Origin of the sequence: Limnobacter thiooxidans (assembly GCF_036323495.1) — a bacterium.
GTDB classification, from domain to species: Bacteria; Pseudomonadota; Gammaproteobacteria; order Burkholderiales; family Burkholderiaceae_B; genus Limnobacter; species Limnobacter thiooxidans.
The window spans coordinates 3,446,865-3,504,535 of sequence record NZ_AP028947.1 but is presented as its reverse complement, the minus strand read 5'-3'; the positions used below and the strand labels follow the sequence as shown (position 1 = coordinate 3,504,535).

The 57,671-nt window shown below is 53.1% G+C and carries 46 protein-coding genes and 1 tRNA gene (2 of these 47 cut by a window edge); 31 read left to right on the top strand and 16 right to left on the bottom strand.

Annotated features, from left to right (window positions below):
- A protein-coding gene (locus tag RGQ30_RS15955; protein WP_298218273.1) for a TetR/AcrR family transcriptional regulator crosses the window boundary here: on the top strand, window positions 1-249 show its end. The gene continues 447 nt to the left of window position 1, outside the view; the window shows 249 of its 696 coding nt (coding positions 448-696); the start codon falls outside the window, past its left edge; it ends in the stop codon at window positions 247-249.
- A gap of 37 nt (window positions 250-286) precedes the next feature.
- On the opposite strand, the gene RGQ30_RS15950 is transcribed toward RGQ30_RS15955, so the two are convergent.
- Complete coding sequence (locus RGQ30_RS15950; protein WP_130557281.1) at window positions 287-850, bottom strand: c-type cytochrome; 564 nt, start codon at window positions 848-850, stop codon at window positions 287-289.
- Between the two features lie 262 nt (window positions 851-1,112).
- Between RGQ30_RS15950 and RGQ30_RS15945 the strand changes: the two genes are divergently transcribed.
- The 3 genes from RGQ30_RS15945 (at window position 1,113) to RGQ30_RS15935 (ending at window position 2,969) form a co-directional block, all read left to right on the top strand.
- The gene (locus RGQ30_RS15945; protein ID WP_298218270.1) at window positions 1,113-1,673 is read left to right on the top strand and encodes a cytochrome b; all 561 of its coding nucleotides are present in this window, start codon (window positions 1,113-1,115) and stop codon (window positions 1,671-1,673) included.
- A gap of 64 nt (window positions 1,674-1,737) precedes the next feature.
- On the top strand, window positions 1,738-2,307 hold the full coding sequence (locus tag RGQ30_RS15940) for a YceI family protein (protein ID WP_130557282.1): 570 nt from the start codon (window positions 1,738-1,740) through the stop codon (window positions 2,305-2,307).
- A gap of 68 nt (window positions 2,308-2,375) precedes the next feature.
- The gene (locus RGQ30_RS15935; RefSeq protein WP_130557283.1) at window positions 2,376-2,969 is read left to right on the top strand and encodes a YceI family protein; all 594 of its coding nucleotides are present in this window, start codon (window positions 2,376-2,378) and stop codon (window positions 2,967-2,969) included.
- 66 nt (window positions 2,970-3,035) lie between these two features.
- On the opposite strand, the gene RGQ30_RS15930 is transcribed toward RGQ30_RS15935, so the two are convergent.
- Complete coding sequence (locus tag RGQ30_RS15930) at window positions 3,036-4,034, bottom strand: TerC family protein (protein ID WP_420915181.1); 999 nt, start codon at window positions 4,032-4,034, stop codon at window positions 3,036-3,038.
- 128 nt (window positions 4,035-4,162) lie between these two features.
- Here RGQ30_RS15930 and RGQ30_RS15925 point away from each other — a divergent pair, with 128 nt between their 5' ends.
- Entirely contained in the window at window positions 4,163-5,035 is an 873-nt protein-coding gene (locus tag RGQ30_RS15925; RefSeq protein ID WP_130557285.1) for a LysR family transcriptional regulator, read from the top strand.
- Window position 5,036: 1 nt separating this feature from the next.
- On the opposite strand, the gene RGQ30_RS15920 is transcribed toward RGQ30_RS15925, so the two are convergent.
- The 4 genes from RGQ30_RS15920 to RGQ30_RS15905 form a co-directional block, all read right to left on the bottom strand.
- A complete protein-coding gene (locus tag RGQ30_RS15920) occupies window positions 5,037-5,633 on the bottom strand; it encodes a CBS domain-containing protein (RefSeq protein WP_130557286.1) in 597 nt (198 codons plus the stop codon).
- A 246-nt stretch (window positions 5,634-5,879) separates the two neighbouring features.
- On the bottom strand, window positions 5,880-6,605 hold the full coding sequence (locus RGQ30_RS15915; RefSeq protein WP_130557287.1) for an esterase/lipase family protein: 726 nt from the start codon (window positions 6,603-6,605) through the stop codon (window positions 5,880-5,882).
- Window positions 6,606-6,691: 86 nt separating this feature from the next.
- Window positions 6,692-8,887 (bottom strand): cyclic nucleotide-binding domain-containing protein, encoded by a 2,196-nt coding sequence (locus tag RGQ30_RS15910; RefSeq protein ID WP_130557288.1) that lies wholly within the window; start codon window positions 8,885-8,887, stop codon window positions 6,692-6,694.
- Between the two features lie 52 nt (window positions 8,888-8,939).
- Complete coding sequence (locus RGQ30_RS15905; RefSeq protein ID WP_130557289.1) at window positions 8,940-10,451, bottom strand: CoA-acylating methylmalonate-semialdehyde dehydrogenase; 1,512 nt, start codon at window positions 10,449-10,451, stop codon at window positions 8,940-8,942.
- Window positions 10,452-10,681: 230 nt separating this feature from the next.
- Between RGQ30_RS15905 and RGQ30_RS15900 the strand changes: the two genes are divergently transcribed.
- From RGQ30_RS15900 to RGQ30_RS15885, 4 genes are all read left to right on the top strand, one after another.
- Window positions 10,682-13,426, top strand: a complete 2,745-nt coding sequence (locus tag RGQ30_RS15900; RefSeq protein ID WP_130557290.1) for a penicillin acylase family protein — start codon at window positions 10,682-10,684, stop codon at window positions 13,424-13,426.
- Between the two features lie 127 nt (window positions 13,427-13,553).
- The gene (locus tag RGQ30_RS15895; RefSeq protein WP_130557291.1) at window positions 13,554-14,543 is read left to right on the top strand and encodes an ABC transporter substrate-binding protein; all 990 of its coding nucleotides are present in this window, start codon (window positions 13,554-13,556) and stop codon (window positions 14,541-14,543) included.
- Window positions 14,540-17,257, top strand: a complete 2,718-nt coding sequence (locus RGQ30_RS15890) for a hybrid sensor histidine kinase/response regulator (RefSeq protein ID WP_130557292.1) — start codon at window positions 14,540-14,542, stop codon at window positions 17,255-17,257. Before RGQ30_RS15895 ends, RGQ30_RS15890 begins: the two co-directional genes overlap by 4 nt.
- An 83-nt stretch (window positions 17,258-17,340) precedes the next feature.
- Window positions 17,341-18,957 (top strand): ATP-binding protein, encoded by a 1,617-nt coding sequence (locus RGQ30_RS15885; protein ID WP_130557293.1) that lies wholly within the window; start codon window positions 17,341-17,343, stop codon window positions 18,955-18,957.
- On the opposite strand, the gene RGQ30_RS15880 is transcribed toward RGQ30_RS15885, so the two are convergent.
- Window positions 18,954-19,310, bottom strand: a complete 357-nt coding sequence (locus RGQ30_RS15880; protein WP_130557294.1) for an Hpt domain-containing protein — start codon at window positions 19,308-19,310, stop codon at window positions 18,954-18,956. The genes RGQ30_RS15885 and RGQ30_RS15880 overlap by 4 nt on opposite strands.
- Window positions 19,311-19,344: 34 nt before the next feature.
- A complete protein-coding gene (locus RGQ30_RS15875) occupies window positions 19,345-19,788 on the bottom strand; it encodes an acyl-CoA thioesterase (protein ID WP_420915148.1) in 444 nt (147 codons plus the stop codon).
- A gap of 130 nt (window positions 19,789-19,918) precedes the next feature.
- On the opposite strand from RGQ30_RS15875, the gene RGQ30_RS15870 reads away from it, so the two are divergent.
- The 5 genes from RGQ30_RS15870 to RGQ30_RS15850 all read left to right on the top strand — a co-directional run bounded on the left by RGQ30_RS15870 (window position 19,919) and on the right by RGQ30_RS15850 (window position 25,062).
- A complete protein-coding gene (locus RGQ30_RS15870) occupies window positions 19,919-20,722 on the top strand; it encodes a YdcF family protein (RefSeq protein ID WP_130557296.1) in 804 nt (267 codons plus the stop codon).
- Window positions 20,723-20,830: 108 nt separating this feature from the next.
- Window positions 20,831-21,826 (top strand): transporter substrate-binding domain-containing protein, encoded by a 996-nt coding sequence (locus tag RGQ30_RS15865; RefSeq protein ID WP_130558014.1) that lies wholly within the window; start codon window positions 20,831-20,833, stop codon window positions 21,824-21,826.
- A gap of 20 nt (window positions 21,827-21,846) precedes the next feature.
- Window positions 21,847-22,674, top strand: coding sequence for an ABC transporter permease subunit (locus RGQ30_RS15860; protein ID WP_130557297.1), 828 nt, complete (start codon window positions 21,847-21,849; stop codon window positions 22,672-22,674).
- Between the two features lie 14 nt (window positions 22,675-22,688).
- Complete coding sequence (locus RGQ30_RS15855) at window positions 22,689-23,657, top strand: amino acid ABC transporter permease (RefSeq protein WP_338284577.1); 969 nt, start codon at window positions 22,689-22,691, stop codon at window positions 23,655-23,657.
- 112 nt (window positions 23,658-23,769) lie between these two features.
- Window positions 23,770-25,062 (top strand): alpha/beta hydrolase, encoded by a 1,293-nt coding sequence (locus RGQ30_RS15850; protein ID WP_338284576.1) that lies wholly within the window; start codon window positions 23,770-23,772, stop codon window positions 25,060-25,062.
- Window positions 25,063-25,068: 6 nt separating this feature from the next.
- Here the strand turns inward: RGQ30_RS15850 and RGQ30_RS15845 are convergent, their stop codons facing one another.
- From RGQ30_RS15845 to RGQ30_RS15835, 3 genes are all read right to left on the bottom strand, one after another.
- A complete protein-coding gene (locus RGQ30_RS15845) occupies window positions 25,069-25,635 on the bottom strand; it encodes a hypothetical protein (protein ID WP_130557300.1) in 567 nt (188 codons plus the stop codon).
- Between the two features lie 126 nt (window positions 25,636-25,761).
- Window positions 25,762-28,617, bottom strand: a complete 2,856-nt coding sequence (locus tag RGQ30_RS15840) for a hybrid sensor histidine kinase/response regulator (RefSeq protein ID WP_130557301.1) — start codon at window positions 28,615-28,617, stop codon at window positions 25,762-25,764.
- Window positions 28,618-28,665: 48 nt separating this feature from the next.
- Window positions 28,666-29,442 carry a sulfite exporter TauE/SafE family protein gene (locus RGQ30_RS15835; RefSeq protein WP_130557302.1) on the bottom strand — a complete coding sequence of 259 codons (777 nt, stop codon included), beginning with the start codon at window positions 29,440-29,442 and terminating at the stop codon, window positions 28,666-28,668.
- 104 nt (window positions 29,443-29,546) lie between these two features.
- On the opposite strand from RGQ30_RS15835, the gene RGQ30_RS15830 reads away from it, so the two are divergent.
- Window positions 29,547-30,461: a LysR family transcriptional regulator gene (locus tag RGQ30_RS15830; protein WP_420915147.1), complete on the top strand. Its 915-nt coding sequence runs from the start codon at window positions 29,547-29,549 to the stop codon at window positions 30,459-30,461.
- Here the strand turns inward: RGQ30_RS15830 and RGQ30_RS15825 are convergent, their stop codons facing one another.
- Window positions 30,462-33,635 carry a DUF748 domain-containing protein gene (locus tag RGQ30_RS15825; protein ID WP_130557304.1) on the bottom strand — a complete coding sequence of 1,058 codons (3,174 nt, stop codon included), beginning with the start codon at window positions 33,633-33,635 and terminating at the stop codon, window positions 30,462-30,464.
- Window positions 33,636-33,714: 79 nt separating this feature from the next.
- Between RGQ30_RS15825 and RGQ30_RS15820 the strand changes: the two genes are divergently transcribed.
- From RGQ30_RS15820 to RGQ30_RS15745, 16 genes are all read left to right on the top strand, one after another.
- Window positions 33,715-33,790: transfer RNA gene (locus RGQ30_RS15820), tRNA-Arg, on the top strand.
- Between the two features lie 205 nt (window positions 33,791-33,995).
- Window positions 33,996-35,048, top strand: coding sequence for a hypothetical protein (locus RGQ30_RS15815; protein WP_130557305.1), 1,053 nt, complete (start codon window positions 33,996-33,998; stop codon window positions 35,046-35,048).
- Window positions 35,049-35,584: 536 nt separating this feature from the next.
- A complete protein-coding gene (locus tag RGQ30_RS15810; RefSeq protein ID WP_130557306.1) occupies window positions 35,585-35,968 on the top strand; it encodes a hypothetical protein in 384 nt (127 codons plus the stop codon).
- Window positions 35,969-36,374: 406 nt separating this feature from the next.
- Complete coding sequence (locus RGQ30_RS15805) at window positions 36,375-36,782, top strand: hypothetical protein (RefSeq protein WP_130557307.1); 408 nt, start codon at window positions 36,375-36,377, stop codon at window positions 36,780-36,782.
- A 214-nt stretch (window positions 36,783-36,996) separates the two neighbouring features.
- Window positions 36,997-37,596 carry a DUF6088 family protein gene (locus tag RGQ30_RS15800; protein WP_338284575.1) on the top strand — a complete coding sequence of 200 codons (600 nt, stop codon included), beginning with the start codon at window positions 36,997-36,999 and terminating at the stop codon, window positions 37,594-37,596.
- Between the two features lie 148 nt (window positions 37,597-37,744).
- Entirely contained in the window at window positions 37,745-38,227 is a 483-nt protein-coding gene (locus RGQ30_RS15795; RefSeq protein ID WP_130557308.1) for a M23 family metallopeptidase, read from the top strand.
- Window positions 38,218-38,733 carry a hypothetical protein gene (locus tag RGQ30_RS15790; protein ID WP_130557309.1) on the top strand — a complete coding sequence of 172 codons (516 nt, stop codon included), beginning with the start codon at window positions 38,218-38,220 and terminating at the stop codon, window positions 38,731-38,733. The genes RGQ30_RS15795 and RGQ30_RS15790 overlap by 10 nt, the downstream gene beginning before the upstream one ends.
- Window positions 38,734-38,855: 122 nt before the next feature.
- Window positions 38,856-39,452: a DUF6088 family protein gene (locus RGQ30_RS15785; RefSeq protein WP_130557310.1), complete on the top strand. Its 597-nt coding sequence runs from the start codon at window positions 38,856-38,858 to the stop codon at window positions 39,450-39,452.
- A complete protein-coding gene (locus tag RGQ30_RS15780) occupies window positions 39,445-40,473 on the top strand; it encodes a nucleotidyl transferase AbiEii/AbiGii toxin family protein (RefSeq protein WP_130557311.1) in 1,029 nt (342 codons plus the stop codon). Before RGQ30_RS15785 ends, RGQ30_RS15780 begins: the two co-directional genes overlap by 8 nt.
- A 97-nt stretch (window positions 40,474-40,570) precedes the next feature.
- Window positions 40,571-42,697: a VIT and vWA domain-containing protein gene (locus RGQ30_RS15775; RefSeq protein WP_130557312.1), complete on the top strand. Its 2,127-nt coding sequence runs from the start codon at window positions 40,571-40,573 to the stop codon at window positions 42,695-42,697.
- Between the two features lie 500 nt (window positions 42,698-43,197).
- Window positions 43,198-45,699: an anti-phage ZorAB system protein ZorA gene (gene zorA / locus RGQ30_RS15770; protein ID WP_130557313.1), complete on the top strand. Its 2,502-nt coding sequence runs from the start codon at window positions 43,198-43,200 to the stop codon at window positions 45,697-45,699.
- A 14-nt stretch (window positions 45,700-45,713) separates the two neighbouring features.
- Window positions 45,714-46,445 (top strand): flagellar motor protein MotB, encoded by a 732-nt coding sequence (locus RGQ30_RS15765; protein WP_130557314.1) that lies wholly within the window; start codon window positions 45,714-45,716, stop codon window positions 46,443-46,445.
- A gap of 11 nt (window positions 46,446-46,456) precedes the next feature.
- Complete coding sequence (locus RGQ30_RS15760) at window positions 46,457-48,166, top strand: EH signature domain-containing protein (RefSeq protein WP_338284574.1); 1,710 nt, start codon at window positions 46,457-46,459, stop codon at window positions 48,164-48,166.
- Window positions 48,166-51,444 carry a DEAD/DEAH box helicase gene (locus tag RGQ30_RS15755; RefSeq protein ID WP_130557316.1) on the top strand — a complete coding sequence of 1,093 codons (3,279 nt, stop codon included), beginning with the start codon at window positions 48,166-48,168 and terminating at the stop codon, window positions 51,442-51,444. Before RGQ30_RS15760 ends, RGQ30_RS15755 begins: the two co-directional genes overlap by 1 nt.
- A gap of 106 nt (window positions 51,445-51,550) precedes the next feature.
- A complete protein-coding gene (locus tag RGQ30_RS15750; protein ID WP_130557317.1) occupies window positions 51,551-52,087 on the top strand; it encodes a hypothetical protein in 537 nt (178 codons plus the stop codon).
- Window positions 52,088-52,485: 398 nt separating this feature from the next.
- A complete protein-coding gene (locus RGQ30_RS15745) occupies window positions 52,486-54,057 on the top strand; it encodes a DNA cytosine methyltransferase (RefSeq protein WP_130557318.1) in 1,572 nt (523 codons plus the stop codon).
- Here RGQ30_RS15745 and RGQ30_RS15740 read toward each other — a convergent pair.
- The 4 genes in view from RGQ30_RS15740 to RGQ30_RS15725 are tightly spaced (at most 3 nt apart) and all read right to left on the bottom strand, a layout consistent with a single transcriptional unit that may run on beyond the window.
- Complete coding sequence (locus RGQ30_RS15740; protein WP_130557319.1) at window positions 54,020-54,481, bottom strand: very short patch repair endonuclease; 462 nt, start codon at window positions 54,479-54,481, stop codon at window positions 54,020-54,022. The genes RGQ30_RS15745 and RGQ30_RS15740 overlap by 38 nt on opposite strands.
- Before the next feature lie 3 nt (window positions 54,482-54,484).
- Entirely contained in the window at window positions 54,485-56,263 is a 1,779-nt protein-coding gene (locus RGQ30_RS15735) for an AIPR family protein (protein WP_130557320.1), read from the bottom strand.
- Window positions 56,250-57,272, bottom strand: coding sequence for a PD-(D/E)XK motif protein (locus RGQ30_RS15730; RefSeq protein WP_130557321.1), 1,023 nt, complete (start codon window positions 57,270-57,272; stop codon window positions 56,250-56,252). Before RGQ30_RS15730 ends, RGQ30_RS15735 begins: the two co-directional genes overlap by 14 nt.
- Window positions 57,256-57,671: the end of a Z1 domain-containing protein gene (locus tag RGQ30_RS15725; RefSeq protein WP_130557322.1), read on the bottom strand. The gene runs 2,494 nt beyond the window's last position; the window shows 416 of its 2,910 coding nt (coding positions 2,495-2,910); the start codon falls outside the window, past its right edge — the gene reads right to left on this strand; it ends in the stop codon at window positions 57,256-57,258. The genes RGQ30_RS15730 and RGQ30_RS15725 overlap by 17 nt, the downstream gene beginning before the upstream one ends.

The window sequence follows — 57,671 nt, the reverse complement described above, 5'->3', positions numbered from 1 at the left end:
TTTGTCGAAATGCTGGAAACCCTGGCCAAGCCCTTGATTGAGCAGCGCAAGGACGGTGGTGTGTCGGGTTTGGATTCAACCCTGTTGGCATCAGGTTTGGTGGGTTCGGTGCTTTACATGGCTGCCCGCTGGAGCCTGGATGGCTGTAAAAAGCCGGTAGACGATGTGGTTGAAAACGCCATGCTGATTTTTCGTGGCGTGGGCGTGATGCTGGTTCAACCGCAGGCCTCAACAAAAAACCCGCTGTGAAAGCGGGTTTTTTTGTACTCGGTACTTGCCTGGCTATTTACTTGGCTGCTTCAGCGGCCGGTGATGCGGCTTCGCCTTCAGCAGCGGGTGCTTCAGCTGGAGCTGCGGGTTCGGGTGCTTTGAAATCAGCGCCCACTTCTTTGCCCATGTAGACCACGGCACGGGCTACTTCGATGTCATCCAAGTCTGCGTTGCCGCCTTTGGCAGGCATGGCACCGATACCATTCACGGCATGCTTCCACAGGGTGTCAAAACCTTGACCCAAGCGAGCGGCCCATTGACCCTGATCACCCAGTTTGGGCGCACCGGCTGCACCTGCGGTGTGGCAGGCTGCGCAGGCGGCTGCATAAACCTGCTCGCCAGTTTTCAACACTTTGGGGGCGTTGGCGTCTATAAATTCGATGGTGCCTACAGGCGCCAGTCGGGCTGCAATCGCTTCTTCAGAAAACGCATTGCTGCCAGCGGCTGGTTTTTCACTGCTGCTGACGTAGTTGGCCAACAGGATAATGACAAAAATCGGAATGACAAAGGAAGCGACGACCGCATAAATGAGTTGCTTCGGTGTCTTGATTAGAAGTTCGTGTTCGTTCGAATCGCTCATACGACGTCCTGATTGAGTGCGCTGGGTTGATACGTGAGTCCAATGTGCTCTTGCTGTGCTCTCGCGGTGCTTTTGTAGTGCTTTAGCCATACACACAGCCGGGGGTTTAAAAACCACCGAAACGCTGCGCATATTCTAAGCGTATTGTCCGCACAGGCGTGTACGCAGCATTAAAACAACTGTAAATTGTATCTTGAAAAAGACTTTGAGCCCAACAATTTATTGCGGGCTCTTCAGGCACGCACGGTAGAGGGACACAAATTTGAAAAGCGCACTGAGCGAGAATCACCGGTATGGTTTGCCGATGGTGGTGATTCACTGGCTGATGGCCCTGGGTATTCTGACTGCGTTTGCGGTCGGTTTGTACATGGTGGACATTCCAGGGATCACGCCATTCAAACTGAAACTGTTTAACTGGCACAAGTGGCTGGGCGTGACACTTTTCACGCTGGTGCTGCTCCGCATGGTGGTCAGAATGGTGTCAAAAACACCGAAGTACCCGGCGCATTGGGGACACAACACTGTGTTGTTTGCCAAGTTGGGGCATTTTGCCCTGTATGTGTTGATGCTTGGGGTGCCCACGTTCGGTTATTTGTACAGCCTGGCATCGGGTTTTCCTGTGGTGTGGTTTGGGGTGATTGAGTTACCGGTGTTGATCGACAAAGACCCGGGACTGAAAGACTTGTTCAAGACCCTGCATGAACTTTCTGCAAAAGGTTTGGTCTTTTTGGTGGCAGGGCATGTGTTGATGGCCCTGAAACACCATTTTATGGACAAGGACCGTGTTCTGGGTCGAATGATTCCGGGCGCGAAGGTTGATTGAGGATGAACGACCTATTGCGGTAGGGAATCACCGAGATTCAAATCAAGTACCAGCAGGACCCAACATGATTCATCGATCAGTTTTTTCCCGTTCGGCCGCTGTGGCTGGGCTGGTTTTTGCAGGTTTGGCAGCACCGGCACTGGCCGCGCCAATTGATACAAGCCAAAGTGAAGTGAAGGCCACCTTCAAGCAATTCAATGTGCCGGTAACAGGCAATTTCAAGAAATTCGCAGGTGACGTGCAGTTCAACCCGGCCAAACCCGCTGAGACGAAAGCCACTTTGAGTGTAGACACGTCGAGCTATGACCTGGGGGATCCAGAGTACAACAAGGAAGTGGCTGGCAAAGACTGGTTCGATTCAAAAAATCACCCCAAGGCCACCTTCACGATTACGGGTGTAACAGGCACAGGAAACAATCTTCAAGCCACAGGCGATTTAACCATCCGTGGCATTAAAAAGCCCTTGAAGTTTCCAGTCAAAATTCAGACTGCAGGTGGCAAACACACGTTGACTGGTAAAACCCAGGTCAAGCGCCTGGATTACAAGGTAGGCGCCGATGGCGAATGGGGCGACACCAGCCTGGTGGCCGATGAAGTGGTGATCGATTTCAAACTGGTGATGCCTGCCAAGTAGGTAAATATTCTGGCAGACATTGCTTTCAAGTACACAGCAATACACAGATAAACAACAAGGAGTCAGGGATGTTCAAGCAAGTATCAAAAACAGTGTTGGCCAGTGCAATGGCCTTGGGTATGGTGGGCGCAGCGTCTGCCGCGGTAGACACTTACATTGTGGACCCCAGCCACACATTTCCGTCATTCGAAGCAGACCACATGGGCGGTTTGTCCCTGTGGCGCGGGCAGTTCGAGAAGTCCAAGGGCACTGTGACCCTGGACCGTGCCAACAAAACCGGTACCGTGAACATTGAAATTGAAGCGGCCAGCCTGGACTTTGGCCACGGCAAGATGAATGAGCATGCCAAGGGAGTGGACATGTTTGACGTGGAAGCGCACCCCACTATCACCTACAAGGCCAGCAAAATGCGTTTTGAAGGCGACAAGCCCGTGGAAGTGCTGGGCGACCTGACGCTGAAGGGCATTACCAAGCCGGTGCCTTTGAAGATTAATACCTTCAAGTGCATCATGCACCCCATGAAGAAAGCCGAAGTGTGTGGCGCCGATGCCGTGGCCGAATTCAAGCGCACGGATTTTGACTTGGGCTATGCGGTGGACAAGGGCTTTTTCCCGGAAGTAAAAGTGTTGATCACCATTGAAGCGGTGAAGCAGCCCAAGTAAACCAGGATGTAAATAAAAAAAAAGGCCGGTGATTGACGTCACCGGCCTTTTTATTTGCTGCAGAGATTACTTGTTTTCTGTCGCGTGTCCCAGTTTTTCAGCCTGGTTGTCGCCGCGTGTTTTCCACAGCGAGAACACTACACCACCGGCGATCAGACCCAAGGTCACGCTGAGAGACAGCGCGGGCGGGAATTTGCCAATGAAGTTCACCAGGAAAATCTTGCTGCCAATGAACACCAGCACCAGGGCCAAAGCGTACTTCAGGTAGTGGAAACGGTGGATCATTGCGGCCAGGGCAAAGTACAGTGCACGCAAACCCAGGATCGCGAAAATGTTGCTGGTGTACACGATGAACGGGTCGGTCGTGATCGCGAAAATAGCGGGCACCGAATCGACAGCGAAGATCAGGTCCACAAATTCGATCAGAATCAGCGCCAGCAACAGGGGCGTTGCGAAACGCACCACCTTGCCGGTTTTCGGATCAGGCTCGTTCACCACGAAGGCATTGCCGCGCAGGCCGTCAGTAACCCGCATGCGTTTGCGCAGGAACTTCAGGATCGGATTGTTCTCGATGTCGGGCTCGCTGTCGGCCATGAACCACATCTTGATACCGGTGAGGACCAGGAAAGCGCCGAACAGGTAGAGCACCCAGCTGAATTCCGTGACCAGTGCGGCACCCAGGCCAATCATGATGGCGCGCAATACAATCACGCCCAAAATGCCCCAGAACAGCACGCGGTGCTGGTATTGGCGGGGAATGGCAAAGAACGAGAAGATCATGGCAATGACGAACACGTTGTCCATGGACAGCGATTTTTCAATGGCGAAGCCGGTGAAGTAGTTCATGCCACTTTCTGCACCCAAGTACCACCACACCCAACTGCCGAATAGCACGGCGGCGCTGATGTAGCCTGCTGAAAGCAGCAGACTTTCCCGAACGCCGATTTCCTTGTCGTCGTTGTGCAATACACCCAGGTCAAAGGCGAGCAGGGCCACCACAATGCTGATGAACAACAGCCAGATCCATGCGGCGGTGCCCAGAAAATCGGTTTGCATGAATTCCATTAAAACGTCCACTTTATTACTCCATTAGGGTTGAATTGAAGACCGTGTCATATTCGCTGAGTTGATACTGAGGAAAAATAAGTATTTAATGGAGTGTTACTGCGGTTTTTACGAAGTTGAGGTTGCGCATGTCATTGAACTATCGCCATTTGCATTATTTCTGGATGGTGGCCAAGGAAGGTGGCTTTGCCCGTGCGGCCGAGCGCATGGACATGGCCATTCAAACCATCAGCGCACAGGTGCGCGAACTGGAAAAAGATTTGGGGCACCAGTTATTGAAGCCTGCTGGACGGGGTGTGGCCTTGACCGATGCAGGGCAGGTGGCTTTTGCCAAGGCGGAAGAGATTTTTCAGCTCGGTCAAAGCCTGCCAGAGCTGGTGCGGGCGGTGGCCAGCAAACCCCAGCAGCGTTTCAAAATTGGTTTGTGCGATGGTATTTCCAAGCTGGCGGTGCACGCCCTGTTGAAACCCGTGCTGGGTACACCCGATTTGCACCTGACCTGCCACGAAGGTGAGCCCGAGCAGTTGCTGGCCGAGTTGGCCCTGCATCACCTGGACTTCGTGTTTGCCAGTCAGCCTCCACCGGCCAACCCGAATTTGCGTATGCAAAGCCGGGTGTTGAGTACATCGGCAGTGGACTGGTATGGTGCATCCGCCTTGGTGAAAAAAGGCAGTGCCAGTCATTTTCCGCAATGTCTGGCGCAGTTGCCAGTGTTGCTGCCCACCGGGCATTCAAGGCTGCGGGTTGATTTGAATCACTGGTTTGAACAGCACGCGATTGTGCCCCACGTGGTGGGCGAGTTCGAGGACAGCGCCTTGATGTCCGTGTTTGCCGCAAGGGGCTTGGGAGTCTTTCCAGTTAACCGACTGGGCGTGAATGACACGGGAACCTTAAGTGGGCTTCGACTGCTGGGGCAGTGTGACGACCTGCATGAGGCCATTCATGGTGTTTGGAATGTGCGCGGAATCGACCACCCGCTGGTGGTCGAAATCCTGAAGTAAATCAGGCTGCGGCTACTGCAGCCTCAATTTCTGCAAAGGTGCTGGCCTTGACTGGGTCCATGACCGGAATACCCATTTGCCGGGCAATCTGAGTGGAGGAGAACAGCCCAACCACGCGCATGGTGCCGCTGCGGTTGTCGACCACCAAGGCGTGCTGCCGATTGTGTTCGCGCAGTGTTGCGATGATGTGGCCCACTTCTGCGCGGGACACCGCACCAAATTCCAGAAACTCCAGGTCAGGCAACTTGACCATTACGTCGCTGACCGTGAGTTCAGGCACATTGCGGTTGCTTGCCGCGGCTTGTTGAATGGCCCGTTCGCCAGCAAGGTCGTTTGCAGTGAGCAGACCTTGCAAATTGCCCTGGCTGTTGCGCACGAACAGCAACTTCACGCCGCAAACAATCATGGTGGTGCGGGCTTGCTCCAGGGTTTCAGAACCGGAAATGCTGACTGGGTGAATCCGACGCAGGTCGGTCATGGCGTCAAAGGCAGGCGAATCGGCGGTGAGTTTCAACGGGCGACTTGGGTCACTGACCGTGATGGTGTCGGTTGCGCCGGCGCTGATGTGTTCAAGCGATTGGTAATGTTGTCGAATCATTGTTGGGTACCCTCTTCGTGCACACAGTCTTGTAGCGATCGCTGGCCTGAGGCCAGCGGGCGGATTTGCAGGACGGACTGCGCGCAAAAGGGTACAGGCACAAGGGTTTGTTGCCTTGTGTCGTGGCAGTGCAAGCACCGTCCACTAGAGATTGAGTGTACTCCCACAGGTAAAAGTTTCAAGTCAGTAGAAGCCCGGAGGACACAATTGATCCCCCACGTATTCAAGCGATTGAAACGGTGGGTTTTACTTCAAAGGGGTGCCCAAGGCATAGGGCAGCAGGTTCATGACTTCCTTGCTGACGCCCATGGCCAAGTGAGGTGTTTCAATTTCAATGTGTTCTACATTGGGGCTGAAACGGTCGATGCAGGCCTGCCAGCTGACGATGGAGTCTTTCTTGCAATAAAGCGCCACGATGGGGCAGACAATGGGATGCTCGAAACGCTTGAGTGTGCTGTTCTCGATGGATTCCACATCCAGCCCGCGGATGTCGTAGAGGGGCTTCACGGCCGTGTACTTTGGGCCGCCGATCACCGGGCTGCCAATGGTGACAATGCGGCTGACGTTCTGCTGCACCTCACGCGCGGCCTCGCGGGCCAGGTAACCACCCAGGCTCCAGCCCAGCAGTTTGATGGGGGCTTGCGCTTCGTCTGACAGGTTCTTGATGTCGGCAATCACTTGCGGCATCAGTTTGCCCACTTCGCCGTGGTTAAAACCGGCAGACCAATGCACGGCCTTGTAGCCCAGGGAATCCAGGTAACGCTTGATGAAGGTCATGCTGCTGGAACTGGCGCCAAAGCCAGGCATCAGCAAGACAGTTTGGCCTTGCCCAACATTTTTACGGGCCAGAAAACGCCAGCCCACAGCCAGTTTGGCTGCTTCAAAAGGCGTACGCGCCTCACCCAGCAACAAGCTCAGCTTGGGTTGTCCAATGGTATTGCCGTAGCGTTTTTCGAATTCAGCTTTGTTCATGGGGCATTGCAGGATTGTGTATACCCGAGAAAATACGGCATCGCAGTGCGGACCACAAAGAGGAATCCCTCTAGTGGTGCAGCGTTTTACTGGGTCAATGCCAGGCTTTGATTGGCCAGACGTATGCGCAGGGCCAGTTCACGGGCGAGGTTGTTCTGGAGTGTTTGCACCAGGTCGGTTTCCTGGCGCGACAGGGCTTCAAATTGATTCAGTGGCAGAAAGAGTACCGTGCAGGGTGTGTCGGCCCGAACGGTGGCCGAGCGGGGTTTGCCGTCGATCAAGGCCATTTCTCCCACCATGCTGCCGGGGCAGAAGCGCATCAGCCTTTCATTGCTGTGGCCTGTGTGGTGCCAGGCGCTGAGCTGGCCGTGTTCCAGCACGTAAAGGCCGCAGGGTTGAGCACCTTCGCTGAACAGGGTTTGCCCAGCGCCGATGTCAAGCCGGGTCCAGTAGTGGGCAAAAGTGTCCGCTCGGCTTGTGCTCATGTGGTCGCACAGGTGGCTGTCGCGCAGTGTTTGAAGGGCGTTGCCGGTTGGTGTGTTGTTGGCGTGTGTGTCGTGTGCCAGCAGCTGGTTTTCAATTTGCCAGAATGCATCGTCCACATGGTTTTGAATGGCAACACCCTGGGCGGTCAGGGTTTGGCGCAGCAGGCCTTCGCCGCCCAAGGGTTGGGTTGGCGTGTTGGGCAGCACGGCCACTGTGTTTTTGGGGCAAAGGCTTTGCCTGAGCAACCTGTCAATACAGGCACAGGCGGTGTCGTCGATATAACGAAGTTGGGTGAAGTCGAGCAAAACGGACTGGGCCTGTGCCAGTTCGTCCTGAAGTCGGATTGAAATGGCCGGGGCATTTCCAAAAAACAGGTTGCCATCAAACCGAACCCAGGCCAAGTGTTCGAAGGCTGTGTCCAGTTGCTGCCGGTGTGCGCGGGGGCGCATGCTGCGTGACCGGGCTGCCGGTTTGAATTCAATGCTGCGCAGCCCGCTGCTGGACTGTTGCTGCAGAAAATAAGCGGCGACGAACAACACGCCTGCCAGTGTACCGATCAAGAGATTGCTCAACCCGGTGACCAGCACCATGCTGAATACAACCCACACGGTGAACCGTTGGGTGGGCGCCATTTGCCGGCGGCGCGCTGGCGACAAAAAGCGCGCGACAAGTTGCAGCGTGGTGCCTTGGATCAGGAACAGGGAACTGAGCGCCACGGCGGTGGCCAATATGTGCAAGGGCAGGTGGGGAAGAATGGGCCAGGTGGCCGCGAGAAACAGAAGCAGGAGCAAGGCATACCAACCTTCACTCTGGCGGTGTTTGGCACCCAGGCCCAGGCCTGCATTGCTACGGGAAACGTAGTTGGAACTGGGCAGTGCCAGGGCCAGCCCGCATAGCACATTGGCCGCGGCCAGTGTGTTCAGTTCCCGGCGGGTGTTGTGGCGTGTGCCCAAGGCCTGGTCCACTTGCAACATGGCCTGCATGCTTTCCAGCACAACCAGCAGGGCCAGAACGGCCGCACCCACCAGCAGTTGAAGCAGCAGGCCAGGCGTATTCAAAAACAGGTCGGGCAAACTGCCTGCCGCTGTGGAAATTTCCGCGGTGGTGTAGGCCCAAAGGGGGTGGCCGGGCGTTGCAGCCACAGTTTGTACTGAAAGTTCGCCAGGCCAAAAAGCCAGCAACAAGGCATGCACCGCGAAACCGCAGGACAGCCCATAAAACAGCCCCAGCGGATTGGGCCGAACGGCCCGAAAATACATGAGCACGGCAATGGTGAGTGCCGATACGCCTAATGCCATGACGGAGAATGCCGCCGGCACTTGAATGGCCTGCACCACGGTGGTGTACACCGCAAAGCCCACCATGGCGGGTAGCAGTTTGTAGGCGGAGAACAGGCCCAGCGTGGTGTTCATGCCGATCAGCACCGGGGCGGGCAAAAACTGCATCAACTTGCCAAGCCCTTGACGCTGGGCCAGCGCGACAAACACACCGGCCAGCACCAGTTCAAGGGCCAGCAAGAGCATGAGTTCGGTGTGGTTGGTCGTGGCTTGTTGAAACCCCAGCAGTGAGCCTGCAACAATTAGCGCGGTGGAAGACCGTGGGCCTCCAAATTGCACCGGAGCCTTGCCAAAAAGGGCGCCGACTGCGCCGCCCAGCAGGGCACTGGCCAACCCGGCATAGATGCCGTAGGCAACGCCAGCCTGCCCCAGCGGGGCGAAGGCCAGCATGCCATAGACAATTGCCTGAGCGTAACCACCGAATGCAACCAGTGCGCCCGCTTTGAATTCGGTGTTCAAGGAAAAATTCGCGCAGCCAAGGTTGGATTAAAAGCAGTCTACGCGAATTGGTTTATTTCGAGGTGGGCATCACGAATTCAGCCCCTTTCTCGATGCTATCTGGCCAGCGCTGCATGATGGACTTCTGGCGAGTATAAAAACGCACGCCTTCTTCGCCATAGGCGTGCATGTCGCCAAACAGGCTAGCCTTCCAGCCGCCAAAGCCGTGCCAAGCCATAGGCACTGGAATTGGCACGTTGATGCCCACCATGCCCACCTGCACCTGGCGCCCGAATTCACGGGCCACATTGCCGTCGCGGGTGTAGCAGCTGACGCCGTTACCGTACTGGTGGCTGTTGATCAATTCAAGCCCTTCGGCAAAGTTGGCCACGCGCACGCAACCTAGCACCGGCCCGAAAATTTCTTCCAGGTAAATGCGCATTTTGGGTTTGACGTCGTCGAACAGTGTGCCGCCGGTGTAAAAACCATTCTCGAAACCCGCAGGCTTCTGGCCACGGCCATCCACCACCAGGGTAGCGCCTTCGTCCACGCCAATTTGCACGTAGTCTTCAATGCGCTTCAGCGCTTCGGCGGTCACAATTGGGCCCATTTCGGCGGACAAATCCATGCCGTCGGTCACTTTCAGGGTTTTCAAGCGCTCAGCCAGTTTGGGGATCAGGCGGTCACCCACATCGCCCACCAGTACCGCTACGGAAATGGCCATGCAGCGTTCCCCCGCACTGCCGTATGCGGCACCGATCAATGCGTCGGTGACCTGGTCCAGGTCTGCATCGGGCATGACTAGCAAGTGGTTTTTCGCACCGCCCAGGGCCTGCACGCGCTTGCCGTTGCGTGCACCGGTTTCGTAAATGAATTTGGCAATGGGTGTGGAGCCCACAAAGCTTAATGCGGCCACATCCGGGTGGTTCAGCAAGGTTTCAACCGCCAGCTTGTCGCCGTGCACCACGTTGAACACGCCGTCGGGCAGGCCAGCTTCTTTCAACAGGTTCGCCATGAAATTGGCGGCGCTGGGGTCGCGTTCGCTGGGTTTCAGCACGAAGGTGTTGCCGCAGGCAATGGCCACGGGGAACATCCAGCAAGGCACCATGCACGGAAAGTTGAATGGCGTAATGCCGGCCACCACGCCCACGGGCTGGCGCAGGGTCCAGTTGTCGATGTTGGTGGACACCTGCTCGGTGTAATCGCCTTTCAGCAGTTGGGGAATGCCGCAGGCAAATTCAATGATGTCGATGCCACGGCTGACCTCGCCTTGAGCGTCGGTGAATACCTTGCCGTGTTCGGCCGTGATGATGGCGGCCAGTTCGTCACGGTGCTGGTTCATCAGCCCCAGGAATTTGTTCATGATGCGCGCGCGTTGCAACGGGGGCTTGTTGGCCCAGGCGGGCAGGGCGGCCTTGGCGGCTTCAACAGCGGTGTTGACGGTAGCCACATCGGCCAACTCAACCTGGCGGGCCACTGCCCCAAGCGACGGGTTGAACACATTGGCTGTTTTTGAGCCTGATTTGCTCAGGCTGTTGCCATTGATGAAGTGGGCGACTGTTTGATCGTTTGTGTAGGGTTGCATGGTGTAAAAGCCCGCTGATTTGCCTCTGGAAGCTGAGTATTGTGGCGCAAGGCAGTGGCCTGTTGAATCGGTGCTTACACCAAGCAGGGGAAATTGTGAGGTAGATCAAAAATTTACTGACACAGTGTCAGTAAAGCACTGATTTTTAATCCATTTTCTGTTTGCGGCGGTATGAGTTAGACAAGGCCTGCAATGAATAGGGCCGAAAAAAAGCAGAGGAGACGGTGGTGATGACAGGCTTGAACAACAGGGCCGCGTTGCGGCGTGCGCGATTGGTTGCAACAGCAAGCGCAGCTGTGCTGGTGTTGACAGCCTGTTTGGGCAGCAACCGGGACGACATTGCGGGCACCGATGGCCGCACCAACCCCAGCGAAGTCGAACTTCAATACGACGTCAGCATTACCCGCACCACCTACGGTGTGCCCCACATTCGCGCGAAAGACTTCGGTAGCCTGGGTTACGGGCAAGGCTATGCTTTTGCGCAAGACAACCTGTGCGTGTTTCTGGAAGACCTGCTGACCATTCGCGGGGAACGGTCACGATTTTTTGGTCCCGATGGCAGTTACAGTATTCCAGCAAATGGGTCGACGGCCAACAATGTGGCCAGCGACTTTTTCTGGAAAAGCCTGTTCGCTTTTGAGGAAGAGGGCGCAGACGGCGTGGTGCGCAACGCCTGGCAACGCACCCGCGACAAAACCATTCCCGATTACCAGAAAGTGGTGACAGGCTATGCCGATGGCATGAACCGTTACATTTCGGAATTGAAAGCCGGAGAACACCAGTACACGAAACCCGATGGCAGCAAGGTACCAGCACACGCAGCCTGCGCCAATGCGGAGTGGCTGAAACCCGTGACCACCGACGACCTGTACCGCCGTTTTGTGCGTTTGGCCGTGCTGGCCAGCAGCTCGGTGTTTGTCACCGAAATTGGCAACGCCCAACCACCGGGCCTGTTGCCCGGCTTGCCTGCCGGCGGCGCTGCGCCCGGCCTGCCAGCCCTGCCAGGGCTTTCCGCATTGCCGGTGGCCAACGCTGGCAATAAAGCCGACTCCAAGGCCAACTTCAAAGGGATTGACCTAAGCCCTGCTCAGCAAGTGGCCTTGTTGAAGGCATCGCCCAACCCCTTTACGGCCATGCAAAACAAGGACCATTTCGGCAGCAACATGTACGCCTTTGGCAAGGATGCAACCGCCAATGGCGAGTCGCTGGTGTACGGCAACCCGCACTTTCCCTGGAAGGGCACAGAACGCCTTTACCCAAGCCACAACGTTCTGGAATTGAATGGCGAAAAGGCAATGGACATCATGGGTGTGGGCCTGTACGGCGTGCCTGCAGTGTTGATTGGCTTCAATGAACACGTGGCCTGGAGCCACACGGTGTCAACCGCCTTCCGGTTTACGTTGTACCAGTTGCAGATCAACCCCGCCAACCCCACGCAATACATGTACGACGGGGAAATGCGGGACATGATCGCGCTGCCGATTGAAATTGAAGTGAAGCAGGCCAATGGCAGTATCACCAAGCAGCAGCGCACCCTGTACAGGTCGCATTTTGGGCCCATGCTGGTGCTGCAAGCCAGTGGTGTTCCGGTATTGGGCTGGAACCAGTTGATGGGCTTCAGCCTGCGCGATGCCAACCTGGAAAACGACCGACTGATCAACCAATTTGCAAAATGGAACATGGCCAAGTCGCTGGAAGAGTTCATTGGCCTGCACGGCAGTGAATTGGGTGTGCCTTGGGTCAATACGGTCGCCAGCGGGCCGGGCAAGCCGGCTTACTATGGCGACGTGACGGTGGTGCCGCACGTGACCAATGCCAAAGTGGCCAGCTGCGCGGCAGAACCCTTCAATACCGTGGTGGGGCAATTGTCGCCTGGCTTGCCAGTGCTGAACGGAAGCCGGCAGGCCTGTGAATGGGGCAGCGACCCGGACGCCCCGGCCCCCGGCATTTTTGGTGCAGGCAACCTGCCCAAACTGATGCGCGACGACTATGTCACCAATTGCAACGACAGTTACTGGCTGACCAACCCCAAACAACCTTTGGTGGGATTTGCGCGAATTATTGGTGATGAAAACGCCGAGCGAACTTTGCGCACACGCCTGTGCACCCTGCAGGCCGAACGGCGATTGGCAGGCACAGACGGCCGGGCGGGCAACAAGTTCACGCAGGACAACCTGAAAGACATTGCACTGAGCAGCGAAATCCATTCTGCCACCCTGGCCAAACAGACCGTGCTGGACACGGTGTGCAAACTGCCCGTTGTGTTGGGCAGCAACCTGATGCCGGTTCAAACCGCTCCGGCTTGTGGTGCATTGTCAGCCTGGGACGGCAAAGCCAACCTTGACAGCAAGGGTGCCCACCTGTGGCGTGAATTCTGGAGCCGTGCCATTGCCAACCCCGGTGGTTTGCCCGTGGGTGTTCCGCAATTGCATTTGCCAATCGACAACCCGCTGCCTGTTTCACTGCCCACCAACCTGTGGGCCAACGGGTTCAGTGCATCCAATCCGGTGAACACGCCCAATACTCTGAATGTGGCCAATCCATTCACGCTGGCTGCGTTTGGCGATGCCATTCAGGCCGTTCAGTCAGCCGGTTTTGCGCTGGATGCGCCTTTGGGCTCCATTCAGAAGTCGGGAATACACGCAAGTGCCACGCCAATTTTTGGCGGCACCAGCCCTGAAGGCGCGTTCACCATTGTGAGCACTGAGCCTGATCGCCTGGATGCCGAAGGCTACAAGGTCACTTATGGCAACAGCTACATTCAGGCCGTGACCTGGGATGAAAATGGCACGCCGCAAGCCGATGCATTCCTGACCTATTCGGTGTCCACCGACCCGGCCAGCCCGCATTTCGATGATTACACCAAGGCGTATTCACAAAAGAACTGGCACCGCCTTCCGTACACCGATGCGCAAATCGAGGCGGCTAAAATTGGCGAAGCCAAGGTTTTGAAGGTGCCCAAAGTGGGGGGTTGAAAAAACAGGGCCAATTGACAACAAGTGTAAAGTTACAAAATAGGGGGGTGAATACCCCCTCATTACTGAATTGCTTGTTTGTAAAGTGAGCATGCTAGATGGGTTAACCTTTTTGATAAGCTGACCCGTGCCCAAGCCCCACCCTTTTCGGCGTATTTTTACCATGCTGTTTTGCGCGCTGGCGGGCCTTTGTTCGATTGCCTGGTCAAGCGAGCCCCGCATTGCAGTGTCCAAATCACCCTTGTCTTTGCCTTTTTACGTGGCGCGGGAAAAAAACCTGTTCGCCCGCCACAAAGTGCAGCCAGCATTGGTTGAATGCCTGGGTGGCAGCCGTTGCATAAAGGAAATGATCGAAGGCCGTGCCGACATGGCCACTGCGTCCGAACTGCCTTTCATGTTTGAGGTGTTTGAAGGCAGGCCAATCACCTTGATTGCCACATTCGCCACCAACAAAGACGATATGAAGTTTGTGGTGCGCAAAGAGATCATCAAGGGCGGTGTCAAGGCCTTGGTGGGCAAGCGCATTGGGTTTGTCAATAAAACCGCGTCCCATTACTACAAGGATTTGCTGTTGCTGTATTACGGCATTGATCCCCAATCCATTGTGGCGGTGCCCATGCTTCCAGAAGCATTGGCCATGGCCCTGTCAAAGGGTGAGGTCGATGCCGTTTCTGCTTGGGAGCCCTGGGGCTACGCAGCTCGAGGCTTGGGAGGCAACACGGTCACCGTGCTTGATTCCCCCAAGCTGTACAGCCAAACCTTCAACCTGCTTGCAAACAACAACTACCGGTTGACCCAACTGCGCAAAATGACGGGCGTACTGGCCGCGTTGGATGAAGCCATCCAGTTCATCAAGAAAAATCCGGCAGAAGCGCGGCAGATTCTGGCGCGGGACGTCGGCATGGATCCGGAAACCATCAAGGTGGTTTGGTCCGATTACCAGTTTGAGTTGACCTTGCAGCAATCCCTGGTGACCACTCTGCAAGGCCAGGCGCGTTGGGCGCGTGGGGAAGGTCATGTAAGCCAGTCCCTGGCCGACCCGGAGTTCCTGCATTTTATTGATTCCAGTCTGTTGCGAAAGATCAGGCCCAACGCTGTGGATTTTGTATACCCATGAAACCTTTGATTCGACTTAAGCACGGCGTCTTGATCGCCCTGATGTTATTGATGGGCCTGACCATCGCTGCTACTGCAACTGTACTTTCCATCAATCAGGAGCGTAACGAAATCCTGAAGCAGTACGAGGCCGCGAAACAAATTTCGCGTTTGTCCACGCGCATGTTGGTGTTGACGCACACGGTGTCCACCTATAACACAGAGACCAATACTCGCCAATGGTGGGCGGTCCACCAGTCCATTTCCAACGAATTGGATGCACTAAGTTTTTCGGAAGAAAGTGCAGAATTATCAGCCCGGCTGGAAGAACGGCTGGGCGACCTGGCCGGTCTTTTCAGTGGCTTCGCCAGTTCGATTCCCGAACGGGACAATACCTTGAGTTTGCGCCGGAACAGTGTATTGACCGATCGCCTGATTGCCGAGGCTGAACAGCTCAGTGAGCTGAGTTACAAGGTGGCCGACATGGCTTTCACGCGTTATGAGGGTTTGACTCAAAAGCGGAAAGAGATCGTCTTGATGTTTGCAGGCCTGTTCGCGGCCAATGCTTTTTTGCTCTTGTTGCTGATTCGATTCCGGGTGGTAAAACCTCTTGAGCACATTGAAAGCATGGCCAATGAAATGAGGCGCGGCAACCTGGCTGCTCGCTGTCGCTTGCCAGAAGGCGACGAACTGGGCGATGTGGCTGGCGCCCTGGATGCGCTTGCAATTGAACTTGAAAACCGGCTGGGTGACCTCACTGCAAGCACTCACTTGCTGGAAGTGGCGGGCCGCATGTGCGGTGTAGGCGCCTGGACCTTGAATGTGGTCACCAGCGAGTTGAACTGGTCGAAACAGGTTTACGACATTCTGGAGGCAGACTTCACCCGGCAGCCCACGCTGGAGGAATCTTTTGGCCTTTACACAGAGGAATCTGCAGAAAAAATCACAAGGATCTTGGACGATGCCGTTCGCACCGGCTGCAATGTCAATGCTGAGCTGCAACTGCGCACCTACAAGGGCAATCTGATTTGGGTACATGTATTTGGTGAGGTGATTTTTCAGGGTCAAGGTGCATTGCGAAGACCTTGGGTGATTCGGGGGGCTTTCCAGAACATCACCGCGCGCAAGCAGGTGGAAGAAGAAATTCGGCAGGCCAAAGAAGAGGCTGAGTCCGCCAACAAAGCCAAAAGTGAATTTCTGTCCAACATCAGCCACGAAATTCGCACGCCCTTGAATGCCGTAGTCGGCCTGGCCTACATTCTGAAGCAGAGCAAACTGGATTCTTCCCAGCTGGAATTTGTGGGCAAACTGGAAAATGCAGGCCGTGGCTTGATTGACCTGGTCAGCGGTGTGCTGGACGTGACCAAGCTTGAAGCGGGTGCCATGGAGCTGGAAACGCGTCAGTTTTCGGTCCGCAATGTCCTGGATTCCCTGACTGACCTCATGACGGGTGCCCTCCGCGACAAGCCGATTGAGTTCATCGTGTCTGTGGCGCCCAACGTGCCAGACAGCCTGATGGGTGACGAAACCAAGCTGCGGCAAGTTTTGGTGAATCTGGCCGGCAATGCCATCAAGTTCACTGAAAACGGCTACGTCAAGGTGGGCGTGTCCCTGGACCAGATTGACGCTGAGAATTGCGCGCTTCGCTTTGTGATTCAAGACACCGGCCTGGGCATGGATGCGGCTGCAATGAAACGGTTGTTTCAATCGTTTTCGCAGGCGGATTCCTCCATTTCACGGCGCTTTGGTGGTACCGGCATCGGTTTGGCCCTCAGCCAGAAGCTGGTTGAACTGATGGGGGGCACCATTTCTGCGGTGAGTGCACCTGGGCAAGGAAGCCTGTTTGCGTTTTCGTTGATGTTGAGCATGGGCTCGCAAAGCAGCCGAACGCCTTCGCCGAATGAATTGGCCTACGATGTGGTGGTTGTGGACAGCTTCAAACCCCAGCTTGACAGCTTGAACCAGATGACGGAATGGTGTGGCGTGCCCTCACTCGGTTTCGTCAACTCGCAGCAAGTGTTGGCTTTGCCGCAGGGAACCCGCCCCAGGCTGTTCATTGTCAACAGCCAGTTGAAAGAAATGACAGGTCTTGATCTTGCACAGAAAATCAAGGAAGTCCATGCGCCCGGTACGGCCCGCGTGGCGTTGATGGTACGGCCCAAGGAACTGGAGCAGATTCAGGACTCCTTGACCGCCGGGCAATGCGATGCGGTGTTGATGAAGCCCGTGTCATTTGCCGCCTTGAAAAACACCCTTCAGGAACTGACTGGTGACGCAGCCAGCACGGCCTTGGCAGTGAGTCGACAGAAACACCACAACGAGTGGGTGTTTCTGACTGGTTTGAAGGTGCTGGCAGTGGACGACCACAAGCTCAATCTCATGATTCTGAAAAAAATCCTCGAAACCCACGGTGCCGAGGTGATTTTGGCCGAATCTGGGCAGACGGCCATTCATGTGTTGTCCCAGCCCAGGCAATCGGGCGTGGATGTGTGCCTGATGGACGTACAAATGCCCGACATGGATGGCATGGACACCTGCAGGCACATTCGCGAGCAGATGGGTCTGACGCACTTGCCCATTCTTGCACTGACTGCAGGCGTGATGGAGGCTGACCACGAGCTGGCACGCAATTCCGGCATGAATGAAGTCCTGGTCAAACCCTTGCAGATTGACAAGGTCCTGGGCGCGGTCAAACGCTGGGGCAAGCCGCTTGAATCAAGCGCTCAAGTACAATAAAAAAACGGGAATTGCGCCGGCAGGTACCTGAAACCCTTGCCAGGCGCGTGCGCGCGACGAACTAAAATCCAAGGTGGGTCAAAATGAACAACGTCAATGAATACCTGCCACACGGCTTCTGTATTGCCTGGAATCCGCAATTGCTGGCCATGCATGTCATTTCCGACCTCCTGATCGCGATTGCCTATTTCTCCATTCCGCTGGGCATTCTGTATGTGGCCAGGCGCCGTCCCGACGCAGTTTTTCAACCCATTTACTACCTGTTTGCGGCATTCATCCTGGCTTGCGGCGTAACCCATGTGATGGGCATTCTCACGTTGTGGATTCCCCTCTACTACGCCCAAGGGATCGCCAAGGTCGTCACGGCGCTGGTTTCCGTCACCACGGCCATTTACCTGGTACCGAAGTTGAAGCACATCATGGCTTTGCCCGACCTGGGCAAGCTCACCCAGATCAATTCCACGTTGGCCCAGGAAGTGGAGTCCCGGCGGCAAAGCGAGACTTCGCTTCGTCATTCCCAGGAGTTGGCGCTACAGGCCCAAAAAACGCAAGCCGCTTTTCTGGCCAACATGAGCCACGAAATCCGGACTCCCATGAACGGGGTGCTGGGTACGCTGGACCTGTTGCTCGACACCGAATTGAAACCCGAACAGCATCAACTGGCCTCCGCCTCCAAACGCAGTGCGGGTTTGTTGCTGAGCCTGCTCAACGACATCCTCGACATTTCCAAAGTGGAAAGCGGGTTGATGGTGCTTCGCGAGGGCGAGCTTCAACTGGCCGACCTCTTCACCGATGTAAATGCGGCCCTGTCCTGCGAAGCCAGCAACAAGGGCATTGCGCTGTTGTGTCCTTCGGAAAGCCTGCCTGCCTCGGTTTACCTGGGCGACGCGGTTCGCATGCGGCAAGTTCTGTTGAACCTGGTGGGCAATTCCGTGAAATTCACTGACCAAGGGCAGGTTGAGGTCAGTTGCCGCGAAGTGTCGCGAACCGGTGCACAGGCTGTACTTGAATTCCGGGTCAAGGACTCGGGCATTGGTATTGCACCAGAGCATCAGCAGAACCTGTTCAGGCGCTTCACCCAGGTGGATAACTCGACAACCCGTCGTGCGCAGGGCAGTGGCCTTGGCTTGGCGATTGTCAAAGAACTGGTTGAACTGATGGGTGGTCAGGTTCGCTTAAGCAGTGAGCCAGGGCAGGGCACTGAAGTGGTTTTTTCCTTGAAGCTGGCCGTGCTGTCAGATGAGGTAAAAACAACGTCAGCCCCCTTGCCCGTACCGGCTGCTCCGGTACACCCGGAGCCCGTACCCTCGTTTTTGGGTCGCGTACTCGTGGTGGAAGACTCGGTCATGAACCAGATGGTGGTGTGCAAGGTTCTGGAGCGTCTGGGGCTGGAATCCAAAGTGGCCAACAATGGTCAGGAAGCCATTGACATGCTGCGCAGCGAAGCCTTTGACCTGGTGCTGATGGATGGACAAATGCCGGTGATGGATGGCTATGAAGCCACCACCCTGATTCGAAGAGGTTCGGTGCCGGGTGTAAACACTCGCATTCCGGTGGTGGCCTTGACGGCGCATGCCATGGTGGGGGAAGACAAAAAATGTTTTGACGCCGGCATGAATGATTACCTGATCAAACCCCTCGACAGAAGCAAACTGATCGAAGTGCTGGCCAAATACCTGAAAAGGTCTGAAGGTACCTAGTCATTCTGAAGGGCTTTGCGAAGCGACTGAATATTTTGGGCCATCTGCATCAATAGTTCGAGTGTTTGAATGCAGGCCGCCAGGTTTGCTGAATTTGAAAACTGTTCCAGTGACAGGATTTCAGATGAAAACCGGGTCAGTCCCAGGTTTTCAGCCACTCCCTTGAAGTAATGGGCCTTGCGGGACAACGCCGCCCAATCGGATTGACGAAGCAGATCCTGAAAATTTGGTTGTTCAGCAATGAACTCCGCCAGGAACATGTCCAGAATTTCGAGCAACAAGGCTGAGTCGCCGCACAGGCGATCCAGAGCCACTTCCACATCCATTTCTGAAGACAGCGTTGTAAGGTTCATGGTGAAATTCAATGAAAAGAGCAGTCAACCATCACTATAAATTGTTCATTCGCTCTTCGTGTTCCTTGCGCAGCATCTTTCGCAACTCTGCGTTGGCTTGCCGCTTTTTTTCTTCGTCTGTCTGAGGTTGCAGGGCAGGCACCTTGGCCGGCGTGCCATCTTCATTCATCGCCACCATGGTGAAAAAACAGCTGTTGGTGTGGGTGGCTATGCCCTTGTGAATGTCTTCGGACACCACCTTGATGCCGACTTCCATCGACGTGTTGCCCGTGTAGTTGACGCTGGCGAGAAAGGTCACCAGTTCGCCTACTCGGATGGGCTGTCGAAACAGTACCCTGTCCACAGACAAGGTCACCACATACATGCCCGCATACCGGCTTGCGCAGGCATAGGCCACCTGGTCCAGCAGCTTCAGGATGTGCCCCCCATGAACCTTGCCGCTGAAGTTGGACATGTCGGGTGTCATCAGAACAGTCATGCTGAGTTGATGATTGGGAAAAAGGGCCATGGTCTTGAGGGCAGGAGTGAACAAGTAAAACAGTGTATCGCGCTTGCAGAGCCGCTGACACGTCTACAATGTTCTCTGGAAATCAATTGCGGAGAAACTTTTGGCTGCCGAGCTGACCAAGTATGCCATTTGGCTGTTGAGCCCCTTGGGGCTGTGGCTCACCTTGAGTGCTCTGGCCGTCTTGGGTCTGTTTGGCCGAAGGGCCTGGCGCACGCGGCTGCTGGTGTTGGCCCAGTTGCAACTGTTGGTGTTCAGCTTGCCTGCGGTGGGTGACGCCTTCTTGGGGCACCTGGAAGAGGAGGCTCGGCAACTGGAGACCATGCGCCCCCTACCGGCTGCGGTGGACGCCATCGTGGTGCTGGGCGGCGGGCTGGAAGGCCGCTTTGAAGGGGTTCGCGATTTGCCCGACCTGAATGATTCTGGCGACCGCGTGTGGCAGGCCGCGCGCCTTTACAAACAGGGAGTGGCGCAGCGCATGGTGCTCAGCGGCGGACAGTTCAATGCAGACTCTCGCCGCGAGGCCGAAGCCTTGGGCATGAAATTGTTCATGCTTGACATGGGCGTGCCTGAACAGGCCTTGCTGGTTGAAGACCAGTCGAGAACCACATTCGAGAATGCCCTGCGCACCCGTGCACTGCTGGGCGAAAGGCTGGGTGAGGGCAAGCACACGATTGCACTGGTGACCTCGGCCTATCACATGGGTCGATCGGTGTTGTGGTTCGAGAAAGCCGGTTTCACGGTGTACCCGGTGCGGGCTGATGTTCGCGTGCTGCATGAAAAGCGACAGTTCTGGGACCACTTGCCCAAGCCGCAGGCACTGGACGAAAGCACTGCAGCCATCAAGGAATTTCTGGGGCGTTTGCAGTTAAAAGTAAGTGGCGTGTATGCCAAGGGCGGGGCTTGATTGACTAATGTGGCAAATAATTCAGTGATCCGCACCATCGCCAAATTCCTGAACCGGTTTCAAGGGCGCACTACCAGGCCGGTGTTGTCAGCGTGCCTGGCCGTTTTCATGGGCTGCAGCCTGTGCCTTGTGTCGGCCACAGTGCAAGCTGGCCCCGTGCTGGACGCCATTAAAAAACGTGACGCCGTGCGTTGCGGTGTCAGCAGTGGGGTGGCGGGTTTTTCAGCAATGGGCAGCGATGGTCAATGGCGTGGGCTGGATGTGGCGGTGTGCCGTGCCGTGGCCGCCGCCGTGCTGGGCAGTGCGCAGAAAGTGGAGTTCACGCCGCTCAGTTCGCAACAGCGCTTTGCGGCCTTGCAGGCCGGGCAAATTGACATTCTTTCCCGCAACACCACCTGGACCTTAAGCCGCGACGCGGGCTTGAATGCCCACTTCGCCGCAATCACTTATTACGACGGGCAGGGCATTCTGATGCACAAGCGCTTCGGCGTGAAAAGTGCCAGTGAATTGAATGGTGCTGAAATTTGCGTGCAGTCGGGCACCACGAACGAAAAGAATTTGACCACCTACCTGGGCACACAGGGCATCAAGGCCAAGGCTATTGTGTATGACAACTTCGAGGCAGCCTACAAGGCTTTTTTCAGTGGCCGTTGCCAGGCATTTTCAACTGATGTGTCCGCCCTGATTGGTCTGAAAAGCAAACAGAGCGACAAGCCCGATGACTACGTGGTGTTGCCCGAGATTTTTTCCAAGGAACCACTTGGCCCTGCCGTGCAGCGCGGCGATGACGAGTTTTTCGCCATCGTGAAGTGGGTGGTGTTTGCCATGATCGAGGCCGAAGAACTGGGTGTGGGCAAGGCCAATATTGAACAGGCCCTGGCTGGCAAAAACCCGGCGGTGCAACGCCTGCTGGGCGGTGCCGAAGACCTTGGCAAACCGCTTGGTTTGCCTCGCAACTGGGTGGCCACGGTACTGAAGCAGGTGGGCAATTACGGCGAGGTGTTCGAGGCGAATCTGGGCCAGCAATCGCCACTGAAACTGAAGCGTGGTTTGAACGCGCTGTGGACGCAAGGCGGGCTGATGTACGCCCCGCCGCTGCGTTAAAGCGTGTTGAGGCCCACCGCGTGAACTTCGAATTTCTCAACGACCCGGCTGGCTTTGGCCTCAGCGAAGGGTGGCTGCACATCGCGTTTGATTCGCCGTATTGGCACATTTTGCTGGCTGGCTTGTTGAATACCCTGAAAGTGGGTTTGCCCGCCTTGTTGCTCAGCACCTTGCTGGGCCTGGTAATTGGGCTGGGGCAGCTTGGCAGCCACCCGGTGTTGAAGGGGCTGTGTCGCGGCTACGTCAACCTGTTTCGCAACATCCCTTTGCTGCTGCAACTGCTTGCCATTTACTTTGCCATCACTCAGTTTTTGCCCATTGCCAGCGCGGCCTGGTCTATTCAAGACCTGGTTTTTCTCAGCAAAAGTGGGCTGGCCATGCCTTCCTTTTCGGAAGTACCCGCGCGCGGGCGCTTTTCAATTGAAGGGGGCTGGGTGCTCAGCCCGGAATACCTGGCGGTGCTGCTGGCGCTGGTGGTGTACACCGCCGCATTCATTGCCGAGGTGGTGCGTGCAGGCGTGCAGGCGGTGAAGCCTGGCATGCGGCAAGGTGCACTGGCCCTGGGCTTGAACCCGGCGCAAACCACGCGGTACGTGGTGATGCCTTTGGCCTTGCGTGTCATGGTGCCATCGCTCAGCAACCAGTACCTGAACCTGCTGAAAAATGCCTCGCTGGGCGTGGCGGTGGGCTACCCGGAATTGGTGTCGGTGGCTAACACGGCCATCAATCAAAGTGGCAAGGCGGTGGAATGCGTGCTCATCATCCTGGTCACCTACGCCTTGCTCAGTGCGGTGGCGGCAGGCTTGATGAATGTATTGAACACGCGCGTGAACCGGGGTGCCTTGTGAGCCCGGGCCTGGTCATGAATCGCCTGCTGTGGGTTGTACTGCCCCTGTTGCTGGCACCCGTGCTGTGGGCCTTGGTGGATTGGGCGGTATTCAGTGCCGTGTTCGGGCCCGACCTTGCCGCTTGCCAGCAGGCCGCCGGGCAGGGGGCCTGTTGGGGCGTGGTGGCTGAAAAATGGCGAGTCATCCTGTTTGGTCGTTACCCGCTGGAAGAACAATGGCGCGCCGCGACCGTGTTGGTGGTGTGGTCCGTTTTGCTGTTTGCCACTGCAGCCCGCGTATTGAAGACCAAGCAGTTGTCGGTGGCCTGGGTATTGGTGTTGACAGGTAGCACCGTGCTGATGGCAGGCCATGTCGCCGGCTTGCCTCCCGTGCCCACTGCCTTGTGGGGTGGCTTGCCGCTGACCTTGATCTTGAGCACAGTGGGTTTTGGTTTGGCATTTCCCTTGGCCTTGTTGCTGGCCTTGGGCCGGCAATCCAAGTTCGCCCCGCTGCGGGGCCTGTGCATTGCCTACATTGAATTGTTGCGTGCCCTGCCACTGGTCACCGTGCTGTTTCTGGCGGCCTTTGTTCTGCCCTTGTGGCTGCCCGGCGAAGGGCTGGATTTGTTCACCCGCGTGTTGTTGACCATTGCACTGTTCAGCGCAGCTTACCTGGCCGAGGTGTTGCGTGGTGGCTTGCAAGGCGTGCCCGAAGGGCAGCGGCTGGCTGCCATGGCCCTGGGTTTGAATACGGTGCAAACCAACCTGCAGGTGGTGTTGCCGCAGGCCATTCGGGCTTGCCTGCCCAGTTTGACCAACAGCTTTGTGACCCTGTTCAAGGAATGTTCGCTGGTGACGGTGGTGGCCCTGTTCGAATTGACGGGAGCACTCAGCCTGGCCTTGGCCGGCGACGTGCAGTGGCGCAGTTTTTATCTTGAAGGGTATTTGTTCATTGCCCTGGTGTACTGGGCCTATTGCTTTGGCTTGTCGAAAACGGTCAAATAGCATCAAAGGGTTAGTCCGTTAGAAAGGAATTTCTAACACGCAAAAAACAATGAGTGTACAGTTGTACACTGAAAAGAAAATCAAAAACAAACCACCCGAGCGGAGACACAGCATGAGCAGCAAAAACACCAACCCCAACGCAGGTGAAAAACTGGAAGGCACCCTGATGTTTGTGGGTGACACCATTGCGCAGGCCGCCACTCGGGTGCATGAGTTTCACCGCGCCATCAGCGACCTGCCCTTCAAGGCCGTGGGTGCAGCCACCTTGAACGCCAGCAAACCTGTTGAAGCCGTTCACAATGAAATCACCGACATGGTGTACGGTGCAGTGCGGGAAGCCGGCAGGGGCGTGTTTTCAGGCGCGGCCTGGGTAGTGCGGCAAGCTAATCAAAGCCTGGCTTCGCCTCAGGTGATTGACCAGGCCCTGGGTGGCGAACTGATGGACGACGTCAGCCACCTGCCCATGCCTGTCATGCCCAATGCAAAAACCGACAAGCGGGTGTCGGCCATTTCAAGTGCCATCAATGGGGTGTTTGGTGACCACCTGGCCGCCACGCGCAACCCCATGCAGGTCCACATGAATTTGTACGCCAATGGGCAGGCCTTGCCGGCCGATGCCGCCGAACTGGCTGCCCGTTTTCCTGATGCGCAAAATCACCTGGTGATATTTCTGCATGGCCTGTGCTGCAACGAAGACAGCTGGCAGATGTACTACAACCCCTACGAGCCTGCCACTCGTCCCTATGGTGACAAGCTGCAAGACGATTTTCCGGTTACCTCGCTGTACTTGCGTTACAACACCGGGCGCAACATTGATTCCAACGCCCGCCAATTCAAGCGCGTGTTGAACAAGCTGGTGCGCAACTGGCCCGTGGAAGTCAAAGGTATTACCTTGGTGGGCCACAGCATGGGTGGACTGGTCAGCCGCGCTGTGGTTGAAGCACTGACCGATGACGACATAGCCTTGAAACGTGCCATTCGTGACGTGGTGTGCCTGGGTTCGCCCCACGCAGGCGCGCCATTGGCCCGCTTGGCCGCCGCCGGTGAACAGTTGCTGGACCGCTTTGAATTGTCAAAGCCCATTGGCCGTGTTCTCGGGGTGCGTTCACGCGGCATTCGCGATTTGAAAGACGGCCTGGGTGCCCTGCAGACCCGCGCAGGGCAGGATGTAACCTTTCACCTGGTGGGTTCTACCATTGGCGACCACACATCATCCTGGTTGAACACCACGGTGGGCGATGGCCTGGTCACCCCCGATTCAGCCCTGGCTGACAACACCGGCAAGGCGCAGCGTGTCACTTTTGCCCAGAAACACCACATGACCCTGTTGAACGATCCTGACGTGTTTCTGGAACTGAAAATGGTGCTGCGCCAGCACCTGCGCACCAAGGTGGGCCGTGACTAAGCCGCTTCAGAAGTAATAACTGGAAGTTTTGCTGTCTTGCAAGAAAATCCGCTGCGTGGTGTGCAAAAAATTCACCAGCAGGTCAGCGTAAGTGCGCTTGAATTTGCAATCTTTCAAACCAGTTTCAATCAGGTTCAGGCCGTAATATTTCAGGGCCAGGTACGCCTGCCTGCATTCCTGCGTCCAGCAGTCCAGCGGCTCAAGTATCTGGTTCACCGCATCCTGAAAACCGGTGGTGAAGTTCAGGAAATCGGCCTCATTCATGTCCTCAATCAGTTCCAGCGCATTGTGCTCAATGTGGCGCAGGCCAACAGGTTGTCCGTTGCGCGGCCGCGATTGAAACACCGTTAACAATTGAAACAGCAGTGGTTCAGGCAGGTTGGTGCTGGGCACCCCATACAGCAATTGCACTCGGCTCAGGTCGATTTGCAATTGCATGGCAAACAGGCCCGACACATTGCGCGAACTCAGCGCCCAGCAGGCACCCAGTGTTTCAAACAGCACCTCACGCTCGAAAGAATAAGCTTTATAGGGCGTGCTGTGCATGACATGGTAAGGAGCTCGAATGGTCATGAAAAAATCCTGTGCCTGGCCGTTTCTAGTGAAACCATTGTGCAATAGTGTTGCGGCAATTGGCATCGCATAGGTGAGGGTTCACCGACTTCGGGGAGGTTCACCCAGTCGGGGGGTTGGTTTCACCTAAACCGGGGTAGTGGACTTGGCCTGTTGCAGGTAGCGGTGTACCAGCCCTGGCCACATCAGCGCGATTTCATCCAGTACCGAAGGGGCTTTCAGGCTGCCGCTGCGCAAACCCTGCTCGAATTCGCGGAACTGCCGGTGAAGTGCCTGTTCATCCAGCAAAGCCAGCAGGCTGACCATGGAATGTATTTCGCGTACAAAGGCATCCACATTCTCGCTGGCCAGGCACTCGCCCAGTTTCGCAGGCAGATCGGCGCAATGGGCCAAAAACAGGTTGGGCAAGGCCGGCATGTTGCCGTAGTTCGCCGGTGTGGGCTGCTTGTCCGCACCCAGCAGCTGCAACAGGGCGTTGTACAGCACATGGGGCTCGATTGGCTTGGTGATGAAATCATCCATGCCCAGTTCAAGGCAGCGCATGCGTGTTTCAGAAAAGGCATGGCCGGTTAAACCAATGACAGGCGTTTCCATCCACCGGGTTTGGTCCCTTAACCACACCATGAATTCATATCCGTCCATCACGGGCATTTCAAGGTCGGTGATGATGGCGTCGAATTCCATGCAATCGTCCCGGTCCAGCAGGGCCACGGCCTGTTGGCCTTGCCCACACAGCGTCACTTCCATGTGAACCAATTCCAGCAGCGAACGAATCAGCACCTGGTTCACCGGGTGGTCTTCCAGTACCAGAATTTTTTTGCCCCGCAGGTGGGCCGCGGCCAGTTGCTCCGGGTCAGCCGGGCTTGGCCGTGTTTCATGGCGGCGGGGTGCGTTGATCAAGTCTTGCGACAGCACCGGGTGTGCAAGGTGCAGCAGGCGTTTGCCCAGTTCCATGGGCAAGGCTGCGAGCAGGGCACTGTCGGCTGACAAAAAGTCACGGTCAATCGCCACAAGGCCCGGGGCAGGGCGGTTGAGAACGTTCAGCAGTTCATCGGGCAGCGGTGCATTGGCTTCCAGCAGGTCAGATTGAACCAGCAGCCAATTTACAGGCGCACTGGCCAGGGCTTGCAACAACCCCCCCAGAGTGCTGACGTGTCGAATTTGTAGCCCGGTTGCGCCCAATACGGACAACAGGCATTGCGCCACCTCGCCGGGTTGGTGCAACAACACGGCATTTTGTCGACCCAGTGGCAGGGGTTCCAGCAACACATCGTGTTCATAGGCAAGCGGCACGGAAAACCAGAAACAGCTGCCCTTGCCCGGCGTGCTTTCCACTGAAATTTCCCCGCCCATTCGGTTAACCAGTTCGCGGGCAATGCTCAAGCCCAGGCCTGTGCCCCCGTACATCCGGCTTACGCTGGTGTCACCTTGCGCAAATTTCTCGAAAATCCGATCCACTTGGGCCTTGCTCAAACCGGGGCCGCTGTCGTGCACTTCAATGCGCAATTCCAGCGTGCTGTCCGATAGGGTCTTCAGCGTGGAATGAACGCGCACGGACCCTCTTTCCGTGAACTTGACTGCATTGCTCAGCAGGTTGCTCAGCACCTGCCGCAAACGCGACGGGTCGCCCACCAGGCGCTGACCCAGTTGGCTTGAATAGCCGGGTGCCACCTCATTCAACAGCAACAGCTTGCGGCCTGCCGCCTGGCTTTGCACTGCCAGAAAGGAGCTTGCCAGCACCTCATCCAGTGTGAAAGGAATGCGCTCAAATTCCACCATGCCGGCTTCGGCTTTGGAAAAGTCGAGAATATCGTTCAGCAGGCTGAGCAGTGACTTGGCCGCGTCTTGCACCTTGAGCAGGTAACCACGTTCCTGCTCGGGCAGGTTTGACTTCAAGGTCAGCGCGGTCATGCCCAGAATGGCATTCATCGGTGTGCGGATTTCATGGCTCATGTTGGCCAGCAGCATACCCCGCGCCTCGGCCTGGGCTTCAGCCCGTTCGCGGCCCATTTTCGCTTCCAGCGCAGCCAGTTGGGCATTTTGCGCGGCCTCGGTTTGTTCAAGTTCCCGGCGAAACGCGCCAATCATGAGGGCGAAACCCTTGATCAGGTTGACCATTTCGGTCACAAACCGAGGTGTGGGCAGGTTGGTCTTGTAGTTGCCCAAGGCAATCTGTTTGCTCACGGTGTTCAATTCACGCAGTGGCGCAACCACAAAGCGCTGCAACACTGCCAAACCCACCAAGGCCAGCAGCGCCACCAACAGACCCAGGTAAAAATCGATTTTTGCCGTGGTTTTCATATTCTCGGCTTGCTGCGCAATCACGGTTTGAAAGCCGCGTTCCACTGCACCGATTCGCCCCTGAATTTGCGCACGAATTGCATTGCTAAGGCCCAGGTACTCTTCCGAGAACAGCATCTGGATGGCCAGGTCATCGCGGGGTTCTGCTTCCGACACGTATTTTTTCAGCACCGGGTCATAAAGCCCCTGGGTGAGGGCAAACACAATTTGTTCGCGTTCCCGCAACTGCTTACTCAAGCGCAAAATGGTATCTACCGAACTTTGCTGGTCGTTGCCAATTTCCGGCGCCAGCCGTTCAGGCACCATCAGTCGACTTTCAATTGTTTCACCCTGGCCCGGTAGCAGCGGTACCGCCTCAATGTTGCCTGCAATCAGGTTGCTCCAGTACACATTGTCAACAGGCGTGGCGTATTGGCGTGCGCCCGCATGCGCATCCAGCAGTTCGTAATAATTCACCAGGTGCAGGCTGTTCTTGCTGACCACAAAAGCTGCCACCAGGGTTTGCAGGGCATCGAATTCGGATTGAAGCAGCCGCAGTGCATTCACTGCATCCAGCCGCATGGTCAGCAGCTTCGCTTGCGATTCCTGCAACTGGTCCGCGCGATAACTCATCCACACATTGGAGCCCAGCCCCAACACTGTGGCGAACAACACAAAACGGAACAGGACAGCCAGCTTCATTGACCCAATGGAGAAAATTGCACCAACCCCTATTCTTACCGGAAAAGCTTAATGCGTGTGCAGCGATTGAACGATCAGCCAGAATGCCGCCACGATCATCACCATGGCAAAGCTTCGGCGCAGCGCTTTTTCGGGCAGGTAATGCGCCACTGCAACACCGGCTGACACGGTGAACAAACCGCCAAAGGCCAGTGGCAGGCCCAGGTTCCAGTCAACCCGGTGGGCTGTGGCGTAAGTGGTCAGTGCCATGACCGAACTGGGTGCCACCAGCGCCAGTGAAAGTGCCTGCGCCGTGGTTTGCGTGTGCTTGAATACGGTGGTCAGCAAGGGTGTGGCCACCAAACCACCCCCCATCCCCAACAGGCCCATGCTGGTGCCGCCCAGTACACCCACAATCGGCATGGCGGCGGTGCGGGGTTGGTCGGAACTGCTTGCGTTTTCAGAAGGGTTTTTGCGCAGCAACAGCATGCGCACGCCCACGGCCAGAATGAACAGGTTGAAGATCCAGTGCAGCACATCCTGGTCCAGCTGCACGGCCATTTTGGCGGTTAGCCACGTAGTCAGGGTGGCGGTAATGCCAATCGCTGCCACAGCAAGCCAGGGCAGTTTGTGGTGCTGGTTGTAACGCCACCAGCCAATCAGCAAATTGGGCACCATCAGCACAAGGGCTGTGCCTTGGGCCAGGGCCTGGTCCATGCCAAAGCCGAGAATAAAAAGGGGGACCGCAATAATGCCGCCCCCAATACCAAACAGGCCACCGAAAAACCCCAAGGCCGCGCCCAAGGACAACACAAGGAGTAAATCTGTCAGTGCGGGCCATTCCATGGGGTGGTGTGCTGTTTGATGTGGAAGGGCAAAGTGTATTGATTCTAAAAATATCTACAATGCTGCAGTATTTAAAATATTATTAAGAAAAACGCACGAATGGAGTGTGCCCTTTGAAGCAGTTGTCTGACCTGGCTTTTTTCAGCGAACTGGTGCGCCATGACAGCCTGGCCAGCGCCGCAGTGGCCTTTGATGTAACACCGCCCGCTGTCAGCCGCCGGCTGGCCGCACTTGAAAAACGCCTGGGTGTGCGCCTGCTGCACCGAAGCACCCGGCGCGTTGGGCTAAGCGCCGAAGGTGAACGTTACCTGGCCGAAGGCGCGCAGATTTTGCGGCAGATCGATGCGCTGGAGGCCACCCTGCGGGCCGGGCAAGACACCCCGCGCGGGTTGTTGCGGGTCAACGCCAGCCTGGGTTTTGGGCGCAAGCACGTGGCGGGCGTGGTGTCCGCCTACCAGGCCGAGTTTGCACAGGTGGAAGTGATTCTTGAACTGACCGACCACCCCATTGACCTGATCGAAGGCGGCTTTGATTTGTCGGTGCGCTTTGGCGAACCACCCGACCAGCGCCTGATTGCGCAAAAACTGGCCAGCAACCGGCGCGTGCTGTGTGCTGCACCGGCTTACTTGGCGCGGGCTGGTGTGTTGGAAAGCCCCGCTGACCTGACCCGGCACGATTGCCTGGTGATACGGCAGGAAAATCACACCTTCAACAACTGGCCGCTGCGCAACGGGCGGCAGGAAACCACGGTGAAAGTGCACGGGCCGGTCAGCTCGAATGACGGGGAAGTGGCGGTGCAATGGGCGCTCGAAGGCAAGGGCGTGCTGCTGCGCTCCGAGTGGGACATTCAACAGGAACTGAAAACCGGCGCGCTGGTGCGGGTGCTGCCCGACTGGGCCGGTGCACCGGCCGACATTTTTGCCGTGTGCCCGTATGCCAACCCCATGCCAGCCAAAACCCGGGAATTCATCCGGGTGACCCGGCAGGTCTTGGCCAGCAAGGCGGGGTTTGGGGTTTAGTTACTTGTTCACCGCCACATCCAGTTCAATCGGTACGGTTTTGTCTTCGGCCGCCTTGGTTTCTTTCGGCGTACCCACTTTCAGGCGTTCAGCGGCAATGCCGGCCGCCGCCAAACCCGCACTGATTTGCACTTGCCGCTGCGTGGCTAGCGCCTGCAATTGCGCGGTGCTCACCGTTTCTGCATCTTGCAGTTTCTGAGCCAGCACGGCGTGGAAGTTCTTGCCTTTCAGTGCGTTGATTTCGCTGCTGCCCAATTCGCGGGTGTCCTTGAACAGGTTGGTAATTTGCCCCAGTGCCTTGCCCGCCGTACCTTGTTGCAACTGGCCCGGGTTGGCTTGCCTGAAGCCGGTTTTCAGCGAAGCCAGCTCACCGGCGCTGAAGCGTTTTTCAAACAGCGCTTCAATGGCTTTCTGGCCTGCTTCGCTGTTCAAGGCCAGTGGGCCGGGGTCTTCACCTGGCTGCAATTTCTCGCCTGCCTGGGTGGCCACCGCGCGGCGCATTTGCACATTTTGAAGCGCAGTTTTGTCTTCAGGGGCCCAAGTGCCTTGCACGGTCACCGCCAGGTTGGGGCGTGTGCCCAAGGCCTCGCCCAGCTTTTTCAAACCTTCTTTTTGCGAGGGGCTCAAGGTGTTGGCCCCGGCGGTGAAGGTGACGTTGCCCAAGTCTTCTTCAGACCCGCCAAATAGGGCACCCAGCGCGCGGAAAGGGGCGGTGACAATCTTGGTCAACACATTGCCAATTGCTTTCCACACAATGGCCCCATAGCTGAATTCAGGGTCGTTCAAATTGCCGGTGATGGGCAGGCCCAATTCAATGCGGCCGTTGCTGTCTTCCAGAATGGCGATGGCCAGCTCAAGTGGCAGGTCACGGCCCTGTGGGCTTGCTACCCGTTCGCCCAAGGTCAGCTTGTCGATGATCACCTTGTTGGTGCTGTTCAACTGCTGGTTTTCAATCTGGTAGTTTAGGTCCATCGACAACTTGCCTGATTCAATTTTGCGGTTGGCAAAAGTGCCTGAATAGGCGGTCAGGTTTTTCATTTCCACGTTGCTGAATTTCACGGCAATGTCCATGTAAGCCGTGGGGTCGAGCAGGTTCAGCGCGCCTTGTGCATTGGCCTCGCCAAATTCATCGACGGCACCTTTCAGGGCCAGTTCACCACGTGTGCCGGGCTTGGTGGACAAGCCGTTCACCACACCTTCCAGGCTGTGAATGCGGGTGCCGAAGGGAATGAACAGGGACTCATCGGCAAAGTCCATTTCACTGTTGGCAATGGCAAAGCGGTCAATGTTCACCGCAAATGCGGGTGCGGCATCGGTGGCTGCCGGGGTGGGTTTGGCATTTGCGGGTTTGGCTTTTTGATCAGCGGTGGGCTTTGCATTGCCTTGGGGGGCAGCATTGTTGACCAGAATGCGGCTGATGTTGGTCGATTTGTCTTTGGCGATCAACACCGCGGTGTCCAGCCCATCCAGTGTCAGGCGCTGAATGTTCAGGCCCTTGGCATTCACATTCAGGGCCGGGGTAAACAGGCGCTTGAACTGAAGGAAGGGCTTGTTGTTGCCAGCCTCGTTCAGGCGCAGGCCCGCCACTGTAAAGCTGCCGGCGTAGCCCTGCTGCTGCGCGTTGTAGGTGGCCTTACCCTTGCTGGAAATTGTGCCGCTGGCCAGGTCCAGTTTCACGAACTGGCTGAGGAAAGGCTGTACCGGTTTCAATGCCAATGCATTGATGTCCACATTGAATTGCGCGGCAGCAGTGGCCGGGGTCAGTGTGCCGTTCACCGCAACGGTGCCGCCGCTTTGCAGGGCCAGGCCGGCTTTCAGGGGCAGGGGCTTGGACAGGTCTTGCGTTACCCCACTGGTTTCAATGCCGATGTTGGTTATGCCAATGTTCAAGGCGGGCTTGGTGGTTTCATCTACCAACGCTGCGTTCACGCCGGCAATTGAAACAGTGTTCACCGCGTAGGTGAAAGGCTTGGCAGCCTCGGTGGGCTTGTCTGTATTGTCATTGCCTTTGGCAGGTGGAATCCAGTCGTTGATCGCGGCCATCAAGTCCAGTTCGCCTGCGGCATTGCGCCTCACATTCACCTGCCCGCCTTTCAGCGTTGCAGCCTGAATTTCCGCATGTTGTTCACCCAGGTCCACTGTAATCGGCCCCACCTCAATGGCATTCAATGCAATGGCCTTGGCCTTGTTGCCGTGGTTCAGTTGCAGCCCAGCCAGTGCAATGCTGGCAAGCTCAGCCTTGTTGGCTTGAAGGTCGAAATTGCCATTGTTGATTTTCAGCTTTTGAAACTGCGCGCTGGCCGATGCGCCCTTGGGCTTGGCCTGAATGTTGAAATCGCGCACTTCCGCGTTGATGTTGTTGACGAAAATTTTCGGCGGCGTGGTGTCGCTGGCGTCTTTCAAATTCACATCAAAGTTCAGGGCCAGGTCGGCTGTGCCCGCAGGCGGGGCTGTGGGCAACAGGGGCTTGAGCAGCGGCTCCAGCTTGGCAATGTTCAAGCCGGTCAGTGAAAACTCACCGGCAGCAGATGGGTCGGCCAGGTTGATTTTTGTGCGCAGCTTCAATGCCGCGTCCAGCCCTGTGACGGCATCCAGCACAAAGTCGCCATTGTTTTCAGAGCGGGTGGCCAGGTCGTGCAATTCAAGGTTCAGCGGCTCGAACCGGGTTTTCAGGCCATCGGGTTTGCGGCGGTCCTGAAAGTCGACCACCGCATCGGTGATCAACAGGTGGCTGAGCAAAAAGGCAGGTGGCTCGCTGTTGGGGTCTTCGGGTTCGTCTGTTTTAAAGGCGTCCAGCAGGGCGCTGAAGTTGTGCTTGCCTTCCGGCAGCAGTGCCACATTCAGGTTCAGGTTTTTCAGGTCGATCTGGTCCAGCGCAATCAAGCCCGTGAACAGGTCGGTGCCCGACACATTCACAAACAGGTGCTCGAAAGCAACAAGCTGCTCGCCCTCCGGGGTGGTCAGGCTCAGCTTGGGGATGCGAAGAGTTAGTGCAAACGGGTTGAATTCTGGCAATTCCATGGCCAGCACATGGCCTGAACGTTCCAGCACCTGCTTTTCGGCTTGCCAGTGAACCAGCCGCGGAAGCCCGGCCCAGGCGAACAAGTAGATAAAAGTGATTGCCGCCAGCGGAATAAGCAGGGCTTTGGAGCGAAGGATTGGTGCGAATTTCATTTTTGATTTGTGAGGGATTGGCGTGACATGGGGTGAGTATCCTAGATACCGGCGCTGGTGTACACTAACGCCTTCTTGTGCGGCTGTAGCTCAGTGGATAGAGTATTGGCCTCCGAAGCCAAGGGTCGTGGGTTCGATCCCCGCCAGCCGCACCATCAGTTTCTCCCCACCTTAACGTTCGTTGAGTCTCTTTCTTGCTCGGTTTTGCGTACAGCACTGCGGTGATTTGAACCATCACGGAATTCAGCTCAAGCTAGCGATGCCAGTAGCTACCTACTTCTAGCGACACAAAACCACGTTTTTTGACAGTAATTCTGCCCAGGGATTGAATGTCGGGTTGCTCAACTTCCGATTCTGTCCATGTTCAATTCCAGCTTTGGCAAACTGTCGCTGACCAAGCCCGCGTTTTACATTCCCCAGCCCCAACATTCACTTGTTGATGTCATTGCCCACAGCTATGGCATTGTGCCAGGGCAGGAACCGATTTTCTCCACCTTGCTGGACTACCTGCTTGCGCTGAACCCCACGGTGAAAAACCCGCGCATGGCCTTGGGCAGCCAAGCCCCACGCACGCTCGATTTCATTTCCCATGACCCCGACACCATTCTGTGCATGAACCCCACTGTTGTGAAAGCCCGCATTCGCCAAGTGGTGAACGGTGGGGGTGAATTCGCCTTGGTGGACACGGCGCGCAGCTTCGTACCGGCCGACCCGGCCGAGCGCGGCGTGTATGAATTTCTGGCCAGGTTGAGCAACGACACCCAGCATGTCACCGACTTTGCAGGAACTGGCCTGGGTGTGCTGGGTTACCTCAGTGGCGTTCAAAACCGTGCAGTGATTGGGCAATTGCAGCAGTTGAACACCGAACGGCTTGCGGGCAAGTTGAGTGTTCGCCAATACCAGTTGCGCCAGCAGGACGTATTGAACAACCACCTGAAAAAGTTGGGTTGGATGGGCCGCCACATGCACGGCGGGCAAAACGCATTCAACGTGCTGTACCAAAACCGCGCCGTTGGCGTGAACCCTTCACCCGTGTTCGTTAAGCACGCAGAACGCATGGCGAAGTTGAGCAGCTTTGCGAAACGTGGAAGCGTGCTTCTGACCGGGTTCGGGGTGGCGGGGACGTGCGGGAAGATTGGTTCGACGCAGGATATCAAGAAGAAAAATGAGGTGTTGTGGGTTGATGGCATAGGTTTGGCGGGTGGCCTAGGCGGGGGTTTGGCAGGAAGTATTGCAGTAGGTTTAGTGCTTGCCTCCGGGCCAGTAGGATGGGGAGTCGCATTGGTAGCATCTGCCGCGGGTGGCTACTTTGCACAAGAGGCCGGCAAAGTCCTCGGTAAAAAGATTTATGACCAATACGGTAATTCCGTGGACTTGGTTAGTGCATCTGGAATAGGTCAATTATGCAGCTAATTGAAATGATCGTTTGGATCATTGGGTTCAGCATGTTGATCATTCCGGTGTTGTTGCCGCTGAGTCTGACTTTACTCACGTGGCTAACGCCCCAAAGTGTGATTGATCGGTACGTGTGTCCACCGCATTTCAGTGAGTTTGAGTCAGTTGCCTATCGTTACTTTCCGAGTAGCTGGATTCGGACACTTCTTTTTTCCTTGGCCATTTCAGTACCGATTTTTAGACGAGTCAGAAAATTTGGACCCATGCACAAAGAGGTACCGCGCGGGTTCAATATCGCGTGTCGCTTGTTTGTGTATGGCGTTCTTGGCCACATGGTGCTGTTTTGGTGTCTTGTGGGTTTCCTTTTGACTTTTGGAAAGTACTTTGAGTAATGGGTTGTTTCAGCGATTGGTACCTATTCGATTTTACTTCACATGCCCCCGATACCATTCTGTGAATGAATCCTACTGTTGTATAACCCGAATTCGCAAGGTGATGTATGACCAAAATCTGAACCAGGTTGATTTGGTATCAGCAACTGGCATCGGACGGATGTGCCGATGAAAGACACATTCTTTTTTATCTTCGCGATCAGCGGTGTCGTGATTGGAATCGGCCTTCCAGCTACTACTTTGTTCTTGACCTGGATCATGCCCAAGTCGGTGATTGAACAGTACGTCAAGCCGCCACATTTCAGCAAATTCGAATCTGTTGCTTATCGCCATTTTCCGTCAAGCTATATTCGGACAATGCTATTCAGCATGGCGATTGCAATTCCATTTTTTTGCAAGATTCGCCAGTTCGGCGACATTCACAAACAAGTACCCAAGTGGTTCAACATAGTGAGCCGGTTGTATATCTATGTTGCGTGGGGCTACTGCCTGTTCTGGGTCTGCGTTTTTGTGATGTTGGTGATTACAGCCACGGTGCAGCAGTGAGATTACAAAACAAATATGGATACATTTGCACTCTTATTGATCATCAACATATTGCTCATGGTCGTTTTGTTTCCAATCAGTTGGATACTCTTGACGTGGATAACGCCGAAATCGGTAATCGACCGTTATGTGTGTCCACCTTACTTCAGTGAAATTGAATCGATCGCTTATCGTTACTTTCCAAGCAGCTTGATTCGTACCAACTTGTTCAGTGTGGCAATTGCGATACCCGTCGCTCGTCGAATTCGAAAGTTTGGTGACATACACAAGCAAGTTCCCATGTGGTTCAACGTGGCCTCTCGAATCTATGTCTACTGCATTTTTGGGTATTCAGTTTTTTGTTTTACTGCAATGGCGCTAATCGCACTGGGTATCAAATTGGGGTATCTACCGTAAATACAAATGGATGGAACAGCTTGCGATGGTTGCGATAGTAGATGCCATTGTCTGGATGATGGGTTTCAGCATCTTGATTATTCCAGTGCTGCTGATTGTGAGCATGACTTTGCTTACCTGGCTTACCCCGCAGTCTGTGATTGATCAGTACGTACGCCCGCCGCATTTTAGTGAGTTTGAGTCAGTTGCATATCGATATTTTCCGTCAAGCTGGATTCGAACTTTGTTGTTCTCTACGGCAATTTCTATTCCATGGTTTCGAAGAGTTCGAGGATTCGGGGACATGCACAAGCAAGTGCCCTCAGGGTTCAACATTGCTTGCAGATTTTTCGTGTACGGCGTGCTGGGTTACCTGCACCTGTTTTGCATTACGTTAGCGATCTTCGTGATTGTCGCAAAGGTAGGTGGCGGTGCTTGATCGCTCAAGAAGAAAGTTTAAGGAAGATCGGTTTAGTTACATCTTCTTTTTTTATTGTCCACTTGGTGTTTTCATGTGTGATTTTTGGTCTTCAAGAAACGGTGACTGTAATTGAAATTGTCGGAATTTTTCTCGTGGGTCGCAGAGTATTCGTTGTTAATCGGAGAGGTAGGTTGCAAGCCCAATTTGACCCCGTTGTCTCGCAGGCGCATCAATGTTAACAAGGCCTAGTGCTTTGGGTCAGGTTGCGAAAATGCTGCGCGCAGGGAAGGTGTATCGCCGAGAGGACTTGGCCAAAGTTTCCAATTCAGTTGATAGGCACTTAAGTGAGCTGGTTTCTGGTGGGGAATTGAAGCGATTGGCACAAGGGCTTTACTATGTGCCCAAGAAATCGGTCTTTGGCCTGTTGCCACCGGACGATCAAGAGTTGGTTGCCGTATTCCTGCGCGACAAGGACTTTCTGGTTTTTTCTCCATCAAGCTATAACACGCTGGGCTTGGGAACATCGCAGCTTTACAACAAAACCCTTGTGTATAACCACAAGCGACATGGCTTGTTTTCGTTTGGAAATCGCCAATTCGATTTCCGGGTCAAACCCAGGTTTCCGAAGAAGCTCACGCCAGAATTCTTACTTGTTGACGCCATCAACAATCTTGACGAATTGGCGGAGGACAAAAACCAGGTGCTTCAGATGGCGGAGCGAAAACTGCCAAGCCTCGATCTAGCCAAATTGAAGCGGGCTGTTTCACTTTACGGCTCTGTCGCCACACAAAAACGTTTCAGCCGGTGGTTGAAAGCTTGCTGCCACGTTTAGTCAAAACAGATTGAGTAGTGTTGTTTGGCAGCCTGATTTGCATCAATCACCTCTTTTGATGATTCGTTATGCCGACAGGCCCATACTCATTTTTGACACCATCCAAGGTCACTTTTAGGCTCAGTTTCTTTTTCTTGAGAATTGGGTGATGAACAAATACTGGCCCGTACCGGACTGGATTTCAACGTATTCCTACAAACAAAACCCCAGAAATTTTGGTTCCAAGAGGGCGGGTGGACGAGTTCATGCTGGCTGTGATTTGTATGCTCCGCTGGGTGCGCCGGTATTGGCGATTGCGGATGGCCGAGTGCTTGAGTCTCGAGATTTCTACTTGGGCACCTTTCAGGTCACGATTGATCATGGAGCACTGGGTGTGGTTCGCTACGGTGAAGTGTCTCCAGATGACATTCCGAGAACTGGAGCCGTTGTGGAAGCGGGGCAGCAAATTGGGAAGATTGGACACTTGGGCAGGGGCCTGCATCCAATGCTGCACATTGAACATTTTTCAGGCACAGCCACTGGGTCTGTAACCAATTCCAACAATCCACCTTATTCAAGGCGAAGCGATCTGCAAGACTGCACAAAGCTGCTGGATTCCTTATTGTGTTTGAGAGACAAAACATGCAAGTAAATTTCCGACCCTTGATCATTCTTGTATGCGCTTTCTCGATCTTGGCTTCATGCAGCATAACAGTTGACGAAGATGTTGCCGCGGTAACACCATTTCCGAATGTGCAGCCCACTCAACTTTTTATTGGCCAGAAAGTGGGCGATATTGCAGAGCGCTGTGTGTATGCAGTACAGGTCAATGATGCGAAACTGGCATGCGAGCAAAATCGTTGCGGCATACAAGCTTTTTATTGGCCCGTGCAAGCCATTGAGAATGGCCAGCGTGCATTGCTGGTTTCCGAATGCGCTAAAGATCAGCACTTGAACAAGGGGGACTTGCTGATCAACAAAGGACCCACAGGCGATTCGGGAGTCCTGATCTTCCAGACCCGTCGTCAAGGCGAAGGCTTGTGGCAAAACATCGAATTGCCCAATGGTGCGTATGGCGTGCAATTGGCTACTGAGGCAGCCGAGGGCATATTGACTTATGAGGCGGGTCAATATGCTTGGGAAGAAAATCCCGATTGATCTGCCAACTAAAACCACTGCAATTTTGAATGTTTGGAGTTAGTTTTTCAGCATCCTTAATTTCAAGTATGTTTACAGTTTGTCAGAAACAGGTATATACTTCTGACAAACGGAGTTAAATCATGAGCCATCTTGCTGAAATCATTTTGTCTGCTGCGCAATCCTTGCCCGAAGGTGGTTTGCTCTCGGCCAAGGAGTTTCTGCATGTTGGCTCTCGAGCCGCTGTGGATCAAACTTTTACCCGTTTGACGCGTGAAGGAAAATTGATGCGCGTTGGGCGGGGGGTGTATGCCGCACCCGTGGCCAGCAGGTTCGGCCCACGTCCACCCTCGACAGAATCGGTCGTGCAAGCCATTACGGCGGTCAATGGAGAAGTGATTGTTCCCAATGGTGCTACCGAGGCCAATGTGCTCGGCTTGACTACCCAGGTTCCCACCCGTGAGGTGTTTCTGACCTCGGGCCGCTCACGCAAGTTACAGCTGGGCAATCGAATGGTCGAACTGAAACACGGTAACCGCTGGCAACTTGTTCTTGGTCGACGCCCTGCCGGTATGGCGATTCGGGCTTTGTCCTGGTTGGGTCCTGAGCAGGCTACAACAGCACTGAAGGTGTTGCAGACCAAACTGCCAGAAGCTGAATGGATAGCCATGCGTACAGCCCGAGCCGTATTACCCAGTTGGATGGCGAGGGCAGTGAGCGAGGCCAGCGAGAATGCCTGAGTCATGGTTTGAACTCAGCCCAACCGATCAGGCTGAAGCACTTGAGGTTGCATCTGGACAAAGTGGACGACCTGCTCATTTGCTCGAAAAAGACATTTGGGTGGTCTGGACCCTAGCGGCAATCTATGATTCAGGGTTGGGCAATGACCTAACCTTCAAAGGCGGAACATCGCTGTCCAAGGTGTACAAAGTGATTGACCGGTTTTCGGAAGACATTGACCTTACTTACGACATTCGTGAACTTGTCCCTGATCTATTACGGGATGGAAACCCGATCCCCGCAACAGCGAGCCAAGAGAAAAGGATTACAAGTGCGGTGCGCAATCGCTTGCCCGAGTGGATTGAAAAAACTGTAAGGCCCGTTCTCCAAAATGCATTAGGAGCCGATGGTTTGCAAGCCGAGTTAACCGTCGCAGGCGATAACTGTGACAAACTCCTACTCACCTATCCTGCAACCAAGACAGGAACTGGATATTCAGCCCCTGTAATTCAACTGGAGTTTGGGGCCAGGGCGACGGGCGAGCCTCACCAACGGCACCCGGTGGTCTGTGACATTTCACCGTACATCAAGGAACTGGGATTTCCATCGGCAACGCCGCTGGTGATGGCAGCAGAACGCACCTTTTGGGAAAAGGCCACCGCTGCATATGTTTACTGCTTGCAAGGAAGATTGCGAGGTGAAAGGTACTCGCGCCATTGGTACGACCTGGCGGCCTTAGCCAAAACAACGCACTTGGAGGCAGCAGTCAATGACTACGATTTGGCACAGCAAGTGGCTGCGCACAAATCGATCTTCTTTTCAGAGAAAGATGCCAACGGGGCGAAGATTGACTATTTCAAGTCAACCACTGGTGAGCTGCAATTGATCCCGGAAGGTCTGTCCTTGAGTGCGCTCGAAAAGGATTACGCTGCCATGCTGGAAGATGGCCTTCTGGCGGTTGATCAACAGAATTTCGCCGAAATAATGACTAGTTGTGAGGCTATCCAGCATAAGGTCAATCGATCAATGCGAAAGAACTGAGCGCCCGCACCTTCCGCAAAACAGAGGTCCCACAAGCTCATCCTGTGAGCCTGCACTACCCCATCCTGTGCTGCCCAGTGTTCAAGGCAGGCCAGTCATGTTTTCAACAATTGCGTCAGTGCTTCAGCAGTCTTCCGACAATCTTTTTCTAACCGGCGCCACATTCAAGGGCCGGGTTGTTGAAAACATCGTGCTGTGGAACATCACGCAGCAATTCCAGAACAAGGAAAAGCAGCCAGTCGAGTTGCTGTACCACTTCCCCTTGGGTGCCACGGCTTTGCTGGTGTCGGCAACGGCGCGTATCGGCAGCCGCCAGTTCACCTGTGAGGTGTCAGCCAAGCAGCAGGCCAGAATGGACTACACCGACGCTGTCGCCAATGGCGATTCCGCAATACTGATTGAGCAAGACGACGAGCTGCGTTACTTCATGCGCATTGGCAACATCATGCCAGGCGAGAAGCTCGATATAGATTTACAAACGGCCGAGTTCTTGCAGCTTGCCCATGGCAGCGCACGCATTGCGGTGCCCACCTGTTTGCCCAACAGCTACAGCTTGTCGGGTGATCATGAGCAGCACCCGGTGGCGGTATCAGAAAGTCACAAGTACACCTTGAAAGCCGAATTGAAGCTGACTGGTTCAACGCGGGAAGGTCGTATTTCCAGCCCAAGTCACAAGCTGCGAATTGGCCAGACCCCTGAGTGCATGTTGATTGAAGTGGCAGGCGATACTTTTCTTGATCGCGACTTTGTGTTGAATGTTGATGAGCTCAAATGCGCGGGGCCAACAGGCTTCTGGTTTCACAACCCGCAAGTTGGCCCCGATTTACCTGGCGCTTATGTGGGCATGCTGAATTGCATGTTTCCGCAAGAATCGCTTTCCCCGCAGGGAGTACAACTGAAGTTGTTGCTCGATTGCAGCGGGTCCATGGAAGGGGGGCGAATGAGTTCGGCCAAGTCAGCGCTGAAGTGCCTGATCCCGCAACTTCGCATGAACGACAGAATCTCCTTTTCCCGGTTTGGTAACCACTGCGAGAATTTGCTGGATTCAACCGCGTTGGTGACCTCGCAGGTGCGACAAGGTTTGGGCCGCTGGATTGATGAAACCGAGGCGAATCTTGGTGGCACCGAAATGGCCGATGCCTTGTCAGCTGTTGCAAAAATTTCCAACGTGCGCAAGGCCGACGTGTTGTTGATTACCGATGGTGAAGTGAACGGCCTGGTTGAAATGGTGGAAGCCGCCATGGAAACCACACACCGAATTTTTGTGTTGGCGATTGGCGCCAATCCGCAGGAAAGTTTGTTGTCTACACTGGCTCGCGCTACGGGTGGTGCAGTTGAATTTGTTCAGCAAGACTGCGACATTGAAGCAGCCATGACCCGCCTGTTCAAAACATTGCGAACCGCTACATTCACCGGTATACGCCTGCATTGTGAAGGCTTGATTGAACAAACCCAGGTTGCACCTGAATTCGGTTTCGATGGGTGTTCATTCCCTGTTCTGTTTTCTTCAAAGGCACCGGCATTTGGTGTGGCCATGCACATCGAGAAGCGAGCCGGCAGCGGCCTGGCAAAGTCAGAACTTGCCAGCGTTCCATTTCGTTTGCTCGATGAACCCGAGCTGGCCGAATCAGTCAGCAAGCTGTGGGCTATGCAGCGATTTGACAGCTTGATGGATCAGGAACGTTTGAAGCCAGGTGAGTTTGAAGAAGCTGCCACAGAACTGGCTGTTCGGTTTGGGCTTGTTACGCCACTAACGTCGGCCTGCCTGACCCTGCTGCGCAGCGCTGATGAGCGCAACCAAGATATGCCAGTTCGGCATGTCGTGCCCAACATGCTTGCAACTGACCGCAGCGCAGGTGGGGTTACTACGTTCTTTTGCAGAAGCAGCAGTTCAACGATTGAATACACAGTTCAATCCCTGCTTATGGATTTTTCAAGCAGCGAGTTGGTTGATGGTGTTTCAGGTGATGCGATACGCAGCCCTGCGAAATGTATTCAAGCGTTGGCTGAATTGCCAGAAGATCTGCGTCCCACAACATTTGAAGAATTGCTTGTGCTTGGATTCCCGGAGGAAGTGATTGAATGGTGCAAGAAAAGCCTGGCGGATTTGCTGTTGTTAAAGGGTGAGGCGGCGGTGGTGGAGCGGGTGCTTGAAATGTTGGTGAAGGGAGTGTTGGGGGAGTGGGAGTGGACTTTGGACGGGATGGGCTTTATTAGCAAATAACCATTACAGGCCAAAGGTTGAAATTTTTGAGACTCTTCCATTACGTGGCGTGATGTTAAAGCTTATCGCCAGACAAGCACCTACAAGAATTTTTAAACATTCTTAGGCTCAAGTTTTGTATTTCAAGAACATTCCGTTAGAAGGGAATTTTATTTTCGGTTGTTAGTTCTATGAAAGCATTTTTTGTGACATGCGGAAATTGGCGACGCTCGCTTTCTCAAGTATGCACTTTAGGGTTTGGTCCCTATGTTTGGGGGGTTGACTTCATTGCTTGGATCTTGGACGTCGCCTGAAAATCAAACTAATAAAATTTTCCAGAGAAATTCTCTCGATATTACGAGACTACCTTGTAGAATGAAATATGAATTTCAATGATTTCGGAATTTAACAAAATTTAATGTTTCTAGGCGATATAGTGGTTTAGTTTTTACCTTACAAAAGATCAAGTCAAAAAAGTTATTTAATTAAAAAGCAATATCTAGTCAAAGGCTGTAAATCCCATGTCACTCTACTCGATCCAAGAAATCGCGCCATTCTTGGTAATTCTGTTTTTGTTTGGTTTCTTTATTTATTTCATCGCTCATTACATTAGACCTTCCTACAAGCTCGAAGAAGCCCTGAAAAACATTAACTCGGGTCTCTCCAGCTTAACAACTACTGCATTCAATGAGAGAAAAAAGCGGGTAGGAGAATTATTCAGAGACACGTTGCTTGAGCATATCTGGGGTGAGTTTCAACAAACTTTGCATGATCAGTTCACTGAAAAAGAAGGCCAGCTAGAACTTCAAAACTCTAGAGGCACTGTCCCTGCTGGATACTTCTTTACCGCAGCCTCTGTTGCTGATCGAACCCTCAAAACCGAGTACTTCAAGCACCTTCCAGGTATTTTGACCGGTATCGGAATTATCGGCACCTTTGCTGGCTTGCTTGTTGGCCTATCGGCATTTGACGCTTCCAATACAGAAAAGATCAATGAAAGTATCAATCTGCTTTTGAGTGGTGTCAAAGAGGCCTTCATTGCCTCAACAGCAGCGATTCTAGCCGCCATGGTGGTCACTCATTGGGAAAAGTTACGGTACCGAAAATGTCTGAATGAACTGGATACCCTTAACGAATCAATTGATGCTTTATTCGATGCAGGCGTTGGAGAGGAATACCTTTCTCAACTGGTCAAGTCTGCAGAAGAAAACTCCAAGCAAACAAGGCTTCTAAAAGATTCGCTCGTCACTGACCTTAAGGAAATGTTGTTGAATTTGGTGGAAGCGAACGCTAAAGAAAGTGCGGATTTGAAAGTTGCCCTGATTGAATCGAATCGTGAATCTAGTCAGAAAATTGCTGACCAAATTGGCGAGTCGATTGCATCAAGTTTGAAAGATCCTTTGAACAGGCTTGCTGAAACGGTGATGACCTCTGCAGGCGATCAAAGCGGCAAAGTTCAAAATTTGTTACAAGACGCACTTGTGGCATTCATGGATAGACTTGATCACACCTTTGGCCAGCAGTTCGCGGGCTTAAGCGACATGCTGAAAAGTTCGACTTCCGTGATTGGTCAGATGGAAAGTCAGATTAGCCTGCTAATTGCGGCGATGCAACGGTCAGCCGATGAGACTTCAAAAGCTGCCTCGGACAGGCTCGTTCAAATGATGTCTGACATGGAGGAAAGAAACTCCCAATTTGGGAAACAGGTTCAGGAAATGCTTTCTGCATTTAATGAAACAATTTCCAATATGGGGTCAGCTGGTAAAACCGCGAATGACGAAATGTCATTCATGATGCGCAAGATGTTTGAAGATGCGGCGCAACAGCAGGTTGCCATGAAGACCTCATTAGATGCTTTCATTGATTCTTTGACCAACAAGGTTGGGCAAGGTCACCAACAAACGGTGGATAAGATTTCCGAGGCATTGGGAGGTTTGTCGACTCAACTGGGTGGTGTTTTCGAAATGTTTAAGGCTTCTCAGGCTGCTTTACAAGCGGAACGTGAACAAGAACAACACAATATCCAGTCTCAATCCCAATCTTTCCTTGAGCAACTGTCCAAGTCCTTGGAGTCTATCGATTCGGCTGTCACCTCGATCGGAGAAAGTGGTCGATTGGCAGGTGAGGGAATGGCAACACAAGTACAAACGCTATTGAAGGAAGCAGAGACTCGACAAGTTGAAATGTCCAAGCAACTTTCCATGATTGCTGGATCAGTCGAGACACAAGTCTCAGAAGGCCAGAAGAGAGTATTCAATGAGCTTGAAACTTCTTTAAGTGGCTTAGGCGACCAATTTGCGAAAATCTTGTCAACTTTCTCTGAGGCGCAAGCGGAACTGCAAGCTCAGGCACGCCGAGAAATTGAAAAAATGGAACAGAAGGCCAAAATGGCTTTGGAGCAAATGGATGCTCAAATCACGAGTTTGCTGGCCGCAATTCGAGAACAGAGTGCGGGTTCCAAGGATGTTTTAGAAAAGCTGCAGCAGGGCACATCGACAATGGTGTCCGGCTTGATCAACGGTGCTGAAAAAATAGGCGGCGCAGCTTCCAGGTTTGAATTGGCTGGTAATGCAGTGAGTATTTCAACGGACAAGAGCGCCAATCTGATCAGTTTGGTTAACAGGACTACAGAACACTTGGGTGGAGCATCTGACAGGCTAGCCGCCTTGATTGACGACTACGAGTCCACGAAAGAGTTAGTACAAAAAGTAATTTCAGGTGCTGAAAAAGTCTCTTTAACTCTTGAGTCAGACGCTTCTTCAAGAGAGAAAATGACTCAGGATTTGGCTTCTGTTGCTGAAAAGCTAGGGTCAGTTACTACCGAGATGAAAACCTACCTTCGTGATTTTAATGGAGTGGTCACCACTTCCTTCGGTAGTTTCACAGATGGAATGAATGGATCACTCAGTAAGGTCATGTCAAGTCTGGACAATGAACTTGATCGTGCAGTTAAGGCATTGGGGTCTGGCGTTTCCGAGCTTGCTGAAGTAGTTGAAGAGCTAAGCGAAGTTCGCGTCAAATAACATAGAAGGCTCCCATGTTAAGTAACAAAGCTGCACCGCCGGGTAGGTCAAGAGAGGAGGGAGAAAAACCCTTCTGGATTTCCTACGCTGATCTGATGACCGCATTGATGATTCTTTTTCTGGTCATCATGGTTACATCTCTTGTTCTTGTTACTCAGAAAATTCGTGAGGCCACCCAAGATGAGGAGCAACGTGTCTCCGAAATTAGTGATCTGTGCCGGGAACTCGCCAATAATGCAGACTTGAAAAATAAAGTTATTCAAATTGATTGTAAAGACAACCGCATCAATTTCGGAGAGGCGGGCCGCTTTGGTACTGGTCAGTTTAAGTTGAGCTCGGATGGCGAGAACGCACTGTTAGATGTGGTGCCCTTGATCCTTCAGGCAGCCAACAGTGAAGTTGGTAACAAGTGGTTTAAACAAGTATTGATTGAGGGTTTTACGGATACTGATGGCTCCTACCTGTACAACTTGAACCTGAGTCTTCGTCGCTCGGAATGGGTGATGTGTACCTTGATCGGTGATAAAAACGCACTGAAGTTAAGGCTTGATCCAGACCAGAAAATACAGATTAAAAAACTTTTTCTAGCTGGCGGTGTTGCATTTAACAACTCCAAGTCCACCAAAGACGCCAGTCGACGCGTTGAGCTGAGGCTTCAATTTTATGGCTTAAAAGAGCGGGAAGATTTGAATCCTGAGTTAGACGCCAAGTTCTCCGATTCTACTGAAGAGAAATGCTTCATATGAGTGGCGATTTCTTGTCTCTTCAACGTCAATTCAATGAACTTACTCTGGGTGTTCAGAAGCGAGTTGAGCATGCGTTTGAGGTTGAGAAATTCAAAAAGCTACGAAAAACTGTTCCACTTGTGATTGGCAAAATCAACGCTGCTCAAAAAGAAATAATTCCCGCTGACGAAGAGCGAAAACGCACCTTGATGAAGTTTGCGCAAGGGGAAGCCCTTTTGAGTAAAAGGGAATGGAGGGTGATTTGCTGGAGCCTGAATGACAGAATCGGCAAAACCAAAGAATGCGCGCTTGGACAGAACAATTTGTGGAAGCAAGTGGAAAAGTTCATTCGAACCAAGATCGCAGCCCAGCAATTGGCAAAAAGATTGTGGATGGGCATGGTTTACAGTTATTTTTCTGCTGATATCACTCAAGCCGACAATACAACAAACCTCAAAAAGCTTCGAAATCTTTTGTTAGAAGGACTTACTTCTGTAGAGCAAGCTGGGCGTAAGGAGAGGGCATGGATCAAGGCCGCCAGGGATTGCGATCACCTTTTTTCAGCTCAGCCCACCAAAATTCTTGCCGAGTTGTATCTTGATGAAAACATAGGTGTATTCAATTCGCTTCAGGAACATGTGGCTATTCCCGAAACAAGTTGGCTTTGGGATTCCTTGGTTGAATCCATAGGACAAAAAGTAGGAAAGGCCAATGACGAAGCTTTCAGAACTCGTATTGACTCGCTGTTGAATCTAGGTACTCTTCTTCCGCGTTACAAGGACAGTTTGTTCGGTGCCGCGCTTAATCGATACAGCCAAGCAAAGTTCAAGGATGAGTTGCACAGACGGCTTAAGGTTGTGTCGTTGGAGCATTGGGGGAATCCGCAAATCAAAAGCAAGGCCAACATCTGGAAGGCGCATTTGACAGATGAAGCCTTTCGAATGGTACTGAATTGGTTTGCACGCGAAGATCTCGAGTATTTTTTCAAGTTGCTTCAAGGCAGCAGTCAGGTGGACCAGGCACGCCTGGATTACTGGATGCGCTTTGTTGATCAGATGGGCTACACGCGCATTGTTTTAGGAAGAGACGCGTATCACAACCGCAGCGCAGATTTCATGGAGTTCAAGCAGGCCAACAAAGGACGATACAGTTCGCTTTCGGGAGATGTAGCTCAGAACAATGCCTTTATTTTTCAAATTGGCAAATACTACTTTGTAGAGTTTTCTGCCGGTGGTGCCTGCTATGTGTATCACGAGTCAAAAATACCATTCCAAGTGGAATCGATCGACTTGAACACACAAACACAGCTAAAAATACCTTATTTGGCTTCTAGCAGGATCACGCACAATGGTAATTGGCAGCCAAAAATGGACTATGAGCTTCGCACTCTAGGAATTACCCCCTCGCATGAGGGCATCAAGAAGGCCGAGCAGATCAGGAAAAATAGCCTTGCAAATATTCCCGCAAGAAAAATAACGAGTCAAACGAAAGTCAGTTCTGGTTCAGCGCTGCATTCGATGATCAATGCAGCGCTCACAAAACCAGCAGAAGACAAACGACATCGTGATATCGAGGCGGCGAAAGCGTTCATTAAAATTCTTCGCCTAAGCGTTGCAACCTTGGACAATGTATCAACAGGTGGTGGCTTCTGGGTTTTCATTTCAAATGATCCTAACCCTTTGGTCAAGAAGTTAATTGAATTGGGATTTTTATATAAACCTGGTAAAGGATTCTGGCGCTGATGGGTCTGTTCGATTTTTTTCGCCAAAAAAAGGGGAAAGTTGACAGCGCAAAGCTCGTGTCAAATTCCAAATCTATTTCTCAAGCTTTGGATGGCGCGCACTGCTACGCGCCAACAGAAATAGGCCTCACGTTTAAGCTCAATCAAGACTTAAGTTCTCTGTCGGCCACTGAAAAGAATCAACTCGCATACCTTACACAACTCAAAAACGAAGGTTACTTGATTTCTGAAGGTCAAAAACTGGTGCTGTTCTGGCCCAAGTTGTATGAACTTGCACATCAACCGGATCATGGCGGTGGCCTTCATGTCTTGGGGCTACCCCATATTGATTCAAAGTTTGTCCCAACTCTTGCATGCTCAGGCAGTGTGAGTGATCCAGACTTCAAGGTGTATATCCAATCCTGGACCAACGCTGCGGGAGCAGTTATCAAAGGGAGTGTCAATCGTATTGGTGGCTATGTCACCGATACAGATCAGACTTTTCTATTGTCAGAACCTGTATGGCGAGTTTGTACATTGGTGACCGAGTTTTCCCGCATCGACAGGTCGGGCGGTGGTGAGCGCCTGAACCAATCTTACTGGGCTGACATCAGAAAATATGCGCTACAAGCTGGTATTCAACTTGACGGTTTTTTGGAAAAAACCATTGTCCTGAAACCGGACAACTTGCGTATTGACATGCGGAAGTCGAGTCTGAAATCCGATGCTGTTGTTGAGGTGATCCCTGATTTTGATGGGGCGCCGCAGAATTGGTTGAATCATTTCGACCGGCTGGATGCAGTACAAGACACCTACCGAATTCAAGGGCAGGATGGCTCAGTTACACATGTTGTCGTGAGCCCTGAAATCAAAGACGTACTGGTAAACATTAAACAGATGCCCCTGAGGCGTGTGGCTGGCGAGTCGGCCATGAGGTTTTTGAAGAATCCCTTTTCAGCGCTCGGTGACGGGGCCACCCAGGTTGTAGATCCTGAGCAGTTCGAACAGAGCAGGGAAAAGGCGGATATCCTCTTTTGCCGATTCACGATCGAACCTTTGTTCGAGCTTGCGGGTACCATTTTGCAGGTGAAACTTCTTTTGCAGCCAATGACATCGGGAGCTGCTGAAGACAAGGAATACCTTTTTAAAGATCCTTCTGAATTTCGTCACTTCGTATCCATTCTGTCCACCAACTTCATGGCGGACTTGCCCATTGCATTCTGGAAAGGCGAAGAGCTTGAAATTTCAGATCTTACCGAGGCTGAACTGGCTGGATTGTCCGCCATGTGTGAAAGGTGGGCTGCTGAGCAAAATGGTCAATATTTTGACTCTGTAATGGACCCGAGCATTTATGGTGACCGTGTGGTCGGCATTGGCGAGGCAGTGAAAATTACTTCTCCTTACATTGGGAAGGAGGGTTCTGAAAGCTGGTTACCCGCTTCTTTGCTGGAGGAGTTAGGCACAGATGGAGATTTGTTAGCCAAGTTTGATGGCTCGGAAAAAGCGGATTTTGATGAATTCACCGTTCGCATATCTACTGCCGTTCGGGAAAATCGAAACGAGGTGATGTTTCCAAAAGCGGAAATCAAACTGCCACTGCATGTGGCCAAAAGTATTCATCGTGCCTGGTCCAAGAAATTTGCTTCGGAATCCGCTGGTGGAACAAGTGACAAACCGCCATCCAAACGAGTGGTTTTGCTGGTTCAGAACAATATTGAACAGTCTGAGTACATCAAACAACGTGCAAACCGCTTGAATGAAGGCAAGCAACTAGAGCCATTCATCACTGAGTATTTGAGACCGGAGGTAAGCCTTAGGGAGCATCAGCTGCAGGGCGTTGCATGGATGCAGCATCTTTTCGCGAAAGCGCCAGCGGAAGTGTCCGGGTGCCTGTTGGCCGATGACATGGGGCTGGGTAAAACCCTTCAGTTGTTGACATTGTTGGTAGGTGCTTTTGAACAAAGCAAAGACATGAAGCCCGCTTTGATCATCGCCCCCGTTTCATTGCTCGACAACTGGGAGCGGGAACTGCAGCGTTTCTTCCATCCCAGTGGCGTTTTAATGCTGAAGCTTTATGGCGAGCACCTGAAAGCAGCAAAATTCACCAAGCATGAGATTCCGTTGGACCTTCAACAGCGTGGAATCAAAAACCTGCTGCGGCCTGGCTGGCTGGGTGAGCATAAGGTTGTTTTGGCCACCTATGAGACGCTTCGTGATATGGAATTCTCGCTTTGCCGTCAATCTTGGTCCATTGGCATTTTTGATGAAGCGCAGAAAATCAAGAACCCCGCTGCACTGGTTACCCAGGCAGCCATGGCTTTGCCCTGCACATTCAAGGTTGCTTGTACAGGCACGCCTGTAGAGAATAGCCTGACAGACTTGTGGTGCTTGTTCGACCTGATCCAACCCTCCGCCTTGGGATCACTGAGTACTTTCGGAAAAACTTTCCTGCGCCCAATTGAAAACAATGCCCCTGATGCGGAAGCATTGAGAGATCAACTCAAACAGTTGATTGATCCTCAACTGCTGAGACGTACCAAAAAAGATGTTGCAAAAGATCTACCCAACAAACTTATCGACCAGGATTGCAAGAGCCTTGCCATGGGTGGTCGACAAAGAAATCTGTATGAAGAGCGGATTTCCAACTACGAAAATCAGCGCAAGCTTCTGGAGAAAGTGGGCGATCAGAACGCTGTCATTCTCGGTTTGTTGCATAACCTGAAGGTGATTTGTGCGCATCCCCAAGCCTACCAGTACGACCTGGATCTGGTGGCTGACTCGCCGAAGATGAAGTGGATGCTACGCACCCTTCATGCCATCAAAGAAAAAAATGAAAAGGCAATTATTTTCACTGAGCTCAGAGATATTCAACGAGCCATTCAAGTGGTTCTGATGGATGAGTTTGGCCTGCAAGCCGAAGTGATCAATGGTGATACGAAGGCCAGTGACGCGCAAACAGGCGGGCGTCAGGGAATCATCGATGTCTATCAAAACAAGCCCGGGTTTTGCGTGATTATTCTTTCAACTACAGCAGTTGGCTTTGGCGTGAATATTCAAGCAGCAAATCATGTGATCCACTTTACAAGACCTTGGAACCCAGCTAAGGAAGACCAGGCGACTGACCGCGCGTATCGTATTGGTCAGACCAAGGATGTGACGGTGTATTACCCAACAATAACGGCTGAAGGTATGACAACTTTTGAGGAAACGCTTGATCGTTTGCTGGAGCGTAAGAGGGGGCTTGCAACCGATATGCTGAGCACGGTTGGGGATCTCGATATAAGGGAGTTTGTTAGCTAGGTAAATGGATTGTGTCAGAATTCCTGCCAATTAAAATGGGCAGGACATATCGAGTTATGAACTAGTTTTTACACATAATCTTTCATTTTAAATTTTGGAGCATGAGATGAATTCAAAAGGACCTTTCGGACTTTTTATGGGAATGAAAATTGAAGATTTCACGCAATCATTAGAAGAATTGGCTCCATTTAAATTTATGTTAAAGAACCCTCCAAGGCCTCATCCAGCTTTTAATAATTATTTGGTACAAGTAACTCCTAAGGCTGGACTTTCATGGATTAAAGCAATTGGCCCAGGAATCAAAACTAACGACTACGGTTTTGCACTGGCGGATGCCTTCAAAGAAATGGAAGCCAAACTTACTAAGACTTACAGCAGATGTCGGCAAAATGACTTTTTATTACCTGACAGTATTTGGAATGAGCCGAAAGACTGGATGACGGCCTTGGAAAAAAAAGAGCGCGTTCTGGCAAGTATTTGGGACCGCGAGGCGCAGTCGATGCTCCCAGAAGCCATTGAATCTATCTATCTCTTGGCGCATGCAGAAGAGACGGACTCGGGTTATCTAACACTCGAATATCATCTAAAAAATCACGAGGAGTCTGAGGCTGAAATTTCAGAAGTGATCGATGATGTTTTATAAAATCAATCCATAGAGAGTATCGTTTTCTGTCATAACTTAGGGTCATAACATCAACATCTCTAATATAGCCAGCTAATTCGACCCATTGAAAGTGGAGTTCATTGTGGTGATGTGACCCTGAGTTTTTTATCAATTTCCGATATAGCTCTACCGCCTCCAGCCGCTTTAGTATGTGTATGCTGATCACCTTCGAAAGTGGTTCAAGATTTTCCGCATCTGCTTTTTGATCATCTTCAGATTTGTGGTGACAAAGTCAGGAACTATTCAATCTACTTTCATCGATTTGAATAGAGACCCCCCTTGTCCGAAACATTGTTTAACAAGTAATTCCGGTACCATGTCAACATGTGCGTTGGTGATCCTCCTATGCATAAATTAATTTCCAAGAACAATAAAGTATGACCCTACGCAAACCCATCCTGGTAATTGATCTTTTTGCTGGGCCTGGGGGTCTAGGAGAGGGTTTTTCATCAATCCTAGACTCTGCTGGCTCTCCCCGTTTCTCCCTAAAGTTGTCTGCAGAAAAGGACCCGATTGCGCATAAAACGCTTTCCCTTCGTTCCCTATATAGGAAATTCTCGCCCGGCAAGGTGCCTGATTGCTACTACGAACATATTCGTGGCGAGATTTCACGTGATGAGCTGTTTGGACATCCGGATACCGAAGAGGCTGCTCGTGAAGCTTTGGAGGAGGCACGTAACTTCGAACTTGGTAAAGACAATCCTGAAGACTTGGATTTTCGGATCAGGACCGCTCTTGCCGGGGCTGACGACTGGGTTCTGATCGGGGGGCCGCCCTGCCAGGCATACTCTGTAGCCGGTCGTTCAAGACGGACTCGTGAATCACTCGAAAAATTCGAAAGTGATGAGAAGCATTTTCTTTACAAAGAATATTTGAGAATCATCCGCGCTCACAAGCCAGCTGTATTCATCATGGAAAACGTGAAAGGCATGCTGTCATCGAAACACGGGGGTACCTCTATATTCGAGAAAATCGTGGCTGATCTTTCCAAACCTGGCGATGACCTCGAATATCAGATTCATTCATTTGTGAAGCCGGGCGTTGCCGGTGAGATAGCACCGCACGACTTTGTAATAGCGGCGGAACGTTTCGGTGTGCCACAGGGTAGGCATAGAGTTATCCTCTTCGGGATTCGCTCTGACGTGGCGCGGTCAGTACCAGCGATAACTTGTTCGCCAGAGAAGTTCATCCTGAACGCGGAGCAAGCGCATGTAACTGTTGGGCAGACACTTTCTGATCTGCCGAAACTCAGAAGCAAATTATCGAAAGAAACCGATGGTCACCAGCAATGGCTCTCTGCCTTGGCTGAGACGCAGGATAAGATTCAATTCTACCGCTCCGATTACATTGAACCGGTTTTCAGGGAAATTGGATTAGCTGTCAAAGAAGCAAGGCATCACGCATCTACTGGTGGAAACTTCTTACGCTACGAGCTTTCAGATAATCAATTGCAAAATGGATTAAAGGAATGGTTTTCCGACGCTCGTCTCGGAGGAGTCATTCAACACGATACTCGCTCGCACATGCGCTCAGACCTGAACCGTTACATGTTTACTGCAGCGTATGGCAAAGTTCACAAGTACTCACCGAAAATTGCAGACTTCCCCAGACCGCTACTTCCGAATCACGGAAACGTATCTTCAATCAAGGTTCCCTTCGTAGACCGTTTCAGAGTTCAGTTGGCTGACTCATGGTCTTCAACAGTAGTCTCTCACATCGCGAAAGACGGGCATTACTTCATTCACCCTGATCCCTCACAATGCAGAAGTCTCACAGTCAGGGAGGCTGCGCGACTGCAGACTTTCCCGGATAATTATTTCTTCGCTGGTAACCGTACAGAGCAGTACACTCAGGTTGGTAACGCCGTCCCTCCACTTCTCGCACAAAAAATCGCTGAGGTGGTCTCGAGATTCATGGAAACGTGGAGCCTGAATCGATCTCACCAGTAGTGCGGCTGCCTTCCATCCAGTCTTTCAGCAAATCGGGTAATAATTCCTTTACGGAAATGGAGCGCGTTGCGCATTCCCAAACTATCAGTACACGCCACCCCTTCAAAAGTAGTGCATCCCTTTTGGCTGAATCGCGAGCTACGTTGGCTGCAAGTTTGACTTCCCAGAACTCCTTACGCGAAGCAGGCGTTTTTGCGTACCGGCAACCTTGATGCACATGCCAGAAACATCCATGTACGAATATTGCTACCTGGCGCCCTGGAAGGACGATATCAGGGCGTCCAGGTAAGTCCTTCCTGTGCAATCTGAACCGGAAACCAGAGGCAAAAAGCGCTTTGCGCACAATAAGCTCTGGCTTGGTATCCACCCCCCGGATACCAGACATCATTCGGCTTCTGGTAGCTGGGTCAACAATATCAGTCACTGGTTAACCTTGAGGAACTTCAGGAATATTCAAGGATGGTGAGGAAAAAGGACGGAAAAAAATGGCATCCCTGCATTCAGGCTTTTTTGCCCATTCTGAAATCATCTTACCGTTTGCGGTTTGATGCAATCTTTCGTTCACCTCTCTCGCCCAGATCTCGACCTGCTCAAGAAATTGAATTGACACGCCCTGATTACGCCAAACCCTCTCAAGGTCAAAACTTTCCCGATACGAGGCTGCTACCACTGAAACAGTGTAAGCAGCCACGTTGGCCAGGAATGCAGAAACCAATGGACGAGCTGTTTTGTGAACTGCCTTGAATATGATGGCCTTGGCAACAAGAGCCTTGAAAAAAGCTGTATCAGGTACTACAGAATTTCCCTCAGCTTCAATGTCACTCAAGCCAGTCATGAAGCGATCGAAACACTTCTGAGTTCCAAGGCTGACAATGTCGGGTCTCATATCCCACGCCATCAGGTATTTGGCCAACTCCGTTTTGGTTATTTTCCGGGATGCTGGTACAGATTCCTTCAATGCCTTCAGTTTGGCTGCTGTGGTACCTTCTCTTGACAGAAGCGTGTTGTAACTTCCTGCAGCGCGCTCATAGAACCAGCGACCCACACCATCTGGGCAATATATCGATAACGACAATCGCTCGACTTCGATGTGAAATGGTTTATTTGCAGAAAGATCAGACTGACGTACCGCATTCTGGGAGTTTGCGAAGCGCGAAATATCAGAGACCAAAGCCTCTTCCTTAGCCGGATCAGCCTCCTTCATGACTATGATTTTCGCGGGGACTCGTACCTTACTAAGGTCCGTATCTGGGTACTTTTTCTTGGCAAAATAGATTGATGCGGTAGTCTGCCCTCCGTTGACGACCTGCATACCCCGGAGCCAGATTATGCCGGGCGAGCCATCCTCAGCGCGCGCAAGCTTCATCTCATCAGCTACCAATACGATGCCATTATTGAATGCCATGAATCGCTCCGGCGCGCTTCTTAAAGTACCTTGAATTCCCGCGTTAACACCTCTGGCTTTTACACTCAGAAAAGAGCGCACGTTGGCTTCTAGAAGACGAGGGCCAAATTTTTCATAGATATGACGTAAGGCTTCACCCGGTATTGCGGTAAGTGCATAGTCATAGTCCCCGGTCTCTCCCGGTACAAAGACACAGGGTAGTGGCGATCCTGAAACCTCGTTGAAATCCACAACCAACTCATCGCGCGGCTTACCCTCGGAACGGTGTCGGAAAAGTCGCTCAATATCCATTACTTCGAGACGGACGGATTTACCCCCCACCTCGCGCGGCTTGAAACTCTTTGACTTGGCCACACCGTCTGTTAGAACGAACACCCTCACCTGATCAAGCCTGTCGTAAATTTCCCTGATAGTAAGGGCGAGCGAATGAGAGTCGCTGGACGGATCCAGTTTGTCTGCAAGTCGTCCCGCTGCGCAAAGCTCAAGAAACCGCACACACTGTTGGGCTGCAGTTTTCGAATCCTGATCCTGAATGGGGGCCAGGCTTTCAAAGCCACCATACAGACTCACAAAAAGATCAAGCTGATCTGCGTCATCAGAGAGAGCGTAGCCACTTAGCCGCAGATTGGAAGTTCCAACTTTACCCTGGAAATGACACACAACAGGCTCGAACGTCATACCGGCGTCGACCAAGTGCTGCATGACGACCTCACAGAAAACCAGTTCTGCGAAGGGGGCACCCTCACTCATTAGAGAGGCTATCTCCCCACGTGTTTCCTCGAAGAAATCATCGAGAGTCATTCATTACTCCTAGCTGAGAGAGGATCACGCTGAAATCACGAAAATAATCCGCAACATGATCCAGGTTGAGTTCGTAATGCGCCTTGGTCACACCAAGAGGAACAGTCCCAGGCGTGAGGCGGGGAAAATCCCTGGTTACCAAGAACATCCTTTTTTCTTTCGGTTCAAATTTCCGAGAGTAATGTCCTTCATGGATAGAAAAATAACCAGCCAACATAAGACGCTCCCTCAGTAGCTCCACTCCCCCCGGTTCAGTTTCAAGTCGCTGCGTGACTTGGGCAATCAAATCGGGGAGCGTTGCGCCCACCTCGGATCTTGCGAATCGCACAGCGGCGAGGAATAGAGGTGAAGTGACGCTATCATCCAGTTGCTCCAAAGACCCAATCCTGACCGGAAAACCTGACGAAGACATGGTCGCCTTGACTTCGACGGCCCCCTCGCCGAGAAGAAAATCCTGTGGGGCATCATCAGGCCCGACCCACCCATTAAGAGCAGTCATTGGAGCAACCCCGGCATCAAGGAATTGCTTCATGAAGTAGAGCTCCCCTGCCAGACCCAGCTCAGCTTCAGTACTAAGAGGACCTGCCCCCCGCGACATGAACTGTTGCCAGGCACGAACTCGCCCCAAGAATATCCGCAAGAAGGAAGTCTCTGAAGCCGTGTTATCCGATGCGTCGTCCATGGCACCAACCACATCACAAACCATTGATGCGAATAAATCCGGACTTCCCTCTTGCTGACGGGTAAGAGCGAGACACAAACCATCGTGGACTGAGAGTTGGGTTCTTTCCACGAGGAATCCCTTGCCTTCTGGCAATTTTTCGGATCGGGGCAAGCTTATAGTTGGAAAACAGAAAAGCACTGCTTCTGTGTTGTCCGGAAAACGTCGCCCCGCCTGAATATCAATAGGACCCGCAGGAGGCAGGGAAATGGCCTGCCAGCCAGAGGATTCATCTTCAGAAACCAACGATGACCATGCAAGGATGAATTCATTACTCGGTCGGGCCATATTCCTGCATCCAGTAAAGAAGATTAACTTCGTACGCTACTTTGATCGAGTTATCGCTGGCAGGAAAGGCGGTGGCAAACGCCATGATTGGCTTACTCCATCCAGGAACGATCAGACGCTCGGGATGCTGACCTTTGTAGAAATAGGGTGAAAGTGGGTACAACAGCAAAAGACCTCGATCGGCTTCACCCCCGAGCTTTCCTCGAATCTCCCGGATACCTTTACCACTCGGAAAGCTGGGAGGGTCGACACGTTTCCTTGCATCATCACGCTTCCAAGCTGCGCGAGTCAGAGTCAAAGCCTCGCGCCAAGCGTCGTCACCAAGATCAATCCCCTCGTCTTTTGGGTCAGTTAATACCCCGATCGCAAACTTTTTTGGATCAATTTCATCGGCATTCT

What these genes read in the sequence shown, in the direction of transcription:
- RGQ30_RS15905 (WP_130557289.1), bottom strand. Translation starts at nt 10,451, where the DNA reads ATGCAACCCTACACAAACGATCAAACAGTCGCCCACTTCATCAATGGC.
- RGQ30_RS15785 (WP_130557310.1), top strand. Translation starts at nt 38,856, where the DNA reads ATGAGCCATCTTGCTGAAATCATTTTGTCTGCTGCGCAATCCTTGCCC.
- RGQ30_RS15835 (WP_130557302.1), bottom strand. Translation starts at nt 29,442, where the DNA reads ATGGAATGGCCCGCACTGACAGATTTACTCCTTGTGTTGTCCTTGGGC.
- RGQ30_RS15865 (WP_130558014.1), top strand. Translation starts at nt 20,831, where the DNA reads ATGGGCTGCAGCCTGTGCCTTGTGTCGGCCACAGTGCAAGCTGGCCCC.
- RGQ30_RS15805 (WP_130557307.1), top strand. Translation starts at nt 36,375, where the DNA reads ATGGAACAGCTTGCGATGGTTGCGATAGTAGATGCCATTGTCTGGATG.
- RGQ30_RS15815 (WP_130557305.1), top strand. Translation starts at nt 33,996, where the DNA reads ATGTTCAATTCCAGCTTTGGCAAACTGTCGCTGACCAAGCCCGCGTTT.
- RGQ30_RS15845 (WP_130557300.1), bottom strand. Translation starts at nt 25,635, where the DNA reads ATGACCATTCGAGCTCCTTACCATGTCATGCACAGCACGCCCTATAAA.
- RGQ30_RS15915 (WP_130557287.1), bottom strand. Translation starts at nt 6,605, where the DNA reads ATGAACAAAGCTGAATTCGAAAAACGCTACGGCAATACCATTGGACAA.
- RGQ30_RS15885 (WP_130557293.1), top strand. Translation starts at nt 17,341, where the DNA reads ATGAACAACGTCAATGAATACCTGCCACACGGCTTCTGTATTGCCTGG.
- RGQ30_RS15850 (WP_338284576.1), top strand. Translation starts at nt 23,770, where the DNA reads ATGAGCAGCAAAAACACCAACCCCAACGCAGGTGAAAAACTGGAAGGC.
- RGQ30_RS15755 (WP_130557316.1), top strand. Translation starts at nt 48,166, where the DNA reads ATGGGTCTGTTCGATTTTTTTCGCCAAAAAAAGGGGAAAGTTGACAGC.
- RGQ30_RS15875 (WP_420915148.1), bottom strand. Translation starts at nt 19,788, where the DNA reads ATGACTGTTCTGATGACACCCGACATGTCCAACTTCAGCGGCAAGGTT.
- RGQ30_RS15800 (WP_338284575.1), top strand. Translation starts at nt 36,997, where the DNA reads ATGTTAACAAGGCCTAGTGCTTTGGGTCAGGTTGCGAAAATGCTGCGC.
- RGQ30_RS15890 (WP_130557292.1), top strand. Translation starts at nt 14,540, where the DNA reads ATGAAACCTTTGATTCGACTTAAGCACGGCGTCTTGATCGCCCTGATG.
- RGQ30_RS15795 (WP_130557308.1), top strand. Translation starts at nt 37,745, where the DNA reads ATGAACAAATACTGGCCCGTACCGGACTGGATTTCAACGTATTCCTAC.
- RGQ30_RS15735 (WP_130557320.1), bottom strand. Translation starts at nt 56,263, where the DNA reads ATGACTCTCGATGATTTCTTCGAGGAAACACGTGGGGAGATAGCCTCT.
- RGQ30_RS15840 (WP_130557301.1), bottom strand. Translation starts at nt 28,617, where the DNA reads ATGAAGCTGGCTGTCCTGTTCCGTTTTGTGTTGTTCGCCACAGTGTTG.
- RGQ30_RS15940 (WP_130557282.1), top strand. Translation starts at nt 1,738, where the DNA reads ATGATTCATCGATCAGTTTTTTCCCGTTCGGCCGCTGTGGCTGGGCTG.
- RGQ30_RS15780 (WP_130557311.1), top strand. Translation starts at nt 39,445, where the DNA reads ATGCCTGAGTCATGGTTTGAACTCAGCCCAACCGATCAGGCTGAAGCA.
- RGQ30_RS15790 (WP_130557309.1), top strand. Translation starts at nt 38,218, where the DNA reads ATGCAAGTAAATTTCCGACCCTTGATCATTCTTGTATGCGCTTTCTCG.
- RGQ30_RS15930 (WP_420915181.1), bottom strand. Translation starts at nt 4,034, where the DNA reads ATGGAATTCATGCAAACCGATTTTCTGGGCACCGCCGCATGGATCTGG.
- RGQ30_RS15935 (WP_130557283.1), top strand. Translation starts at nt 2,376, where the DNA reads ATGTTCAAGCAAGTATCAAAAACAGTGTTGGCCAGTGCAATGGCCTTG.
- zorA (WP_130557313.1), top strand. Translation starts at nt 43,198, where the DNA reads ATGTCACTCTACTCGATCCAAGAAATCGCGCCATTCTTGGTAATTCTG.
- RGQ30_RS15880 (WP_130557294.1), bottom strand. Translation starts at nt 19,310, where the DNA reads ATGAACCTTACAACGCTGTCTTCAGAAATGGATGTGGAAGTGGCTCTG.
- RGQ30_RS15950 (WP_130557281.1), bottom strand. Translation starts at nt 850, where the DNA reads ATGAGCGATTCGAACGAACACGAACTTCTAATCAAGACACCGAAGCAA.
- RGQ30_RS15925 (WP_130557285.1), top strand. Translation starts at nt 4,163, where the DNA reads ATGTCATTGAACTATCGCCATTTGCATTATTTCTGGATGGTGGCCAAG.
- RGQ30_RS15745 (WP_130557318.1), top strand. Translation starts at nt 52,486, where the DNA reads ATGACCCTACGCAAACCCATCCTGGTAATTGATCTTTTTGCTGGGCCT.
- RGQ30_RS15730 (WP_130557321.1), bottom strand. Translation starts at nt 57,272, where the DNA reads ATGGCCCGACCGAGTAATGAATTCATCCTTGCATGGTCATCGTTGGTT.
- RGQ30_RS15750 (WP_130557317.1), top strand. Translation starts at nt 51,551, where the DNA reads ATGAATTCAAAAGGACCTTTCGGACTTTTTATGGGAATGAAAATTGAA.
- RGQ30_RS15765 (WP_130557314.1), top strand. Translation starts at nt 45,714, where the DNA reads ATGTTAAGTAACAAAGCTGCACCGCCGGGTAGGTCAAGAGAGGAGGGA.
- RGQ30_RS15855 (WP_338284577.1), top strand. Translation starts at nt 22,689, where the DNA reads ATGAATCGCCTGCTGTGGGTTGTACTGCCCCTGTTGCTGGCACCCGTG.
- RGQ30_RS15775 (WP_130557312.1), top strand. Translation starts at nt 40,571, where the DNA reads ATGTTTTCAACAATTGCGTCAGTGCTTCAGCAGTCTTCCGACAATCTT.
- RGQ30_RS15825 (WP_130557304.1), bottom strand. Translation starts at nt 33,635, where the DNA reads ATGAAATTCGCACCAATCCTTCGCTCCAAAGCCCTGCTTATTCCGCTG.
- RGQ30_RS15900 (WP_130557290.1), top strand. Translation starts at nt 10,682, where the DNA reads ATGACAGGCTTGAACAACAGGGCCGCGTTGCGGCGTGCGCGATTGGTT.
- RGQ30_RS15920 (WP_130557286.1), bottom strand. Translation starts at nt 5,633, where the DNA reads ATGATTCGACAACATTACCAATCGCTTGAACACATCAGCGCCGGCGCA.